General features: G+C 39.6%; 57 protein-coding genes, 1 tRNA gene and 1 pseudogene (1 of these 59 running past the window's edge). 17 read left to right on the top strand and 42 right to left on the bottom strand.

All coding sequences use genetic code 11. From position 1 onward, the window contains the following. The 21 genes from rfbA to HMPREF2987_RS06285 all read right to left on the bottom strand — a co-directional run. On the bottom strand, positions 1 to 200 hold the 5' portion of the coding sequence (gene rfbA, locus HMPREF2987_RS06385; RefSeq protein WP_075229808.1) for a glucose-1-phosphate thymidylyltransferase RfbA. It extends 670 nt beyond the left edge of the window; only the first 200 of its 870 coding nucleotides appear in the window; it begins with the start codon at positions 198 to 200; the stop codon falls past the left edge of the window. 56 nt (positions 201 to 256) lie between these two features. Then, on the bottom strand, positions 257 to 1,357 hold the full coding sequence (glf, locus tag HMPREF2987_RS06380; RefSeq protein WP_075229807.1) for a UDP-galactopyranose mutase: 1,101 nt from the start codon (positions 1,355 to 1,357) through the stop codon (positions 257 to 259). Positions 1,358 to 1,369: 12 nt separating this feature from the next. Continuing rightward, positions 1,370 to 2,368: an acyltransferase gene (locus tag HMPREF2987_RS06375; protein WP_075229806.1), complete on the bottom strand. Its 999-nt coding sequence runs from the start codon at positions 2,366 to 2,368 to the stop codon at positions 1,370 to 1,372. Position 2,369: 1 nt separating this feature from the next. Further along, positions 2,370 to 3,785, bottom strand: a complete 1,416-nt coding sequence (locus HMPREF2987_RS06370; RefSeq protein WP_075229805.1) for a flippase — start codon at positions 3,783 to 3,785, stop codon at positions 2,370 to 2,372. A 59-nt stretch (positions 3,786 to 3,844) separates the two neighbouring features. Then, the gene (locus HMPREF2987_RS06365; RefSeq protein ID WP_257375149.1) at positions 3,845 to 4,594 is read right to left on the bottom strand and encodes a DUF4422 domain-containing protein; all 750 of its coding nucleotides are present in this window, start codon (positions 4,592 to 4,594) and stop codon (positions 3,845 to 3,847) included. A gap of 5 nt (positions 4,595 to 4,599) precedes the next feature. After that, a complete protein-coding gene (locus HMPREF2987_RS06360; protein WP_083312426.1) occupies positions 4,600 to 5,349 on the bottom strand; it encodes a glycosyltransferase family 2 protein in 750 nt (249 codons plus the stop codon). Continuing rightward, positions 5,300 to 6,499 (bottom strand): hypothetical protein, encoded by a 1,200-nt coding sequence (locus HMPREF2987_RS06355; RefSeq protein ID WP_075229802.1) that lies wholly within the window; start codon positions 6,497 to 6,499, stop codon positions 5,300 to 5,302. The genes HMPREF2987_RS06360 and HMPREF2987_RS06355 overlap by 50 nt, the downstream gene beginning before the upstream one ends. Before the next feature lie 24 nt (positions 6,500 to 6,523). Beyond that, the gene (locus HMPREF2987_RS06350; RefSeq protein WP_075229801.1) at positions 6,524 to 7,450 is read right to left on the bottom strand and encodes a glycosyltransferase; all 927 of its coding nucleotides are present in this window, start codon (positions 7,448 to 7,450) and stop codon (positions 6,524 to 6,526) included. Between the two features lie 7 nt (positions 7,451 to 7,457). Next, a complete protein-coding gene (locus HMPREF2987_RS06345; RefSeq protein ID WP_075229800.1) occupies positions 7,458 to 8,549 on the bottom strand; it encodes a glycosyltransferase family 1 protein in 1,092 nt (363 codons plus the stop codon). A 31-nt stretch (positions 8,550 to 8,580) separates the two neighbouring features. Then, positions 8,581 to 9,060 (bottom strand): glycosyltransferase, encoded by a 480-nt coding sequence (locus HMPREF2987_RS06340; RefSeq protein WP_075229799.1) that lies wholly within the window; start codon positions 9,058 to 9,060, stop codon positions 8,581 to 8,583. Next, complete coding sequence (pssD, locus tag HMPREF2987_RS06335) at positions 9,060 to 9,509, bottom strand: PssD/Cps14F family polysaccharide biosynthesis glycosyltransferase (protein WP_075229819.1); 450 nt, start codon at positions 9,507 to 9,509, stop codon at positions 9,060 to 9,062. The genes HMPREF2987_RS06340 and pssD overlap by 1 nt, the downstream gene beginning before the upstream one ends. A gap of 29 nt (positions 9,510 to 9,538) precedes the next feature. After that, positions 9,539 to 10,360 (bottom strand): LicD family protein, encoded by an 822-nt coding sequence (locus tag HMPREF2987_RS06330; protein WP_075229798.1) that lies wholly within the window; start codon positions 10,358 to 10,360, stop codon positions 9,539 to 9,541. Positions 10,361 to 10,383: 23 nt separating this feature from the next. Further along, positions 10,384 to 10,785 carry a glycerol-3-phosphate cytidylyltransferase gene (gene tagD / locus HMPREF2987_RS06325; RefSeq protein WP_075229797.1) on the bottom strand — a complete coding sequence of 134 codons (402 nt, stop codon included), beginning with the start codon at positions 10,783 to 10,785 and terminating at the stop codon, positions 10,384 to 10,386. 3 nt (positions 10,786 to 10,788) lie between these two features. Beyond that, positions 10,789 to 12,159 (bottom strand): sugar transferase, encoded by a 1,371-nt coding sequence (locus tag HMPREF2987_RS06320; RefSeq protein ID WP_075229796.1) that lies wholly within the window; start codon positions 12,157 to 12,159, stop codon positions 10,789 to 10,791. Positions 12,160 to 12,180: 21 nt separating this feature from the next. Further along, the gene (locus HMPREF2987_RS06315) at positions 12,181 to 12,855 is read right to left on the bottom strand and encodes a tyrosine-protein kinase (RefSeq protein WP_075229795.1); all 675 of its coding nucleotides are present in this window, start codon (positions 12,853 to 12,855) and stop codon (positions 12,181 to 12,183) included. 10 nt (positions 12,856 to 12,865) lie between these two features. Beyond that, on the bottom strand, positions 12,866 to 13,558 hold the full coding sequence (locus HMPREF2987_RS06310) for a CspC family polysaccharide chain length determinant protein (protein ID WP_075229794.1): 693 nt from the start codon (positions 13,556 to 13,558) through the stop codon (positions 12,866 to 12,868). Positions 13,559 to 13,566: 8 nt separating this feature from the next. Next, positions 13,567 to 14,298 carry a capsular polysaccharide biosynthesis protein Cps4B gene (gene cps4B, locus HMPREF2987_RS06305; RefSeq protein ID WP_075229793.1) on the bottom strand — a complete coding sequence of 244 codons (732 nt, stop codon included), beginning with the start codon at positions 14,296 to 14,298 and terminating at the stop codon, positions 13,567 to 13,569. Between the two features lies 1 nt (position 14,299). Then, positions 14,300 to 15,745 (bottom strand): LCP family glycopolymer transferase CpsA, encoded by a 1,446-nt coding sequence (locus HMPREF2987_RS06300; RefSeq protein WP_075229792.1) that lies wholly within the window; start codon positions 15,743 to 15,745, stop codon positions 14,300 to 14,302. A 373-nt stretch (positions 15,746 to 16,118) separates the two neighbouring features. Beyond that, a complete protein-coding gene (locus HMPREF2987_RS06295) occupies positions 16,119 to 18,077 on the bottom strand; it encodes a peptide ABC transporter substrate-binding protein (protein WP_075229791.1) in 1,959 nt (652 codons plus the stop codon). Between the two features lie 164 nt (positions 18,078 to 18,241). Further along, a complete protein-coding gene (locus HMPREF2987_RS06290) occupies positions 18,242 to 20,209 on the bottom strand; it encodes a peptide ABC transporter substrate-binding protein (RefSeq protein WP_075229790.1) in 1,968 nt (655 codons plus the stop codon). A gap of 314 nt (positions 20,210 to 20,523) precedes the next feature. Next, positions 20,524 to 22,134 carry a glycoside hydrolase family 13 protein gene (locus tag HMPREF2987_RS06285; protein ID WP_075229789.1) on the bottom strand — a complete coding sequence of 537 codons (1,611 nt, stop codon included), beginning with the start codon at positions 22,132 to 22,134 and terminating at the stop codon, positions 20,524 to 20,526. Between the two features lie 150 nt (positions 22,135 to 22,284). Between HMPREF2987_RS06285 and HMPREF2987_RS06280 the strand changes: the two genes are divergently transcribed. After that, positions 22,285 to 23,769, top strand: coding sequence for a DUF1846 domain-containing protein (locus HMPREF2987_RS06280; RefSeq protein ID WP_049503931.1), 1,485 nt, complete (start codon positions 22,285 to 22,287; stop codon positions 23,767 to 23,769). Positions 23,770 to 24,129: 360 nt separating this feature from the next. Here HMPREF2987_RS06280 and glmS read toward each other — a convergent pair whose 3' ends face one another. The 12 genes from glmS to nrdR all read right to left on the bottom strand — a co-directional run bounded on the left by glmS (position 24,130) and on the right by nrdR (position 39,989). Next, on the bottom strand, positions 24,130 to 25,938 hold the full coding sequence (gene glmS, locus HMPREF2987_RS06275) for a glutamine--fructose-6-phosphate transaminase (isomerizing) (RefSeq protein ID WP_075229788.1): 1,809 nt from the start codon (positions 25,936 to 25,938) through the stop codon (positions 24,130 to 24,132). Between the two features lie 633 nt (positions 25,939 to 26,571). Further along, the gene (gene recG, locus HMPREF2987_RS06270; protein WP_075229787.1) at positions 26,572 to 28,587 is read right to left on the bottom strand and encodes an ATP-dependent DNA helicase RecG; all 2,016 of its coding nucleotides are present in this window, start codon (positions 28,585 to 28,587) and stop codon (positions 26,572 to 26,574) included. A gap of 24 nt (positions 28,588 to 28,611) precedes the next feature. Next, entirely contained in the window at positions 28,612 to 29,715 is a 1,104-nt protein-coding gene (gene alr / locus HMPREF2987_RS06265) for an alanine racemase (RefSeq protein ID WP_075229786.1), read from the bottom strand. Then, positions 29,696 to 30,067, bottom strand: coding sequence for a holo-ACP synthase (gene acpS / locus HMPREF2987_RS06260; protein ID WP_075229785.1), 372 nt, complete (start codon positions 30,065 to 30,067; stop codon positions 29,696 to 29,698). The genes alr and acpS overlap by 20 nt, the downstream gene beginning before the upstream one ends. 46 nt (positions 30,068 to 30,113) lie before the next feature. Further along, entirely contained in the window at positions 30,114 to 31,145 is a 1,032-nt protein-coding gene (locus HMPREF2987_RS06255) for a 3-deoxy-7-phosphoheptulonate synthase (RefSeq protein WP_075229784.1), read from the bottom strand. A gap of 1 nt (position 31,146) precedes the next feature. Then, on the bottom strand, positions 31,147 to 32,178 hold the full coding sequence (locus HMPREF2987_RS06250; RefSeq protein WP_075229783.1) for a 3-deoxy-7-phosphoheptulonate synthase: 1,032 nt from the start codon (positions 32,176 to 32,178) through the stop codon (positions 31,147 to 31,149). An 81-nt stretch (positions 32,179 to 32,259) separates the two neighbouring features. Then, positions 32,260 to 34,773 (bottom strand): preprotein translocase subunit SecA, encoded by a 2,514-nt coding sequence (secA, locus tag HMPREF2987_RS06245; protein ID WP_075229782.1) that lies wholly within the window; start codon positions 34,771 to 34,773, stop codon positions 32,260 to 32,262. Positions 34,774 to 35,417: 644 nt separating this feature from the next. Next, entirely contained in the window at positions 35,418 to 36,728 is a 1,311-nt protein-coding gene (der, locus tag HMPREF2987_RS06235; protein ID WP_049508964.1) for a ribosome biogenesis GTPase Der, read from the bottom strand. 13 nt (positions 36,729 to 36,741) lie between these two features. Further along, positions 36,742 to 37,455, bottom strand: a complete 714-nt coding sequence (locus tag HMPREF2987_RS06230; RefSeq protein ID WP_075229780.1) for an NADPH-dependent oxidoreductase — start codon at positions 37,453 to 37,455, stop codon at positions 36,742 to 36,744. After that, positions 37,452 to 38,348, bottom strand: coding sequence for a primosomal protein DnaI (dnaI, locus tag HMPREF2987_RS06225; RefSeq protein ID WP_075229779.1), 897 nt, complete (start codon positions 38,346 to 38,348; stop codon positions 37,452 to 37,454). The genes HMPREF2987_RS06230 and dnaI overlap by 4 nt, the downstream gene beginning before the upstream one ends. Beyond that, positions 38,349 to 39,515 (bottom strand): DnaD domain protein, encoded by a 1,167-nt coding sequence (locus HMPREF2987_RS06220; RefSeq protein ID WP_075229778.1) that lies wholly within the window; start codon positions 39,513 to 39,515, stop codon positions 38,349 to 38,351. It lies immediately after the preceding gene. After that, positions 39,516 to 39,989, bottom strand: coding sequence for a transcriptional regulator NrdR (gene nrdR, locus HMPREF2987_RS06215; RefSeq protein WP_001203674.1), 474 nt, complete (start codon positions 39,987 to 39,989; stop codon positions 39,516 to 39,518). A gap of 139 nt (positions 39,990 to 40,128) precedes the next feature. Here nrdR and HMPREF2987_RS06210 point away from each other — a divergent pair, with 139 nt between their 5' ends. The 4 genes from HMPREF2987_RS06210 to HMPREF2987_RS06195 all read left to right on the top strand — a co-directional run bounded on the left by HMPREF2987_RS06210 (position 40,129) and on the right by HMPREF2987_RS06195 (position 43,736). Then, positions 40,129 to 40,494 carry a GntR family transcriptional regulator gene (locus HMPREF2987_RS06210; RefSeq protein ID WP_000119157.1) on the top strand — a complete coding sequence of 122 codons (366 nt, stop codon included), beginning with the start codon at positions 40,129 to 40,131 and terminating at the stop codon, positions 40,492 to 40,494. Positions 40,495 to 40,497: 3 nt separating this feature from the next. Beyond that, entirely contained in the window at positions 40,498 to 41,193 is a 696-nt protein-coding gene (locus HMPREF2987_RS06205) for an ABC transporter ATP-binding protein (RefSeq protein WP_075229777.1), read from the top strand. Between the two features lie 15 nt (positions 41,194 to 41,208). Continuing rightward, a complete protein-coding gene (locus HMPREF2987_RS06200; RefSeq protein ID WP_075229776.1) occupies positions 41,209 to 41,940 on the top strand; it encodes a hypothetical protein in 732 nt (243 codons plus the stop codon). A gap of 254 nt (positions 41,941 to 42,194) precedes the next feature. Then, the gene (locus tag HMPREF2987_RS06195; RefSeq protein ID WP_075229775.1) at positions 42,195 to 43,736 is read left to right on the top strand and encodes a streptosactin export ABC transporter GggC; all 1,542 of its coding nucleotides are present in this window, start codon (positions 42,195 to 42,197) and stop codon (positions 43,734 to 43,736) included. Positions 43,737 to 43,802: 66 nt separating this feature from the next. Here HMPREF2987_RS06195 and HMPREF2987_RS06190 read toward each other — a convergent pair whose 3' ends face one another. Further along, positions 43,803 to 44,498: an LrgB family protein gene (locus HMPREF2987_RS06190; RefSeq protein ID WP_075229774.1), complete on the bottom strand. Its 696-nt coding sequence runs from the start codon at positions 44,496 to 44,498 to the stop codon at positions 43,803 to 43,805. After that, positions 44,495 to 44,869 (bottom strand): CidA/LrgA family protein, encoded by a 375-nt coding sequence (locus HMPREF2987_RS06185; RefSeq protein WP_004250774.1) that lies wholly within the window; start codon positions 44,867 to 44,869, stop codon positions 44,495 to 44,497. Before HMPREF2987_RS06185 ends, HMPREF2987_RS06190 begins: the two co-directional genes overlap by 4 nt. 180 nt (positions 44,870 to 45,049) lie before the next feature. Between HMPREF2987_RS06185 and HMPREF2987_RS06180 the strand changes: the two genes are divergently transcribed. The 7 genes from HMPREF2987_RS06180 to queF all read left to right on the top strand — a co-directional run bounded on the left by HMPREF2987_RS06180 (position 45,050) and on the right by queF (position 48,596). Continuing rightward, a complete protein-coding gene (locus HMPREF2987_RS06180) occupies positions 45,050 to 45,430 on the top strand; it encodes a MarR family winged helix-turn-helix transcriptional regulator (RefSeq protein WP_075229773.1) in 381 nt (126 codons plus the stop codon). A 96-nt stretch (positions 45,431 to 45,526) separates the two neighbouring features. After that, complete coding sequence (locus tag HMPREF2987_RS06175; protein ID WP_075229772.1) at positions 45,527 to 45,748, top strand: DUF4649 family protein; 222 nt, start codon at positions 45,527 to 45,529, stop codon at positions 45,746 to 45,748. A gap of 14 nt (positions 45,749 to 45,762) precedes the next feature. Continuing rightward, entirely contained in the window at positions 45,763 to 46,077 is a 315-nt protein-coding gene (trxA, locus tag HMPREF2987_RS06170) for a thioredoxin (RefSeq protein WP_001029584.1), read from the top strand. A 203-nt stretch (positions 46,078 to 46,280) separates the two neighbouring features. Beyond that, positions 46,281 to 46,934 (top strand): 7-cyano-7-deazaguanine synthase QueC, encoded by a 654-nt coding sequence (gene queC, locus HMPREF2987_RS06165; RefSeq protein ID WP_075229771.1) that lies wholly within the window; start codon positions 46,281 to 46,283, stop codon positions 46,932 to 46,934. Next, positions 46,934 to 47,377, top strand: a complete 444-nt coding sequence (gene queD, locus HMPREF2987_RS06160; RefSeq protein WP_060955238.1) for a 6-carboxytetrahydropterin synthase QueD — start codon at positions 46,934 to 46,936, stop codon at positions 47,375 to 47,377. Before queC ends, queD begins: the two co-directional genes overlap by 1 nt. Next, entirely contained in the window at positions 47,370 to 48,086 is a 717-nt protein-coding gene (queE, locus tag HMPREF2987_RS11025) for a 7-carboxy-7-deazaguanine synthase QueE (RefSeq protein ID WP_075229770.1), read from the top strand. The genes queD and queE overlap by 8 nt, the downstream gene beginning before the upstream one ends. 18 nt (positions 48,087 to 48,104) lie before the next feature. After that, positions 48,105 to 48,596 carry a preQ(1) synthase gene (queF, locus tag HMPREF2987_RS11020; RefSeq protein ID WP_000082589.1) on the top strand — a complete coding sequence of 164 codons (492 nt, stop codon included), beginning with the start codon at positions 48,105 to 48,107 and terminating at the stop codon, positions 48,594 to 48,596. Between the two features lie 210 nt (positions 48,597 to 48,806). Here queF and HMPREF2987_RS06145 read toward each other — a convergent pair whose 3' ends face one another. Beyond that, the gene (locus tag HMPREF2987_RS06145) at positions 48,807 to 49,475 is read right to left on the bottom strand and encodes an MIP/aquaporin family protein (protein ID WP_004250764.1); all 669 of its coding nucleotides are present in this window, start codon (positions 49,473 to 49,475) and stop codon (positions 48,807 to 48,809) included. Between the two features lie 270 nt (positions 49,476 to 49,745). Between HMPREF2987_RS06145 and HMPREF2987_RS06140 the strand changes: the two genes are divergently transcribed. Continuing rightward, positions 49,746 to 50,510, top strand: coding sequence for a (S)-acetoin forming diacetyl reductase (locus tag HMPREF2987_RS06140; protein ID WP_075229769.1), 765 nt, complete (start codon positions 49,746 to 49,748; stop codon positions 50,508 to 50,510). Between the two features lie 313 nt (positions 50,511 to 50,823). On the opposite strand, the gene HMPREF2987_RS06135 is transcribed toward HMPREF2987_RS06140, so the two are convergent. The 5 genes from HMPREF2987_RS06135 to HMPREF2987_RS06115 are packed head-to-tail and all read right to left on the bottom strand — an operon-like array spanning position 50,824 to position 53,804. After that, complete coding sequence (locus HMPREF2987_RS06135; RefSeq protein ID WP_075229768.1) at positions 50,824 to 51,567, bottom strand: 16S rRNA (uracil(1498)-N(3))-methyltransferase; 744 nt, start codon at positions 51,565 to 51,567, stop codon at positions 50,824 to 50,826. Position 51,568: 1 nt separating this feature from the next. After that, on the bottom strand, positions 51,569 to 52,519 hold the full coding sequence (prmA, locus tag HMPREF2987_RS06130) for a 50S ribosomal protein L11 methyltransferase (protein ID WP_075229767.1): 951 nt from the start codon (positions 52,517 to 52,519) through the stop codon (positions 51,569 to 51,571). Further along, the gene (locus HMPREF2987_RS06125; protein ID WP_036758379.1) at positions 52,498 to 52,899 is read right to left on the bottom strand and encodes a hypothetical protein; all 402 of its coding nucleotides are present in this window, start codon (positions 52,897 to 52,899) and stop codon (positions 52,498 to 52,500) included. Before HMPREF2987_RS06125 ends, prmA begins: the two co-directional genes overlap by 22 nt. After that, positions 52,896 to 53,324: an NUDIX hydrolase gene (locus HMPREF2987_RS06120; RefSeq protein ID WP_075229766.1), complete on the bottom strand. Its 429-nt coding sequence runs from the start codon at positions 53,322 to 53,324 to the stop codon at positions 52,896 to 52,898. The genes HMPREF2987_RS06125 and HMPREF2987_RS06120 overlap by 4 nt, the downstream gene beginning before the upstream one ends. A gap of 9 nt (positions 53,325 to 53,333) precedes the next feature. Then, the gene (locus tag HMPREF2987_RS06115; protein WP_075229765.1) at positions 53,334 to 53,804 is read right to left on the bottom strand and encodes a DUF3013 family protein; all 471 of its coding nucleotides are present in this window, start codon (positions 53,802 to 53,804) and stop codon (positions 53,334 to 53,336) included. A 115-nt stretch (positions 53,805 to 53,919) separates the two neighbouring features. Between HMPREF2987_RS06115 and HMPREF2987_RS06110 the strand changes: the two genes are divergently transcribed. The 4 genes from HMPREF2987_RS06110 to HMPREF2987_RS06095 all read left to right on the top strand — a co-directional run bounded on the left by HMPREF2987_RS06110 (position 53,920) and on the right by HMPREF2987_RS06095 (position 56,773). Continuing rightward, complete coding sequence (locus tag HMPREF2987_RS06110) at positions 53,920 to 55,191, top strand: replication-associated recombination protein A (protein ID WP_075229764.1); 1,272 nt, start codon at positions 53,920 to 53,922, stop codon at positions 55,189 to 55,191. A gap of 262 nt (positions 55,192 to 55,453) precedes the next feature. Next, a tRNA-Lys gene (locus HMPREF2987_RS06105) sits at positions 55,454 to 55,526 on the top strand. 95 nt (positions 55,527 to 55,621) lie between these two features. Continuing rightward, a complete protein-coding gene (locus tag HMPREF2987_RS06100) occupies positions 55,622 to 56,035 on the top strand; it encodes a helix-turn-helix domain-containing protein (RefSeq protein WP_232672988.1) in 414 nt (137 codons plus the stop codon). 222 nt (positions 56,036 to 56,257) lie between these two features. Then, complete coding sequence (locus HMPREF2987_RS06095; RefSeq protein WP_006150850.1) at positions 56,258 to 56,773, top strand: HdeD family acid-resistance protein; 516 nt, start codon at positions 56,258 to 56,260, stop codon at positions 56,771 to 56,773. A gap of 701 nt (positions 56,774 to 57,474) precedes the next feature. Here HMPREF2987_RS06095 and HMPREF2987_RS06090 read toward each other — a convergent pair. Beyond that, a pseudogene (locus tag HMPREF2987_RS06090) lies at positions 57,475 to 57,671 on the bottom strand (DUF1049 domain-containing protein); the annotation flags it as partial.

Here is a 57,671-nt window from a genome sequence, read left to right as displayed (position 1 = left end):
TCTTGAAGTAAATCTTTAAAACGAGGCAAATCTTGTGGAGTTGAAATAATCAAAATATCTCTTATCCCAGCCAACATCAATGTTGAAAGTGGATAGTAAATCATCGGTTTATCATAAACCGGCATCAGTTGTTTTGATGCAGCTCGAGTCAAAGGATATAAACGTGTCCCCGAGCCACCCGCGAGAATAATACCTTTCATAATAGGGTACCTTTCTTTGTTGTTGAACAATCATTATATTGTTAAAAATGTATGTCTTAGTAACCAAACTCATCCGTTACTACACTAAGTGCACGTTCAATAACAACATGCATGTCGTAGTATTTATAGTCTGCTAGGCGTCCACAGAAGATAACCTTATCATTTTTGGCTGCTTCTTCTTGGTACTTAGCAAACATAGCGTTGTTCTTTTCATCGTTGATTGGGTAATATGGTTCATCTCCACGTTTCCAATCAGCAGGGTACTCACGAGTGATAACCGTCTTCGGTTGAGTACCATACTCGAAATGCTTGTGTTCGATGATACGAGTATAAGGAATCTCACGTTCTGTATAGTTGATCACAGCATTCCCTTGATAATTTTCTTCATCCAAGACTTCATGTTCAAAACGAAGACTGCGATACTCCAACTCACCATGCTTGTAATCAAAGTACTGGTCAATCATTCCTGTAAAGACAACTTTATCAGCTGATGCTTCAAGCTCTTCACGATTAGCAAAGAAATCAACCCCAAGTTCTACTTCCACATCACCAAGCATGTTTTCAATGATGACGTTGTATCCACCGATTGGAATTCCTTGGTAACGGTCATTAAAGTAGTTATTATCAAAGGTCAAACGCACTGGGAGGCGCTTGATGATAAACGGAGGAAGGTCTGTTGCAGAACGTCCCCATTGCTTTTCTGTATAGCCCTTGATCAATTTTTCATAGATATCCGGACCAATCAACTTGATCGCTTGTTCTTCCAGGTTTTTAGGTTCAACATCCTTCATGTCAGCCGTTTGTTGCGCAATTTTATCTTTGACTTCTTGTGGAGTTTTTGTCCCCCACATAGCGTAGAAGGTGTTCATGTTGAAAGGAAGATTGTAGAGGCTGCCCTTGTAGTTAGCCACTGGTGAGTTGATATAGTTATTGAATTCAGCGAACTGGTTGACATAGTCCCAAACCTTTTTGTTTGAGGTATGGAAAATGTGGGCACCATACTTGTGGACATTGATGTCTTCAACATTTTCACAGTAGATATTTCCACCGATGTGATCACGCTTGTCAATCACTTTTACTTTTTTTCCACATTTTGTAGCTTCATGTGCAAAGATTGCCCCTGACAAACCTGCACCAACGATAAGATAATCGTACATTTTTTCTCCTTTTTATAATTTAATGATTCGATTAAGATAAGGAACTTTTATTAACATTCGAATAACAATAAAGCTTACACACAATGTAAATATAGAAAATAGTAAGTATGACCCTACAAAACTAAAACCAAATAGTTTTTCCCACATCTTCATAACATAAGTGTGTACTATGAAAACCCCCATAGTTTGATTAGAAAGAGAAACAATCCATTTACTCTTATCTCCATTCAAATCAAGTGTGAATACCGTCAAAAAGATGCCTAAAGTTACAATCTTTACAAATAAAATATCATAATAATATTCGGCAAAAAGATTATGATAAATAGTTTTTGCTAAGAAGAATAATATTACTGGCGAAATCAATAACAAAAGTACTGCAACTACTTTCATCCATCTCTTAAAACCATTTTTTATAATATCTTTATCAAATTGAGCTACCAAACCTCCTAAAATGTAGTAGAAAAACCACGTCCATAACCTAAAAGTTTGTATAACATATGACTGTAATGGCATTTGAAGTACGACATTTGCTAACTCAAATATCAAACCAATAGAGATCAATAAAGATAAAATGTATAGATAGCTTCTTTTTGAATTTAGAAATTTTTTTAAAATCGGTAAACATAAATAGATAAGTATTAGTGCACCAAAAAACCAAAACTGAAAAAAATAACCTTTTTGTAGCAAAGATCCTACAATTTTTTTTATTGGATTAGTTGTGAAATCTCGCTTAAAAAACCATACGATAAATGTCCATGATGACACTGTTATTAGAATCCATTTTACTTTCTGGAGTATGTAGGGATAAGTTATCTCTCTCTTTCCTAACAATAAATAACCATTGACCATAAAAAATAGGGGAATAGAGTAGGTACCTAAATAATATAAATATGCCAAAAAATTCCATGAGCCTGTCTCTTTAAATCCGCCCATTGTTGTATGAAGTAAAACAACTCCAACACAGGCAAGCACTTTTATTAAATCTAGGTTGATATTTCTAATTTTTCTCATTCTAGTTTTTCCTAATAAGTTGTTTTAGTTCTTTAACATTTATCACTTTCAGAGATAAAATTGCAAAAAGATAGATGATTCCACCAAGAACTGCGAATATTATAACATTTAAGGTTGGTGGAAAATGTATAACTGTTTTTGAACCTAACAAAATGCCATACATGATAGCTGATGCAAGTACAATTTTCGTCATAGATCCGATGATTGCAACTTCCTTTAGATATCTGCGGGTAAAGTATAATTGAATTGCCCACACTAGTGCTTCTGTTAAAACAGAGACAATAGCCGCTCCTATATATCCAAGTTTAGGAAGAAAAATAAGATTTAATCCAACACTAATAATCGCTGGTACTGTTGTTGAAATCATAAATTCTTTATTTCGGTTATGAGGTATCAGTATCTGAATTCCCATTATATTAGTCCAACCGATGAAGAACATACGGAAGATCATGATGGCAATTGCATAACGTGCATCTTGAAAATCTTGTCCAAGGAAAAATTGAACAAAGTCATCATTCACAATTAACATCCCAGCCATAATCGGGAAAATGACCAAATTGTAAATCAAAAAGGACATCTCATGCATCTTATTAACTGCTCTTTTATCACCTGAAGCTAGAAGTCCAGCGACACGCGGTAGCATAACGCTTCCTAACGAAGTTACCAAAGTTAGCAATATATTTACCAACTTTAAAGCCTGATCATAGATTCCAACATCTTTAGTAGAAGCTAAAGCACCAAGCATCGTTCTATCCAATGTAACGTATAAGGAAATCGCAATCTGGGGGAGAAACAGCATTATAATGGGTTTCAAGTGGCATTTGGCATATTCTATATCAAAGTGTGGCCTTCCAATAAATTCTCGAGCAGGAATCCACATACTTAACTGACCTAACAATTCAAATATTGTTAATAGAAAAACATAAAGATAAATATCATTCTCTGATTTTACAAATAGGAAGATAGAAGTAACTCCAACTAACTTTACCGTGATATTTCTTACTGTTATTTTTCTAAAATCTTCTAATCCTTGAAAGAGCCATGAAATATCTAAGCCTTTGGAAACTAAACTAAGTCCCAAAATATAGGCTACTGGATTCTGCATAAAAGGCAGGCATAGACAAAAAATACAGTATAAAGAGATTGAAAGAATTGTAGCACTAAATTGTAAGGAGTATATCCCCCAAAAGTTCTTACTAATCTCATTACGATTCCCTGAAATTACTTTGGTACCATAGTTAGCAACTCCTAACGTAGCTAACAAGATAAAGTATGTTACTATAGAACTATAATAGCCGTAATCACCTAGCTCTTGAGAATTAAAGATTCTAGTTATATAGGGTGTAGTAATTATTGGGAGAATAACTACTAAGATCTGATAAGATAAGTTATAAAAATAATTTTTTAAAATTTTCATTCTTTTAAATTAGTCTTTCTAGTAGCATTTTTGAACAACCTATCTCAATAAATAAACTGTTACTTATTAAACAACTTCTTATTAATTTTTTGCAAAAGACTAGATTCTTCTGTAGAAAAAACTGGAAATTCTTTTACTTTGAGTTGTTTCTTATGTATCCATACATTGATTAAACGCTCAGCTACAAAACCAACCATACGAGTATTGTAACTATCATATCTAGTATAATCAATCTTTTTATCTAATTCAAAAAGAATCGGAAACAGCCAACTACAATATTCTTCCATCAACTCTCTAGACATTATAAACATATTGTAACAGTATCCTGTTTTTTCCTTCGCAAACCAGTCAAATGATTCAAGATAGTCTTTATTACTTTCTGAAATAATATGTCTACACATTTCCCAAACTTCATGGTCGTGGTTCTTGTAAAAAAAGTCTTGAGCGGTATAACCATTATACTCATTCATACCCTTTGATGGTAGTATGACATCATAATCCTTCAGTTGTCTTAGAATATCATTCTTTGTTAAAATAGAACTTTGTTTGAAAAAACGTTTGTTTTTCCCAAAATAACGTCTATAGTGACATAAACCAACAATATCATCTTTAGAATTTTTCCAAATCCAATATAAGCCTGTTAATTCACAAAATGTAAAATTTCTATCAGAAATATTATCATCTCCCTGGTTATCTCTTAAATAAGTCTTTTCTCCGACATTCTTATTTGCCCCAACTAATATAGGAAAATACAGGTTTTCGTCTTGAACTTGATTATAAGATTTATGGGTTGCAACATACAGCTTCACTTCTATTATACTCCTTTAATGTAAAACCTTAATTTTCTATAAAAACATTTCATTTTCAATAGAATAGGATTGCTTGGCCAAACTCCAAAAAATGTGTAGATTACTGAATAATTTTTAGAGTATCTTTGCACTAACCATTGTATGGCATCAAAATAATTAAGATTTAAAGATTTCCCATCAGACACATGCCATAATTCACTTGGGAATACTAATACTGGTAAATCAAGCAATTTCATTTGTAATGCAAAGTCTGTTCCATATAAATGCCAAGTCGGACCGATTACACTAAATTGATTCTTACTAAAAACTTTGTTCGGAACAATAATTAAACATTCATCAATTACATCAACTTCAACAGGGGTACTAATAGATTTATTAGCCGCCTTTGTTTTCTGTTCCCCATGAAAGATATTTGAAAAAGTAGCAACTTTTCCCTCAATATTCTTCACCCCTGCGACTCCAGCTACGCCAAATGAAAATTTTTTACAATAAGATTCTAGTTCTGCTAATTCAAAATCGTCTTGAAAGCTAATATCATGATGAATAAAAAATAGATAATCACCTTTTGCCTGTTTACCTCCATAATTCAGGGCTTCAGCAGCAGAATTGAATTTGTATTTTTTTGAATCCACTATAATAAGTTCATATTCAACATTTTTCTGTCTAGATAAAGATGCTTTAAGAATTGTATTTAGCTTATCATGATCATTTGACACACATATAAGTGATATCATCTCCAATTCCCTTTCTTTCATCTGAAAACGTTCTTGCTATTAAAAACAAAAACGGATTAAACCACAATAAAAATAATTGCGGATCAATACATGCTCTTACTGACCAAAAAAGCAACACCATTAACAAGGTCTTATCTCGACTATTTATAACTTTTTTCATTATAATCGAATAGCTTATCACCGTAAGAAAAAAGATTACTATCCCATAACTGATAAGTATGTTAATATACGACGAATCTACATAAAAATAAGAATTTAATGAACTGTCCCATTGAATATGAGTTCCAAACAATCTGGGAGGATATATTCTTAAACCTTCTTGACCAAATCTTAATCTTTGACTTGAGAAATTATTTATTAAAGACAATAAACTATTTCTACTATCGAATTTCACTGTTAGCCAATAAGTTATAAATGCCATAATTGGATAGATAAGAGTAAGTAAATATTTTAAAAATTTGAAATTTATATTGATTGATACAATTTTTCTTAAAAATATAATCAAAAGAAGTGCAAATGCCATAATAAAAGTCAAACGAGTATCTGTGTACTTATAAATTACTATATTTAGAAGTACACAGACCAACAGTTCTTTTATTGTCCAATATTTTTCGCCTTTTAAATACACATACTCCAGTAATATACTAAGAAAATAGTTCGGGGTAAATGATGTATAGCTAAAACCTAGCCCATACCGTGAACGGATTACTCCTCCAGAATAAGTTGAAGTGAGTTCGTTTGGAATAATACCTAGTATAGAACTTCCCACAACAAATCCTACAACTGCAATCTGGCAGATCATTGTATTTCTTACTAAATTACGAAAATGAATATCTCTCGATGAATATACAAGAGTTAAAGTATATGCCACAAAAGATGCATTACCATTATCATGACTTACAATAAAACCGATAAGGAGTATTATTGGGATAATGATTAGAGATTTTACCCTTGATTTACCTGTAATAAATTTAAGTAATAGAAAGAATAACCCCACGTATTCCCAAGTTCTTATTATTCCATAAGGATGTATGAGATCTTTATAGAAGGTAGAAGTAAACAACCATGCAATTAGCCAAGGATAAAAAGCTAATCCAAAAAGAAATTCATTCAATTTTACATCAGTTTTAACTCTTGACAGATTCACTTCGACTAACTCCTTTAATTTCATTAATAATCTTTAACATTTCTAGCATTACTCCTTCATATATAACACTATAAAATCAGTGACATATGACCTGAACGACCAATATAACTTACGATATTTAAATAATTTAAAAAACATAAGTAAATTCTTTTTCTCGTACAATTCTTTCCGATATGAACCCCATAGAATATAGTCGTTCAAAATACTAATTTGTTCATTTGAAAGTGATAGATCATATTGTTCATAAAAATCACCTAATCTCTGAAGTAAATCATCATAATAAACAACTTGCTCTTTCCTTTTTTGAAAACTTCTTTCCTTGCTTCCAGTCGCATTATTATCATGTCTCCTAAAATCAATAGTAGAATAGGAATAAATATAAAGACCGTTTAGAAGCGAAGCTAGCCTCCACAATAAGGCGTCATGTGCATCTTCATTACTTCGAGTTCTTAAAAAATATGGAATAATTTTTTTATTCACTGCATATACACAACCCGGCCTTCTAATATGGAAAAAACTATCTAAAAAATTTGGTTGATAAACTATCTGACTATTATCCAAGTCACTTTTATCCAATTTAATCTGCACACCCTCGCCAAGATAGAATGGTGTGTAATTCGAAGCCAACAACAAAATTTTCTCATTATTTTCCATAATTTCAGACATTTTTTGGACTTTATCCAAATGCCATATATCATCTTGATCACATAGAAAAATAATATCTCCTGTTGCATCTTCTAACAGACGCGCAAAATTAGTCTTCCATCCTTGATTTTCTTTATTTTTTCTAATTAACCAATTATCTAACTCATATTTAGCAATATAATCTTCAATTATTTGAACAGTATCATCTGTAGATGCATCATCACTGATTAAAACTTCCTCAGCAAGTCGTGTTTGATTCCTTAGAGTATCTAGCTGTTCAGTAATATATTCAGAACCATTAAAGGTTGATAGTACAATTGATATCTTCATCCTGCTATTACTCCTCAACCAATTTTATATACATATTCTCTAATTTTTTAGCCTCAATTCTGATATCATAGTTTGATTTTTGAGTCAAATCAATATTTTGTATAGATTTTTCAATTCTATTAATGTATGAAAAGTCTTCAATAGCCTTTACCCAAGCATTTACGTTGTCAATTGGTAATTGCTGAATACTGTCTGTAAAAACGCACTCATCAGAAATTGTTGTTGAAAGAAATGATTGGACTCCATTAATTTGCCACTCAATAGCAACTAGAGGTAAACCCTCGTATAAACTTGGTAGTAACATTATATCCATAGCGGAAACAAAGGATTGCATATCTGAATACCTATTCAAAAAAACAATAGAATCTTCCAATTTTCGTTCTTTTACATCATTTTTAATATCAGCTAATTTTTCTCCTTCACCGACCAAAAATAATTTAACATTTTTATTTTTAGATTTAAGTTCATCCATTAAATTCAGGAGAAAGAGATGATTCTTTTGAATGTTAAATCTACCAACATGTCCCAATGCAAGCATATTTTCCTTTAAGGAATACATTTCTCGAAATATTTGGCGATCATTGGGATTAAAACGATATTTTTCTACATCTCTAGCATTATGTATTACTTTAAACTGCTTGTTTTTAAAAAGCCATTCTCCGGCTTTTACACCACACGCCCAAGATTGAGTATATAACGTGTTAAAAAAAGGGCGTAGTATTCTATCTAATAAAATATGATTGCATGTTGTATTATGACTATGTGCTATTCTTACAGGAACTCCCATGATTTTTGCTATAGATAATTCAACTGACATAAGAGCACTACTTCCGTGAACATGTACAATATCATATTTTTCTGTTTTTAAGAGTTTAAGGAAATTTTTCATATATGCCAATATTGAAGATTTTTTTCTTTCAATTTCTACAACTTGAACACCTAATGCTTTAAATTTTATTTTATCTTCTAACAACGGTTTGTTAGTAGCTAGAATTGTAACTTCAATTTCATTCAAATTCATGTACTCGAGGTACGAATATATAAATGTTCCAATCCCATCAGAAAACAAACCTCCTGTTGGAATATGCAAAATTTTCATTAAGCGTCTCCTTCTATACTCTTTGTCATTATTATTCAACTAATTCTGCAATTAAACTTGAAAACTGTTTTACAAAGCGTTCGTTATTAGATTTAGTTGTAGTACTTCTAGAAGGTATCAAATGTTTTCTGATCTCTTTAATATCTTCTATAACCACCAAATCATATCCTTCTTGAACAATTCTCTTACAAAAATCTAGTTGGTGGTCATTCACATGTTCTCCAAATTTTTTTCTTCTTGGGACGACCACTGGTTTTTTACCATTCGCAATAACATTCATAAATGTAGCGGGACCACCATGCGTAATGATTGTATCTGATTTTTTCATGAGACTATTCATCTCATCATATGACAGGAATTGTTTCCATTCACAGAATTGAGGATGGTAATCGGAAAAACCAACTTGGATAAAAACATCCGACGTAATAATTTCTTCTTCTTTCAGTTTATCAATCTCTTCTATTAGTCTATTAAATTGTTGTTCATGTGTGCCAACAGTTACAAAAATCATTAGAAGATTCCTCCTAAATTGATTGCCTTAGGATAAACTTTTTTCATTTCTTCCCATTGAACAATAAATCTATCCGTAACAGGATATACTATTTTGCCAGTCATTGTCGGACCATCTACACGATCAAACACTTCTATATAAACCGTTTTAGCACCAAATATTTTTCCCAAATAAAAGAACGGTATTGCAACCGCTGCCCCAGATGAAATGATAACATCTGGTCTTTCTTTATACAGTATCCTTACAGCAAGAAAAGTATTTTTAATCAGATTTTTGATGTTTCGATTGGTCGGAAAATAACAATAGTAACATTTTTCATTTGATAAAATGCTTCGAGCATCTTCCTTATCAAAAGTAACCCATAATCTATTTTTATCTTGCCAAAATGGTTTCAGTAGATAGAGATGATTTAAATGTCCACCACTAGAACCTACTAGACAAATTTTTATCTCTTTTTTACTCAAAGTTTTGAATTCTCCTATTTTTCTGCATATGGGCCGAAATCTATTTTAATTCGTTTGTGATGATTCCGTTGATTTTCTGGAGGGAGTTGCATATAATCACCGTACATATGCCTTAAGTATGCTTCATAATTCTTCATTCCCCATAATTTTATATTATCAAAGGAATACTTTTCAACTTCATCTAGCCAGGCTTTCGGAAAAGACTCTTTCTTTAGTCCATAACTCCCATCACTAACAACTACAGTATCAGCAACTTTATTCTGCCCTAGTAAGATACATTTATGTTTCATTTTTTTCAAAAAAGATATTGAAAAAGCACTTGAAGCAATTTTTACCAGCTTAAACGTTAATCGTTTTTTTCTATCATTGTCTCCATATCCACATTTTATCCATAACAAATTGCGGAATAGCCAAAATCCTTTAAGTTGAACAAAACGTTGAAAAGACTTAGGACATATATCATCAATTGGAAAAATGTCAATATAAATTCCGCTATGAACATTTGCATCTAGAGAAAACTCTTCAGAAACATGTGTATTATTAAGACGTAGTTTCACAAAATTAAATGGGTAATTTAAATCTGTTTGATCAGTCTGCAAAAAATATTTTTCACTATCTAAATCTGAAGAACATAATTCCTTAAATTTTTCGAAATCCTTTCTTGGCATACCAAAATCCATATCATCATCCCATGGTATGAATCCATTATGACGTATAGCGCCTAAGAAAGTCCCTGCTAACATCACAATTTTTAATTTATGTTTTTCACATATTCTTAACACTTCTAAAGCCAACAAGAGTTCTAAATTGTGTAACTGTTCTAATTCCTCTGTCATATATTTATTCCAAGCCCTTGTTTTTAATATTCTTTCGTCGCCAATGAATTCTTAATTTCAGTTGTGCTAATTTCAGGAGTCCGTGGCAAGTAAACCACTTCAACTCCTTCCTTCTCCAAAAAGTCAAATTTCCCCTTCCAATCATCTCCCATGACAAAAGTGTCTATGTGATATTCATGGACATCTGTAACTTTTTGTTCCCAAGACTCTTCAGGTATTACTAAGTCAACATATCTGATCGCTTCTACAAGGGTTTTTCTTTGTTCGTAAGTGAAATAACATTTTTTTTGTTTTTCATTCCAATTAAATTCATCGGAAGAAATCACCACCACCAAATAATCTCCTAAAGCTTTAGCTCTTTTTAGAAGGTTAATATGACCATAGTGCAACAAATCAAACGTTCCATAAGTTATTACTTTTTTCATTTCCTACTTCGCTCCATCTCTCATCAACACAACTTTTACAGTTTTTAACAATATTTCGAAATCTTTCCAGATGGTCCAACCATCGATATAAGCCACATCAAGCTTTACAACATCATCGAAGTTTGTGATTGCACTGCGACCACTAATTTGCCACAAGCCTGTAATTCCAGGTTTGAAGCTTAGACGACGTTTTTGCTCAGGTGTGTACTTTTCGTACTCATCTACCGTTGGCGGGCGAGTGCCGACTAGACTCATATCCCCAATCAACACATTCCAAAATTGTGGCAATTCATCCAAGCTAGTTTTTCGGATAAACTGTCCAATCTTTGTCACTCGAGGATCGTTATCGATCTTAAACATACCACCTTGCATCGTATTTTGATCCATCAACTGTTCCTTGATCGCTTCTGCATCGACTCGCATCGAGCGGAATTTATAAAAGGTAAAGTGACGACCATTTTTTCCGACACGAGTTTGTGAAAAGATTGCAGGCCCACCATCTTTTCGAATCATGGGAACTAAAAATAGGCTAGCAATCCCACAAAGGATCAATCCAACAATGGCCCCACAAATGTCGAGGATGCGTTTGGCAATCACATGGCTCGACTTGTAAAAATTTGTAGAAAATGTCACTACGTTCAAGCCCGCCATCTCATGGATTTGTTTGTCGCGACCTAAGTTTTTATCAAAAGCGTTAAGGTTGACTGTTACATCAATACCCATTGTTTCAAACTGAGAAATAATGGCTCCAATGTCGTAGTCCTCACTAGGAAGATTGACAAAGACCTCATCAACTACTTCATGCGTAGCATAGGATAGTAGCTGTTCTCTCGGCACAACGACCACCTTGTCATGAGAAAAGTCAGGTTTGTCTAAGACACATACAGCAGCCAGCTTCCCTTGGACATCATTTGCAGTCAATAAACGATCCAGCACTTTTTCAGTACGAGATGTCGCTGTAATCAATAGAATCTTGCTACTACCTTTCAAGTTGTGGTTAAAGTGTACCCAGTAACGTTTGACAACAAAACTGAGTAAATAGTTTAAAACTCCATACAAGGAAAGTAAGTAAATCATTCCTCGTCTAGAAATCACGAATTTTTCCTTTAAGAAGAAACTTGAAAAACTAATCAACAAGGCATAAAAGATAATGTATTTAATTGTCTCTACTAATTCAACTGACTGATTTCGTTTGAAAAAATCCTTACCGTAGCCACTGATGTAGAAGGCCGCAAAATGAAGGAAAAATAGAACGAATACTGTATTTAAACCAATTTTAGTTTCTGTAATTGCAATCAGTATATATGCTAATAAGCTAACAAGTATACTCTGTAAACATGCCAGAGTTATATTATAGAAACCCCTTCCCTCCATACTGAACTCCCTATTTTATTTTTATCTCTTCCCGTAAGAACCATAAGAGCCATATTTTTCGCGTTGAACATCAAATTTATTCAGTATTACTCCCAAAAATGGTGTTCCTGTTTGTTCTAACTGACTCTTGGCTTTTTGAACTTCTCTTCGTCTTGCTGCACCAGCCTCTGTGACTAAAATCGATGCATCACATTTTTGCACAATAATCGCGGCATCAATCACAACTCCGATTGGCGCAGTATCTACGATGATGTAATCAAAATATTTGCGCAAGGTTTCAATCATTCTTTCAAAATTGGCACTTTGCAAAAGAGCGGTTGGGTTTGGAGAAACTGCTCCTGATTGGATAACAAATAAATTCTCAACATTTGTCTCGCAGAGTCCATGCGATAAATCCTGCGTTCCAGCCAAATAATCTGTCAAGCCAGTGATTCTTTCTCTTGACTTGAACACTCCAGACATGACTGAGTTTCTGATATCAGCGTCAATCAAGAGTGTCTTGTAACCTGCACGCGCAAAAGCCCAAGCAATATTGGTAGAAGTTGTTGATTTACCTTCACCAGGATTGACAGATGAAACTGCGATGACCTTTAAATTGTTTCCACTAAGCTGTATATTTGTGCGTAACGCATTGTAATATTCTTCTGCTTTTTTTACAGAATCAATTCTTTGTTGTGCTAATTCTAACTTTGCCATATGTTCTCCCTTACTTTAATTTATCCAAATCTGGAATGACTCCAAGAAGTGAGATTTTCATTACATCTTCAATGTCTTCTGGACGTTTGACACGATCATCGAGCAACTCAACTAGTAGAACGAGGACAATTACGACTCCTGCCCCTGCTCCAACCCCCATCAAGGTATTGCGACGAATATTTGGTGAGGATGGCCCAGTAGCTGGACGGGCTTCCTCCAAGGTAGTTACGTCAGAAACACGGGTTACAGAAATAATCTTTTGAGCCGCAACTTCTCTTAGAGCATTGGCGATACGGCTTGCTTCTTCTGGTTTAGTGTCAGTGACAGAAATAGATACGATACGTGTGTCTGCAGGGACGGTCACCTGAACCTTTTTAGCCAATGTTTTGGCATTAATCGTTAAGCTAAGATCTGATACGACTTTTTCCAAGACATCTTGGGAAAGGATAATCTCACGATAGTCCTTAACCAAATAGGCTCCCGCTTGTAAATCTTGATTTGTCAACCCAGGTTTATCTCCTTGAGGACGGTTGATAACATAGATACGAGTCGTACTTCTATACTCAGGCTTCACCACGAAACTACTATAAGCGAAGGAAGCAGTTCCTGCTAAGATAGCCACAAGAAGAACGAGCAGTTTCTTTTTCCACAGTCCTTTTAACAACTGAATTACATTAATTTCGATAATATCTTGTTCTTTCATTATAACTCCTAAATAATTTGATCTTTAATGATTTTTTCGGGATTTAGTATAAAGAGTTCTCTGGCTTTATCCAATCCATACTTTTTACTTACGATTTCGTAGGCTTCTTTCATATAAGGTGGACGACTATACAGATTATGCATATCACTAGCAACTATATGAACCAAGTCTCGCTCCAAGAAATAGCGAGCACGTTTTTTCATGAATTTATAGGTATCTCCAAAAAGTTTTGGTTTAAGGATACTTGAACTATTAACTTGTGTATAGCAACCCATATTAATGAGCTCTTTAACCCTTTTTTCGTTGTTTTCCAAAGCATCGTAACGCTCTATATGAGCTATTACTGGAGTTATTCCTAGCATGAGCACATTGGTTAATGCATTATGGATTTCACGATAAGGGGTATTCATACTGAATTCGATCAAGGCATAGCGTGTGCCGTTTAATTGTGGAATCTGCTGATTTTCTAGTTTCTTCAAGGCGTCACTAGTGTAATAGATTTCCGCTCCATACAAAATCCTTAAGTCAGGGGCAATCTCCTTAGCTAGTTCCTTGACAACTTTAAAATTCCTTGTAATATCCTCCTCCGGAGTTTCGAACATCCCCTTTCGACGGTGTGATGTCGAAACGATGGTGCGAACTCCTTGAGCGTAGGCTTCTTCAAGAAGGGCTTTGCTTTCTGCCCAATCTTGAGGCCCGTCGTCTACATCAAAAACTATGTGCGAATGGATATCAATCATCTTATCTACCTTCCATGATATCTTTGATCTCTGTTTTTAAAGTTTCCAAACTATTAGTATCCACTTCTAACATATACAGACTGCTATCCGGCATGGCATAGGAAGGGAGATCCATACGACCAGTCCCTTTTAAATCTCGAGTAATGACAGTATATTTACCGCCACTTTCCAGTTGTGCATTTACCAAGCTTACCATTGTTTCAGGTGGCATATTTGTTTGCACTGAATCTTGCAAGCTTTGCATAATGCCATCAAAATTCTTCAAAGCTTCTGTTGAGGTTAGTTTCTGAATTATAGCAGAAATGACTTTTTGTTGGTTACGGCCACGATCCCCATCACCGTTTGCTAATGAATAACGCTCGCGCACAAATCCCAGAGCTTGTTCAGAGTCTAGATGAACATTACCAACAGGGAAATGATATTTGCCATGAAGCGATGTAAACTCTTGATCGTTATAAACATCTACCCCACCTAGTAAATCGATCAATTTCAAGAAGGAGGTGAAATTAAGTCGTGCATAGTAATTCAAGTCAATACCATAGAGATTTTCTAAAGTATGGATTGATGCATCCACACCATAAATACCTGCATGGGTCAATTTATCATTTTGATTATTTCCACCATCAGCTATGGGCACATAAGCATCACGAGGAGTCGTTGTCAAGAGAATTTTCTTAGTCTCTTGATTGACAGTCATGATGATATTGACATCCGAACGTGACACTGAGCTGATCGGTCCATAAGTATCAATCCCACTAATGTAAAGGTTAAAGGCCTTGTTTTGAGAAACCTTAGGCGCTTCAACAGTCTTGGTTAATTCCTTAGTGTAGATCTTTTTAATCTTCTTGGCGTGGTCTGGATATTCTTGTTCAATCAGGTTTTCAAAAACACTATTCAAGACAATTGCCTTAGAGTCTCCCGCCAAGAGGCTCTTATAGGCCGCAAGATATGAAGAGCTCTCTTCAACAGACAAGTCTTTACTCTGAGTTGCTTTAATATCATCTAGCAACTTTTGGATGTTTTCAGAATCTGTCCCAGTTGGAGCTGTCACACTGGAAAGTTGTGACACATTGCCAATTTCACTATCTGCCAAGACTGCAACACTGATAGAATAACTAGAATAATTGGATGTCGCATTTAATTGATTGGCCAAACTAATGAACTGTTGAACTCCAACCAAGGCTAGTGAGCTGGTCATGATAGATAGCACGAGCATGATTAAAGTAAAAATCTTAGCTTTTCTATTTAAAATCAAAAACAAGGCTACTAGTGCAATGACCGCCATAACAACAGCTAGAAGAAGATTGGCATAACTAACAGCTAAGATACGATATCTGAATATTAAAAACAACAAAAAACAAGTGAGTACTACATATACAAGCAACAAAGTAATATTGAAGCTTTGTTGAAACTTACTCGTTTTACTTTCTTTTGAACGTCTTCCCACCTTACACCTCTATTAAACATTTTATTTTTATTATATCACAAAGTAACACTGGATGCTATTAACACCTGAAATGCAACCGTTTTATTTGACCTTAAAAGCAAAAATATTATATTTTAATCATTAAACACCTCAAATTTTTTCAAAAAAAGGCTCAAATCTAAAAAAATGGCTACAGAAATCGGTATACGAGATCTTGTTGTCTCAGTCCCAGTCCTACAACTATCCAATAATCTTCTGGATTTCTGAATGCTCTAGCTAGAGAAAAGCTAAAATAACTTTCGAAAGGTCAAAAAGCCCAAAAACTAGTAATTGCCAATTTAGAGACTCATTACATGCAAAAAAGGCTAGGATGTCATCCCGGCCTCTTTTTATCTTATTTGACGTGATTTTCAAGCTCTTTTTGACTATGTTCGACTGCTTTTTTACGTTCTTGTTCCCATTTGGCTTTAGCTTCGTCAAACTGGGCAATGGTAACCACATCTTTCTGCAGCCTCATGTATTTATAGTTACTTCCAGTTCCTTTGATCCCGACTAGTGAGTATGCTCGTGTAAATGGCGTCACACGTGTTACTGAAGCTCCACCACCATCTGAATTCACAGGGATTAGAAGAGAACTGTCAATCAACCATGCTTGCGCATCTGCATAGTTTTCATAGCGTTTAGCTACATCTGAGCTTTCTGCATCTGCCGCTTTCAGTTTCTGAGTGTATTGATCCATTCCTAGGCCTGTAATCTTGTCAGCATCCTTACTTGGATCAAGTCCCAAAATCTTAAGATAGAAACCATCTTCTGCATTGAAAGGATTGAGGTAAGTCGAAGGGTCTTGGTAGTCTGCTGACCATCCATCCAAGTTCAAATCATAGTCATGATCAGCTGGTGTCGGTGCTTGGAAAGTCGCATTGGCATAGTCTTCAGTTGAAACTAAAACTACATCAATCACCACATTTTCAGCTCCAAGAGTGGATTCCACAGATTGTTTAAGCGAATAAAGCTTAGGAAGCAAGGTTTTGTTGACCTGATCCACTGGCAAATCTAAATGAATCGGGAAAGTTACACCTTGAGCTTCTAGTTCTTTTTTAGCTTCTGCTAATTGAGCTTGCGCTTTTTCTTTGTTGAAGTAAGCATCTTGGGCATCTTCAAGATTCATGTTTGTCCATTGTGTACCGTAGTTAACTAACTTAGATGCAACTGTCTCACCAAAAGTCTTATCTCCTACTTGCACGAATGTAGGTGGTACAAGCGTATTACGAAGGGTATTTTTCGCAGCTTCTTCACCATTAGACTGGGCTGAGTAAGCTGTACGATCAAGGGCGAAGTTGATAGCTTGACGGAAGTTTTTATTTGAAACAGCAGCCTGAGTAGCTTGTTTTTGTTCATCGCTGGTCTTAGCTGTGAAATTATAAGACTGACGATTGACGTTAAAGTTATAGTACCAAGAAGTTGCACCTTGCAAGCTATAGACGATATTGTCCTTGTATTTTTCCTTTGTCTTAGCAAAGTTTGAACTATTTGGGTAGACACCTGCAGATGAGTAGGCTCCACTTTCAAAGTTACGAATCGTCATATCTTGGTCAGAACCATCAACATAGGCCAACTTAACTCTTTCAATAGTCACTTTTTCTTGATCATAGTAATGAGGGTTTTTCATATACTCAAGTGATGATTTAGATGTGAATTCTTTTAGCAAGTATGGACCACTATAGAGAATACTATCTGCTTTTAACTCTCCAAATGCTTTATCTTTAGAAGTCAAGAATTCTTCGTTAACTGGAAACAAAATGCTATTTGTTGTCTTAGAATTCCAGAAAGGTTCTGGACGTGTCAAGGTATATTGGACAGTATAATCATCCAAGGCTTTGACACCAACATTTGAAAAGTCAGTATTTGCGCCTGTCACATAATCATCCAAACCTTTGATTGAGTTTTGAATCAAATCCAGCGCTTGACTCTTATTATCAGCAGCGTATTTGATACCAGTTACAAAGTCCTGAGCTTTGATAGGTGCATATTCCTCCCCATCAGCCGTGAACCACTTGGCATCTTGGCGAAGTTTGTAAGTATAGGTCAAACCATCCTTTGAAACACTCCAATCTTCTGCAAGGGCAGGAACAAGATTTCCGTAGTTGTCATTTTCTAAAAGACCATCTACCAAGTTGGTGATAACATTGGTATTGTCACCTGAATAGTCCGAAAGGTAGTTAAATGTTGTTGGGTCAGCCCCAAAGGTTGAAGAATAGGTCTTGTCATCCGACGCAGACTGGCCACAAGCCGTTAGCAAGATAGCTGCAGCAAGAGTCAAACCTGCTCCTAATAAGCGTTTTTTCATGCCCATGATTTACTTTCTCCTTATATGTTAGGTTTTATAACATGTATATATTTTAACAAATTTTGTACCAAAAGTAAAGTTATTTAATTTTTAGCACTTTCAAACCATAAAAAAACAGAGAACCCCCGTCGCATTTGACAGGCATTCTCTGTTTCTATATTTTATGAAGGCTATTTAACGTGGTTAGCTAGCTCTTTTTGGTATTTGGCATTTGTTTCAATTTTCTCTTTTTGCCATTTCTTGAGAGCTTCTTCGTATTCTTTAGTAGTTACAATATCATTTTGCAACTCTAAACCTTTGAATACAAACGGATCTCCCTTGATACCAACTTGAGAGTAGGCTTTTGTAAACGGCACTGTGCGACTAACTGTAGGAGAACCTCCTGAAGACGCTACAGGAATGAGGAGTGAGCTATCAGATACCCAAGCCTGTGCTTTAGCATATTTTTCATAGCGTTTGTTAAGGTCGGTTGTTTCTGATGCTGCATCATCCAAGAGTTTCTTGTACTCATCAAGTCCAACTTGAGCCATGACTTCTGGATCTTTTCCTTTTGTGATACCCAAGTGTTTAAGGGCAGAACCCTTCTTAGCATCTAGGATATTGAGGTAGGTCGCTGGGTCTTGATAGTCAGGGCCCCAACCAGTTCCGTTCAAGTCATAGTCTTTTTGAGAAGGAACTTTAGCTTGAGAAGTAATGCTCATCTTTTCATTATCAGTCATTTGAAGAACATCGATGACAACATTTTCAGTTCCAAGCGCTGCTTCGACAGATTGTTTGAGGGAGTTGGTCTGCTGTACAGCGATGACATCTGTTTGTTCAACTGGAATATCCAAGTGAATTGGGAAGGTTACGCCCTTGCTTTGCAATTCTGACTTGGCTTTTTCAAAAGCAGCTTTTGCTTTGTCTGGGTTGTAAAGAGTATCTTTACCGTCTGTCAAAGCAACATCTTTCCATTGATCACCATAGGTGACAAGTTGTTCTTGCGCCAATTCTCCAAAGGTCTTTTCACCTACTTGGACATAGTCAAAAGGCACAAGGCTATTACGGATAATCTTGTCTGCACCTTCTTCACCATTCAACTGAGCCGCATAAGAATGACGGTCAAGCGCGAAATTGATGGCTTGACGGAAGTTCTTGTTGAGAAGCGCTTCTTTTGTTGATGTTTTTTGAGCATCATCAGTCTTAGCTGTCTTATTGTAAGATTGACGGTTTACGTTAAATGTAAGGTAATAGCTAGTTGCTTCTTGCGGGCTGTAAACGATCTTATCCCCGTACTCTTGTTTGGTTGATTCAAAGTTTGAAGAAGTCGGGAAGAGACGAGCTGTTGTGAATGACCCTGATGCAAATCTACGAATCAATGACTCTTGGTCAGATCCATCATAGAAAGTAAGCTTGATGTGGTCAATCTTAACGTTATCTTTATCCCAATAGTTTGGATTCTTTTCGTACTCGATAACTGATTTTGAAGTTAGATTCTTCAAGATATATGGGCCGTTGTAGAGAATAGATGACGGCGTTGGTGTTCCATAATCTTTACCTTGAGCATTTAGGAATTCTTCATTAACTGGAAGCATCGGTGCTGTAGTCACCTTAGAATTCCAGAAGCTTTCTGGTTTGTTCAAGGTATACTCAACCGTATAGTCATCAACTGCTTTGACACCGACTGTTGAGAAGTCATTGCTTTCACCACTAACATACTTGGCCAAACCTTTGATGGAATCTTGGATAAGTGTTAGACCATCCGACTTGCCATCTGCCGCATGTTTCAATCCAGTCACAAAATCTTGAGCCTTGACTTCTGCATATTCTTCACCTTCAGAAGTATACCATTTCACACCCTTACGAAGCTTATAAGTGTAAGTCAAACCGTCCTGTGAAACTGACCAATCCTCAGCTAGAGATGGAATCAAATTCCCATACTTGTCATTTTCCAAGAGTCCATCTACAACGTTGGCGATAACGTCTGATGTCGAACTTTTACTAGTAACACTATAGTCCAAAGATGATGGATCGATAGCATATACATATGAGAATGATGTCGGAGCGTCAGCTTTTTTCTCAGTCTTACCACAAGCTGCCAAAAGAAGAGCTGCACTCATCGTAATCCCTGCTACTGCGAGCCACTTTTTCGATTTCATTGGTATTCTCCTTTAAAATACTATTTTCACCATTATACCCTATTTTTCCATAAAAGCAAGGGTTTATAAGGTATTTTTTAGAAAATTCAAACAAATATTTTTTAAAGTTTTTCCTACACTTATTTTAGTAAAGAGAGTGGGACAGAAATCGGTAATTCGTTAGAATTCGATTTCGTCGTCCCACCTCCGCACAGTTGAGTAGGGCTGTAAAAGCTGATGAAATCAGCGAGTAGAGCCCACTCAACCACTGCGTCTTGCTCGGTAATCCAAAGACAATTGAGAGGCTGGCACTTTTGTCCCAGCCTCTTTTAGGTTTAATTGGCCAATTCGACACAGAATGCATCCCAAGGAGCTAGTGTTAGTTGCTCGAGCTTTTCTTGAACCTCGGTGTTAGCAACTAAGATTGATTTGAGAACCCCATTGAAGTAAAATTCTTGTTCTTGATTTGAGAGGTTAGCTACTACTAGGAAACGGCGTTCCCCGTCCTTGCGAATATAGGCAAAGACTTTCTCAGCCGTTTCTAATAATTCAAAGTCAGCTTGAATTAGCCAGCTATTTTCTTTGCGAATCTGAACTAATTTTTGATAAGTATAGTAGATGGAATCTGGATTTGCTAAAGCCTCTTCTACATTAATCTTCGCATAGTTTGGATTGACTCCTAACCATGGTTTCGAGCTTGAAAATCCAGCATAGTCACTAGCATCCCACTGCATTGGAGTACGGGCATTGTCACGACCAATCACGCGAATGCTATCCATGATTGTTTCCATTGAAACACCTTTTTCAAGAGCTTCACGCGCATAGTTGAGGGATTCAATATCCTCTACTTGATCTAGCTTTTCAAATGGGAAATTGGTCATCCCAATCTCCTCCCCTTGGTAAATATAAGGAGTCCCTCTCATGAGATGAAGCAAGATTGCATACGCTTTGGCGGATTTTTCACGGTATTCTTGGTCATTTCCCCAGATAGAGACGATTCGTGGAAGGTCATGGTTATTCCAGAAAAGGGAATTCCAGCCATCCTCAACTCCTAATTCTGTCTGCCATTTGTTGAAAATCTCTTTTAATTTCCCAACATTTAGCTCTTTTTGGTACTGCCACTTAGGTTGTCCTTCCTGATACTGAAGACAGATATGTTCAAACTGGAAGACCATAGACAGTTCTTGTCCTTTTGGATCTGAATAGAGTTTTGCGATTTCTGGTGTCGCTCCCCATGTCTCCCCTACTGTCAAGAGCTCTTTGTCGCCGAAAGTAGCCTGATTCATTTCCTTGAGATAGGGATGGAGCATAGGACCATTGTTGACAATCTTCTGATCAGGAATTTTCCCAATCATGTCAATAACGTCCATACGAAATCCACCGATCCCTTTATCAATCCAGAAATTCATCATTTCATAGATTTTTTGGCGTAGTTCTTCATTTTCCCAGTTAAGGTCTGGTTGTTTTTTACTGAAAAAGTGCAGGTAGTATTGACCAGCCTTTTCGTCATATTGCCAGGCAGAACCACTGAAAATTGACTCCAATTCGTTAGGTTCATCACGCCAGATATAGTAGTCTCGCTCAGGACTATCAGGATTTTCACAAGCTTCGATAAACCAAGCATGCTCATCTGATGTATGATTGACCACCAAATCCATAATGATTCGGATATCTCGTTTTTTAGCCTCAGCTATCAATTCATCCATGTCTTCCATAGTGCCAAATATAGCAGCAATATCTTGATAATTGGCAATATCATAACCATTGTCATCCATGGGGCTATCATAGACTGGAGAAAGCCAGATCGCTGTGATTCCTAACTTCGCTATATAGTCTAGCTTACTGGTAATTCCAGGTAAATCGCCAATCCCGTCCCCATTGCTATCCTTAAAACTCTTAGGATAGACTTGATAAACAACGGCATTGTGCCACCATTTTTCTTGCATCTTTTTTCCCCTTTTAACATTCACTTTATTCCATCATAGACCTTTTCTTAATTTTATGCAAGCGTTTGCTTCAATCTTTTTCTTTATTTCGAACCTCCGTTGTTTCTTATCTTCTATTTTTTTTATATAATAGAAGTCAGAGGTAAAAAAATGAAAAAACAAGCTTTTAGTTCTGAACAATATTTAAATCTACAACGCGACCATATCTTGGAGCGCATCAACCAATTTGACGGCAAGCTCTACTTGGAGTTTGGGGGCAAGATGTTGGAAGACTTCCACGCTGCTCGTGTTCTTCCCGGTTATGAGCCTGACAATAAAATCAAACTCTTGCAAGAGTTGAAGGAACAGGTCGAGGTTGTAATTGCCATCAACGCTAGCAATATCGAGCACTCAAAAGCTCGTGGAGACTTGGGCATTTCCTACGACCAAGAGGTCCTTCGTCTAATCGATAAATTCAATGAACTCGGTATCTTTGTTGGTTCAGTTGTCATTACTCAATATGCAGGCCAACCGGCAGCTGATGCCTTCCGTAATCAATTAGAGAAAAATGGTATCGACTCTTATCTCCACTACCCTATCAAGGGATATCCGACAGATATGGACCACATCATCTCGCCTGAAGGTATGGGGAAAAACGACTATATCAAAACTAGTCGTAACTTGATTGTCGTGACTGCGCCTGGACCTGGTTCAGGGAAATTGGCAACTTGTATGTCTAACATGTACCACGACCAAATCAATGGTATCAAGTCTGGTTATGCCAAATTTGAAACCTTCCCAGTTTGGAATCTCCCACTTCATCACCCAGTCAACTTGGCTTATGAAGCTGCTACAGCAGACCTAGATGATGTCAACATGATTGACCCATTCCATCTCCAAACTTATGGAGAAACCACAGTCAACTACAACCGCGACATTGAAATTTTCCCTGTTCTTAAGCGTATGCTGGAACGTATCTTGGGGGAGTCTCCTTATGCATCTCCAACTGACATGGGTGTCAATATGGTTGGCTTTGCAATCACTGATAACGACGCTGCCATTGAAGCATCTAAACAGGAAATTATCCGTCGCTACTATCAAACTGTTCTTGATTTCAAGGCTGAAAAAGTCGGTGAAACTGCCGTTAAGAAAATTGAGTTGCTCATGAATGACCTAGGTATCACACCAGCTGATAGAAAGGTTGCTGTTGCCGCACGTCAAAAAGCAGAAGAAACAGGCGGACCAGCTCTAGCTCTTGAATTACCTTCTGGTGAAATCGTTACTGGTAAGAACTCAGAACTCTTTGGTCCAACAGCCGCTGCTTTGATCAATGCAATCAAGAAATCAGCTAACATCAATGCTGAAACAAAATTAATTGAACCAGAAGTGGTGAAACCAATTCAAGGTTTGAAAATCAATCACTTGGGTAGTCGCAATCCCCGACTCCACTCAAATGAAATCCTTATCGCACTTGCAATCACAGCTATGCAGAATCCTGATGCAGATCGTGCCATGAAAGAACTCGGAAACCTCAAAGGAAGCGAAGCTCACTCTACGATTATCCTAACAGACGAAGACAAAAACGTTCTTCGTAAACTAGGAATCAACGTAACCTTTGACCCTTACTACCAATACGATCGTTTGTATCGCAAATAAAATATGACACTCACTCCTCTGAGACTTGGATCCTTATCATCCAGCTCTTGGAGGTTTTTTATGGTGATCAAGTCGAATTGTTTTTTAAAGGCTTTTAATTTAATTACTGAATTTTAATTATCTACCTAAGCCTCCTAATTTACTCCTTGTTTTACCTTAAATATACATAAAAAAATGAACAAAGCAGGATTCTGATTTTCAGAAAACTATTTTGTTCACTTTTTGTTATGATTTAAACTCTTATACTCAATGAAAATCAAAGAGCAAACTAGGAAGCTAGCCGCAGGTTGCTCAAAACAGTGTTTTGAGGTTGTGGATGGAAGCTGACGTGGTTTAAAGAGATTTTTGATGAGTATTAGTTTATTCTACCGTTACTGACTTAGCAAGGTTACGTGGCTTGTCCACATCAAGTCCACGGTGTAGAGTTGCAAAGTAAGCGACCAATTGTGTTGGTACGACCATTGAGATTGGTGAGAGGTAAGGGTGTACGGTCGTAAGGACAATATCATCGGTATCTTTAGCAACATTTTCTTCTGCAATAGTCAGGATCTTAGCGCCACGTGCTGCCACTTCTTGGATATTTCCGCGAGTGTGGTTAGCTAGAACCGGGTCTGACAAGAGGGCCAATACAGGCGTTCCTTCTTCAATCAAAGCAATAGTTCCATGCTTGAGCTCTCCAGCCGCAAAACCTTCACATTGGATATAAGAGATTTCTTTGAGCTTAAGACTGGCTTCCATGGCTACGTAGTAATCTTGGCCACGTCCGATGTAAAAGGCATTGCGTGTTGTTTCAAGAAGGTCACGCACCTTGCTATCAATCAATTCTTTTTCTGAAAGGGTTGATTCGATAGACTGAGCCACGATTGACAACTCATGAACCAAATCAAAGGCTTTGGCTTTTTCATTGCCATTTGCTTCACCGACCGCTTTCGCAAGGAAGGCAAGAGCTGCGATTTGCGCAGTATATGCTTTGGTTGATGCTACGGCAATTTCAGGACCTGCATGAAGAAGCATAGTATGGTTGGCTTCACGAGAAAGAGTTGAACCCGGCACGTTTGTCACTGTCAAGCTTGGAATTCCCATTTCATTGGCCTTGACCAAAACCTGACGGCTATCAGCTGTTTCACCAGATTGGCTGATAAAGATGAAGAGTGGTTTTTTGCTGAGAAGTGGCATACCATAGCCCCACTCTGAGGAGATACCAAGTTCAACTGGCGTATCTGTCAATTCTTCCAACATTTTCTTAGAAGCAAATCCTGCGTGGTAAGAAGTCCCAGCTGCTAGAATGTAGATACGGTCTGAGTCTTGAACAGCCTTGATGATAGCTGGATCAACCACTACTTGACCAGCCTCATCTGTATAGGCTTGGATCAACTTACGCATCACCGTTGGTTGCTCATCGATTTCTTTAAGCATGTAGTAAGGGTAAGTTCCCTTACCGATATCTGACAAGTCAAGTTCAGCAGTGTAGCTAGCACGCTCATGGCTATTACCATCATAGTCTTGCACTTCAACGCTATCAGCTTTCACGATAACCAACTCTTGGTCATGAACCTCCATGTATTGGTTAGTTTCACGAATCATAGCCATAGCATCTGAGCAGACCATGTTGTAACCATCTCCAAGACCAATCAAAAGTGGTGATTTATTCTTAGCCACATAGATGACTTCAGGATCTTGTGAGTCAACCAAGGCAAAGGCATAAGAACCACGGATAATGTGAAGAGCTTTTTTAAAGGCTTCAAGTACTGACATGCCGTCTTCTTCAACAAATTTTCCAATCAAGTGTACAGCGATTTCTGTATCTGTTTGTCCCTTAAAGTGGTGACCTGTAAGGTATTGTTCCTTGATTTCAAGGTAGTTCTCAATCACCCCATTGTGGACCAATACAAAACGTCCTGTCTCAGAGCGATGTGGGTGAGCATTGTCTTCTGTTGGTTTACCGTGAGTGGCCCAACGAGTATGTCCAATACCAGTTGTCCCCTCAACGCCAGCAGTTTTAGCGGACAATTCTGCAATACGACCAACAGCCTTCACCAAATGGTTTTCAGCACCACCTAGGACAAAAATTCCCGCAGAATCATAACCACGGTATTCGAGCTTTTCAAGCCCTTGAATCAAAATATCAGTTGCATTTGTGTTTCCAACAACACCAACAATTCCACACATAGTATATACGACACAGACAAGCTGTGCTTTCCCCTTGAATTGGTATAGTCTAATTCTCGCTTTGCAGAATCAGCAAAAACAGTATATACTTGTTTCTTTTACTTGTCAAGAATAAAAATTGGTATAGCGTAATTATACTGATTCTATCTACTAAAAGTCTATCATATTTCGCCTAATACTCAATGAAAATCAAAGAGCAAACTAGAAAGCTAGCCGCAGGTTGCTCAAAGCACTGCTTTGAGGTTGTAGATGAAACTGACGAAGTCAGTAACCACACATACGGCAAGGCGAAGCTGACGTGGTTTGAAGAGATTTTTGAAGAGTATAAAGCAAGTATTTAAAAAGGGCTCTATCGCCCTTAATAACTACTATTTTGTAGCAAGCTTGTCTGCTTCTACTACTTCTTGAAATGTTTTTTGATAATTCACTTTAATCTTCATTGTCATATGAGAGTCCTCGTTTCTTTTTGATGACTCTAGTATAAGGGCCAAACCTGAAAGCTAGCTTAAGTTTTCCTTAGAAAAAGCTTATACTCAATGAAAATCAAAGAGCAAACTAGGAAACTAGCCGCAGGCTGTACTTGAGTACGGCAAGGCGACGTTGACGTGGTTTGAATTTGATTTTTGAAGAGTATTAATCTAAATGTTCTTTCTTTTCTAGATTTAGGGCAATCATATGCCACTCTGGATCCTCCTGCCAGTTAGGAAGAGAGCTGATATAACCAGCTACCTTACGCGCTTCCTCAAGAATCGGAAAATCTTCGATAATATCAGCCACTTGAAACTCTGGTAGACCTGACTGTCTGGTTCCAAAGATTTCACCAGAACCCCGCATTTTCAAATCTTCTTCTGCAAGGACAAAACCATTGGTCGTTTCCGTCATGATACGCATGCGGTCTTTACCTGAGTCCGTTTTAGGATTGGCCACTAGAACTGCATAAGACTGCTTATCCCCACGACCTACACGACCTCGAAGCTGATGAAGCTGGCTGAGTCCGAAACGATCAGCATCCATGATAATCATGACCGTCGCATTGGGAACATTAACCCCAACCTCGATAACCGTTGTCGAAACCAGAATATCAGTCTTTCTATCTTTGAACTCCTGCATAATCTGGTCTTTTTCATCACTCTTCATCTTACCGTGTAAGAGGGCAACTCTTGCTTTGCCAGAAAAATGAACCGTCAATTCTTCCGATAAAGCAATAGCATTTTTTAAGTCCAAGGCTTCAGATTCTTCAATCAAGGGAGAAATAACATAGGCTTGTGAACCCTTCTGAATCTCACTCTCTAACCAAGTCAAGACCTGGGGCAGTTGTTCATGCTTGATCCAGCGTGTTACGATTGGTTTTCGTCCCGCTGGCATCTGGTCAATAATAGATACATCCATATCCCCAAAGGCTGTAATGGCCAAGGTCCGTGGTATGGGAGTTGCCGTCATCATGAGGACATCTGGATTTTCTCCTTTTTCACGTAGGATGCGTCTTTGTCCCACACCAAAGCGGTGTTGCTCATCGATGATAATCAAGCCTAGTCGGGCATAGTCCACGCCGTCTTGTATAAGAGCATGGGTACCGATGATCACATCGGCTTCCCCCTTAGCAATCGTTTCCAAAACCGTGCGTTTTTCTGCAGCTTTTAGTGAACCCGTTAGGAGAGCTAGTTTCAAATCAGGAAAGAGACTTTCTAGACTTTCAAAATGTTGCTCTGCAAGGATCTCTGTCGGAACCATTAGAGCTGCCTGATAACCCGCCGTTACAGCAGCATACATAGCTAGTCCTGCAACCACTGTCTTCCCACTACCGACATCCCCTTGTAGAAGGCGATTCATATGGCGGTCAGAACTCATATCAGTCAAGATTTCTTGCAGACTCTTTTCTTGAGCTTGGGTCAAAGCAAAAGGCAGATCTCCTTGCACTTTTACTAACTTTTCTGGAGACCAGTTCAAGACCAGACCACTTCCTTGAATCATATTTTCAGACTTGAGGCTTTGCAATTGCATTTGAAAATAAAAGAGTTCCTCAAACTTGATTCGACGAAAGGCCTGTTTGTACTCTGCCAAATCCTTAGGGAAATGCATAGCGCGAACGGCCTGGCAACGGGACATGAGTTTGTATTTATCTAGCAAGGACTGGGGGAGATTTTCCTCTATCAAGAGGTCCAATCCTTGATCAAAGGCAGTCTTAATCACCTTAACCAAGGCAGCTTGACTAACTCCTTGAGCTAAGCGATAGACAGGTTGAAGTTCATCATCCACTTGGGCCAAAACCTTCATCCCTGTCAGACTAGCCTTAGCACGATCCCACTTACCAAAGACAGCAAGAGTCGCACCCAGCTCAATCTTATCAGCCAAATAGGGTTGATTAAAGAAATTGACCGCAAAAACAACCTCTCCCTGCTTGATGCTAAAGCGTAGGCGATTACGCTTAAATCCATAATACTGAACACTAGCTGGCGTTACCACCTGACCAGACAGAACCGCCTTCTCGCCATCTTCTAGCTCTAGTACCTGCTTGGTCTTGAAATCTTCATAACGGAAAGGAAAGTAAAGCAAGAGATCTTGCAAGTTTTCAATTCCTAGTTTGGCATATTTCTCTGCTGATTTAGGTCCCACGCCTGGCAAGACATGCAAGGGTTGGTGTAAATTCATGCTACACTCCTTTCCTTCTGTTTTTTAATAATATTCTCTCGGAATTCGATCACTGAGGAGACAAACCACCTCATAATTGATGGTTCCTCGGTAAACTGCTACGTCTGTTGCAGTAATCTCCTTGTTCCCGTTTGAGCCAATCAAGGTTACCTTGGTACCCAATGGATAAAGCTTAGGTAAGCGAATGGTGATTTGGTCCATGGATACACGCCCTACGATGGGGCACAATTGCCCATCAACCAGAACTGAAAAATTCTGCATATCTCGTGTCCAACCATCTGCATAGCCGATTGGTAGAGTAGCGATAACTTGTTCGGAATCAGATTCATAAGTAGCTCCATAGCCTACATAAGCACCTGCTGAAACTGTCTTGACATGAACCAAGGCAGATTCCAAGGATAAGGCTGGTTTGAGGTCATAGGGTAATTCCAAGACCTGTCCACTAGGATTGAGTCCGTACATAGCATCCCCCATACGAACCGCTTTGAAAATCGTTTCCGCATGCCAAAGGGTTGTAGCCGAGTTGCTTGCATGAACCAGTTCTGGCAAATCTTTAAATTCTGCTAGAATCGCTTTGAAATGCTGCAATTGTTGTTCAAAGTAGACCTCTGACTTCTCATCTGCTGTCGCAAAGTGAGTAAAAACCCCTTCAACATAAGCTCCATGTTCCTGAAGCAAAACTTGGACCTCTTGAGCTTCTCTAGCATCTCTAAAACCAATCCGTCCCATACCTGAGTCGATTTTAAGGTGAACTGTTAGCCCAGATAGGTCTGAATGGGTAGCCAATAAGGCTTGCACCCACTCTAGACCAGCTACCGTCAAGGTAATATCAAATTCTTGGGCTAGTGGAATTGACTCGACCTCAGATACCCCTAAAATGAGAATCTTCTTAGCAATACCTGCCTGACGAAGTTCCAGTGCTTCATCGATATTTGAAACGCAAAATCCGTCAACATCTGACTGGATAGCCGTCGCAACAGCGACCGCCCCATGACCATATGCATTAGCCTTTACAACCGCCCATTTGAGAGTCCCTTGTGGAATATGAGTTCCCATTTGCTGGATGTTATAGCGGATTGCTCCTAGATCAATAAGAGCCTTGGTTGGTCTATGTGGACTTGTTTTCATGAGATTCCTCCAAAATTACACTTGCAGTTGCATATTGTTCAGTGTGGCTGATCGATAGCCAAATCTTACCATGAAAAGGAGCTTGGCTAAAATAAGGGGCCCCCTTCTCGTCATTCAAAATCTCTAAATCCTGAAAACTAAGCTTGCCTATTCCGGTTCCCATAGCCTTAGCAAAAGCTTCTTTGGCAGACCAACGCCCTGCTAGATATTCTATTTTTCTGCGTCCTTTAAGTCCAGTAAAGCGTTCCAGTTCCTTGACCGTCAAAACACGCTGGGCAAAACTGTCTTTTCTTTCAACCGCCTCTTGTATCGACGCTAATTCTTCGATATCAATGCCATGTCCAACTATCATTTTTCATCAAAAGAAGTTGAGATACCCCCAACTCCATCCTTTTCATTTATTTTGTTAAGGTAGCGTAAATTTCTTCTACCAAGGCTTCTGTATGTTCCCAACCTAGACATGGATCTGTAATCGAACAACCAAATATTTCTGGCTGATTTTGACGACCATCTGCTAGATAAGACTCAATCATAAAACCACGGACTGTTTTCTTGATTTTCTCATTCCAATCACGATTGAGCAAAGCCTGGCGTACGATGCGGATTTGCTCTAGATACTGCTTACCTGAATTGTCATGATTGGTATCAATGATAATAAAGGGATTTTCCAAGCCCATTTTCTCATAACCTTGGATTGAGTTTAACAGGGTTTCATAGTAAAAGTTGGGTTCATTTTTCCCATACTCATTTAAGGCCCCACGAAGGATGACGTGGGCCAAGGGATTGCCAGATGTCTCAACTTCTTGTCCATGATAAAGGAAGGTTTGCTTGTTTTGTGCCGCGTAGATGGCATTGAACATGACCGACAAATTACCAGAAGTTGGATTTTTCATCCCAACTGGCGCATCGATTCCTGAAGCCACAAAGCGGTGTTCCTGGTCCTCCACAGAACGTGCCCCTACCGCATGATAGCTGACCAAATCATCAACCAAAACGAGATTGGACGGGTAGAGCATCTCATCAGCTGTTGTCAATCCTGTTTCAGTAATAACCCGATAATGTAGCTGGCGAACAGCCTGCAAACCATTAATCAAGCTCGGAGCTTTTGAAGTGTCCGGCTGGTGCACCAAACCCTTATAGCCATCTCCATTGGTGCGTGGTTTAGCAGTATATACACGCATGACCATAAAAATCTTATCGGCCACTTTTTTCTGCAAGTCCGACAAGCGACGAGCATACTCAAGGACTGCTTCTTCATTGTCAGAAGAACATGGCCCTATGACTAGTAGGATACGCTCATCCTTACCAGAGATGATCTCTGCTAATTCACGATCACGACTTTCCTTACGACTCAAAGCCTCTGCAGATAATTGTGTTTCTGCTTTTATCGCTTCAATATCGATTTCTTGACCCTTTTCAATAAATGCCATTTTATTCTCCTAGTCTTTGATAGATTTCTCGAACCAAAGCTTCCGTATTTTCCCAACCTAGACATGGATCCGTGATGGATTTACCAAAGACCTCCGGCTCATTTTGACGTCCATCCTCTAGATAGGATTCAATCATAAATCCACGAACATATTTTTTAATCTTTTCATTCCAGTCGCGGTTAATCAAGGTTTGGCGAACAATACGGATCTGTTCCATATATTGTTTTCCTGAATTATCATGGTTGGTATCGATGATGATAAATGGATTTTCAAGCCCCATCTCTTCATACTGGGCAATGGTGTCCACTAGATTATCGTAATAATAGTTAGGAATATTTTTCCCGTATTCATTGAGGGCCCCACGAAGAATAGCATGAGAGAGTGGATTTCCAGTCGTCTCGACTTCTTTCCCCAAGAAAAGGAAGCTCTGCTTATTTTGTGCCGCATAAATCCCATTAAACATGACATTGAGATTGCCAGATGTTGGATTTTTAAAGCCAGTTGAAAAATCTGCTCCACTAGCTACAAAACGGTGTTGCTGATCTTCGACAGAACGAGCTCCAACTGCCATGTAGGAAATTAGATCATCTACCAAGGGAAGGTTCTCTGGATATAACATTTCATCCGCCGTGGTCATTCCTGTTTCAGAAATAACGCGATAATGCAGATGGCGAACAGCCTTGATTCCATTGATGAGGCTAGGCGCTTCTTTGGCATTCGGCTGATGAATCAAGCCCTTATAACCGTCACCATTTGTACGTGGTTTAGCAGTATAGACACGCATGACCATAAAGACACGGTCTTTGACTTCCTCTTGCAAGGCTGAGAGACGTTTAGCATACTCGAGGACTGCTTCTTCGTTATCAGATGAACATGGTCCAATCACTAAGAGAATACGCTGATCTTCACCACGAATAATCGCTTCAAGTTCTTGATCCCGTTGATGTTTCTTGGCAAGGGCCTGACCTTCTAATTTAGATACACTACGAACTTCTTGGATATTAATTTTAGGGCTTTTGGCTGTAAATACCATATTTCATCCTCCTTATAAAGCAAGCGGACGCCAAGTGAAAATTCACTTTTCACTAGGCATCCGCCTGAAAATCATTCAATCTTAACGTCGTTTCCCGTGACAGTTTTTAAACTTCTTACCTGATCCACATGGGCACAAGTCATTACGTTTGATTTGGCTGACATCCAAATCTGCAGGAAGGTCAGCTTGTTGGGCAGCAATATTTCGAGTCGCTGTCGTGCTGATATGACGCTCCGCCTGTGGGCGTTCTTGTTCATGGATTTGAGCTTTCATCATCAAACGAGTCACGTCAAACTCAATAGAACCGATCATATCATTAAACATACGGAAACCTTCTGCTTGATACTCTACGACTGGGTTATTCTGAGCATAGCCACGGAGACCAACAGCATTACGTAACTGGTCAAGAGCATCGATATGGTCAGTCCATTTATTGTCAACCACACGTAGGATCAATACCTTCTGGAATTCCTTAACTGCTTCTTCATCTCTTAACTTAGATACTTGGTTATTGTAAACAATCAAAGCACGTTGGAAGAGTTCTTCCTTGATTTCTTTATCTGACAAGCCTGACAAGTCATCAAGAGAAATAGAATCTTCTGGCAAGAGGTTGAATCTAGCAAAGTTGAGGATTGCTTCTAATTTTTCATCTTGTTTAGCACGAGCATGGTTATCAACAACACGACCAATTGTGCGTCTAATCATGGCATGAATCTCAGGAGCAAGGTCACGATCAGCAGTGATAACATCGTAGCGTTGTGAGTAGATAATCTCACGTTGTTCACGCATGACGTCATCGTACTGAAGGACTTGTTTACGAGTATCGTAGTTGTTTCCCTCAACACGTTTTTGAGCTGCTTCTACTTGACGGGTCAACATGCGAGATTCAATAGCTTCGTCAGACATATTGAGGCGTTCAAAGACACCTTTCAAGCGTTCTGAACCAAAGCGTTTCATCAAATCATCTTCAAGAGAAAGGTAGAATTGAGATTCACCTGGATCCCCTTGACGACCTGAACGTCCGCGAAGCTGGTTATCGATACGACGGCTTTCATGACGTTCTGTACCAATGACACAAAGTCCACCAAGTTCACGAACACCTTCACCAAGTTTGATGTCGGTACCACGACCGGCCATGTTGGTTGCGATGGTAACGGCACCACGCTGACCAGCGTTCATGATAATTTGAGCTTCTTTGTAGTGGTTCTTGGCATTCAATACTTCGTGAGGAACGCCTGCAGCTACCAATTTTTTAGAAATGTAGTCACTGGTTTCAACCGCTACCGTACCAACCAAGACAGGTTGACCTTTTTGGTAGCGAGCTTTTACATCTTCGACAACAGCCTTAAACTTAGCTTCGATACTTGCATAGAGTAGGTCTGAGTGGTCGATACGTTGAACCGGACGGTTTGTTGGGATAGGAATAACACGAATATTGTAGATTTCACGGAATTCTTCTTCCTCAGTCTTACCTGTACCCGTCATACCTGACAATTTCTTGTACATACGGAAGAGGTTTTGGTAGGTGATAGAGGCTGAAGTCTTGGTTTCATCTTGGATTGGCACACCTTCTTTAGCTTCAATCGCTTGGTGCAAGCCATCAGAATAACGACGACCTTCCATAGTACGACCTGTAAATTGGTCGACAATCAAAATCTCTTGCTCTTCGCTAACCACATAGTCAATATCGAGAAGCATGATGTAGTTGGCACGAAGGGCGTTATCGATAAAGTGAGTCAGAGCAACATTTTCAATATCGTAGAGGTTGCTTAGATTGAAGTAGCTTTCGGCCTTGTCAATACCAGAATCAGACAAACCAATAGTCTTAGACTGAATGTCAATGATATAGTCATCCTTATCCAAAGACTTCACAAAATGGTCAGCCATATGGTAGAGTTGACTGGTTTCAACTGCATTGGCTCCTGAAACGATCAAAGGAGTACGAGCTTCGTCAATCAAGATAGAGTCTACCTCATCGACCAAGGCATAGTTAAGCGGACGTTGAACCATATTCTCCGCACGGACGACCATGTTATCACGAAGATAGTCGAAACCAATCTCTGAGTTGGTTGAGTAAGTGATATCACACTCATAGGCTTCTTTTTTCTCCATTGGAGATTTTGCTGCCAAGTTAATCCCTACTGACAAGCCGAGCCATGAGTACAATTCACCCATCTCAGTCGCATCACGTTCAGAAAGGTATTCATTGACCGTAACTACGTGAACCCCTTTGCCTGAAAGAGCATTGAGGTATACAGGCATCGTCGCTGTCAAGGTCTTCCCTTCCCCTGTACGCATCTCTGGCACGTCACCATGGTGAAGAACGATTCCACCCATAACCTGAACCTTATATGGGAAGAGACCAAGGACACGCTTAGCTCCCTCACGGACAACCGCAAATGCTTCATATAACAATGAATCCAGTGATTCACCATTTTTGTAACGCTCTTTAAACTCTACCGTTTTTGCCTGCAATTCTTCATCAGTCAAGGCAGCCATCTGGTCTTCATACTTAAAAACCTTGTCAGCCATCTTCTCCAGACGACGAATCTCTCCTTTATCATTTTCGATGATTGATTTTAATAAATTTGCCATTTTTTTCCTTACTTTAAATTCTGAATATTTTAGAATGTTCTTTTTATTGTAGCATATTTGCCCATTTTTTTCAAGAAATATTCCGTTTTCCCTAAAGACGAAAAAAGGGCTAATCATCAAGATTAGTTCCCTTAAAATTCCTATTCCGAGGCTAGTTTTCTTCATTAATGCTTCTAGCTAGTTTATCCATGAAAAAATTGCCATCATTTTCTATCAGGTACAAGCTTGCCTATTTCTTTCAAGGAAGACTGGATTTCTTCTTTTCCAATCGTAGCTTATTCATAAATTTTAGACAAGCATAGATTTTCCAGTCATTGACTAAGGATAAAAAGACTAAAAGTAGCCATATCACCCATCTAACAAAATCCCTTGGTTCTTGTAAAATAAAGTTAAATAAGACTAGCGAAAAAAGCGTGAAAACTAGACCAAACAATGCTGCTAGAGGCATATAAAACCAATAAAAATAGTAAAAGACAGAAAAGTACTTACTTCCTGGCTGTACCTTCCCTTGCCAACGAAAAAAGTAAAAGTAGGGTGCCAAAATCAAGAATTTTAATAGTTTTTCCATCTCCTTACCTCTCCAACGCTTTCCTTATTTTATTATATCAAAAAGATCTGGAAATCGCATTCCAGATCTTGCTTATTTATTTCCGTTTTCTTGCAATGAGATGAATCGGAGTTCCTTCAAAGACAAAGGCCTTGCGGATTTGATTTTCCAAGAAACGCAAGTAAGAGAAGTGCATGAGTTCTTCTTCGTTGACAAAGATGACAAAGGTTGGTGGTTTGGTTGCCACTTGGGTCGCATAGAAAATCTTGAGGCGTTTCCCTTTGTCAGTCGGTGTTGGGTTGATGGCAATAGCATCCATAATCACATCATTCAAGACTGCTGATGGGATACGGGTATTTTGACTTTCGCTGATTTGCTTAATCATCTCAGGCAACTTGTGGAGACGTTGCTTGGTTAAAGCTGATACAAAGATAATCGGTGCGTAAGGCAAGTATTGGAACTGCTCACGGATATCTTCTTCCCAGTTTTTCATGGTATGGTTATCTTTTTCAAGAGTATCCCACTTATTGACCACGATAATCATCCCTTTACCAGCTTCGTGGGCAAATCCAGCGATACGCTTGTCATACTCACGAATACCTTCCTCGGCATTGAGGACCATCAAAACTACATCTGAACGGTCAATGGCACGCATAGCACGCATAACTGAGTATTTCTCAGTATTTTCATAGACTTTCCCTGACTTACGCATACCAGCCGTATCAATCATGGTAAACTCTTGGCCGTCAGCATCTGTAAAATGGGTATCAATAGCATCACGAGTGGTACCAGCGACAGGGCTGGCAATGACGCGATCTTCTCCCAAAATGGCATTAATCAAGCTAGATTTTCCAACATTTGGACGACCAATCAAGCTGAATTTAATAACATCTGGATTTTCTTCTTCAACTTCATGTGGGAGGTTTTCCACAATAGCATCCAGCACATCCCCTGTCCCAATACCGTGAACAGATGAGATTGGTAGAGGTTCGCCCAATCCAAGAGCATAGAAATCATAGATATCATTTCGCATCTCTGGATTGTCAACCTTGTTAACGGCTAGGATGACTGGTTTATGAGTTTTATAAAGTTTACGGGCAACGTATTCGTCCGCATCTGTAATTCCTTCTTTTCCAGACACGACGAAGACGATAACATCTGCTTCTTCCATGGCAATTTCTGCCTGGTGCTTGATTTGTTCCATGAAAGGCGCATCGACATCATCGATTCCCCCAGTATCAATCATACTAAAAGAACGATTGAGCCACTCACCTGTGGCATAGATACGATCTCGCGTTACACCTTCAATATCTTCTACGATTGAGATGCGTTCTCCCGCGATACGGTTAAATAGGGTTGATTTCCCAACATTGGGACGCCCTACAATGGCAACAGTTGGTAAGGCCATGTTTTCTCACTTTCTACAATAACTTCTTCTGCTCAAGATTTTCTCGAGTCGAGCTTGGTTCTGGATTGCCGAATTGCTCCGCTAAACGTTGACTCCAAGTTGTAGTCGCACGCGCACCTGCATATTCAGTCTGTACACGGTCATAGGCTTCAATTGCCTCAGTTGACTGTTCTTGGTATTCTTCCTCAAAGACAACATGCTCTAGTGGCAGTCTTGGTTTCACATCATGCTTTTGATTTGGCACACCGATTGCAATCCCAAAGACTGGATAGGTATAGTCAGGAAGCTTGAACAATTCTGCTAACTCAACAGACTTGTAACGCACCAAACCGATAATCACTCCACCATAGCCTAGGCTTTCTGCCGCAAGCAAGGCATTTTGTCCAGCCAAAGCCGCATCTACCGAAGTGATAAGGAGTCCTTCCACCCCTTGAGGTTGGAAAATATCCGTATGGAGACGAGCCCCTTTTTCTGCACGGTTTAGATCACCAACAAAAAGTAAAAATGCTGCAGACTGGCGAATAGCTTCCTGAGGTACTAGCTCAAATAAGGCTTCCTTCTTTTCTTGACTTCTGACAAGAATGACCGAGTAGGATTGAAAATTTTTCCAAGAAGAAGCCATTTGAGCAGCTGTCAAGATCTCATTTAAGTCTGCTTGGGAGATCTCTTGCTCTTTAAATCTGCGCACTGAAGTGTGAGCCTTCATTACTTTGATTGTTTCTGTCATCGGCGGTTTTCTCCTTCAAGTCTTGTTTCCTCTGCTAAATAACGAATGCGTTCCATGACGCGTCTAGCTTCCCAGGTTTCGTCATTTCCATTTTTCCCTTTAGCGAAATGCTTCTCCAAATCTTCAAAGTTGAAGTTGGAGGTGAAAAAGGTCGGTAAATCTTCCTGCATACGATATTGGAGAATAACCTGCAGGATCTCGTCACGCACCCAAGCTGTTGATTGCTCGGCACCAATATCATCCAAAATCAAGACTTCAGCAAGCTTAATCTCATCCACCAAAGTCTTGACATTGCCATCACCAATGGCATTTTTGACATCGATGACAAAGCTCGGATAGTGGAGGAGCGTTGATGAAACACCACGTTTTTCTGACAAATCATGAGCTAGGGCAGCCACCATGAAACTTTTACCCACACCAAAGTCTCCATATAAGTAGAGACCTTTTCGAATAGCTGGATATTGCTCCACAAAGGCTAGGAGCTTTTCAAAAACTGGCAGGCGCCCCAAATCATCCAAGTCTACTTGAGCTAAGCTAGCTTTTTTAAGACTAGCTGGAAGGTTGATTAGTTTGAGACGGTTTTTAATCGCCGCTTCTTTTTCTGCTGCGATTAGCTCTGGAGTCTCTTCATAAGAGACATCTGCATAGCCATGGTTCATGACTAGGATAGGCTTGTAGCCACGCGCGATATAGTCTGTATCTCCTCGGAGGAACTTATCTCTCTCAGTGATGTATTGGTTAAACTTGGAAATACTACGGTTTAACTCCTCCTGACTGAGAGATTCTTTCTGGATAAAGGCTGCAACATCAGGGTCCTTCACAATTTGCTGGACTAAATCCTGATACTGAAATTGGCTTGGTTGACGCTTGAGTACGTCTCCGACACTTTCCATCTAGTCTCCTCCTTTTTCTAATCGAGCTAACATTTCTTTTTTCTTACGTTCTAGTTCTAAACGAGTTTCTTCGCTCGTTTCATTCTTATATTCAGGATTGCTCCATTTAGGCACATTGGTTTTTGCTGGGGCAGTCTGATTCTGCTTTTGCGTTTTTGCTTTTTGGCCACGTTCACGAATACGGAGAACTGCCTCCTCGGCACTACGGATATTTTGATAGGCGTAGTCATTAGCCACCTTCATGGCGTATTTTTCATTGATATTGGCCGAATCAACCTTATTAAAGGTCAGGAGCAAGATAACATTGATTACTTCATCCAGCAAGCCCAAGGCCGCCATCTGCTGGAGCAGGTCCCGTTCAGTCTGGGTAATACTTCCCTTGCGGGTCTGCTTAATCTCAGCAAGGAACTGCAAGGCTGTCTTTTTCTTAGCCTCTCGGATAATGGTTGCCTCCTTGGGACTAAAGTCAGAAGTCACAGGCTTTTGCGCTATCTTTTCACGGATGCGTTTGACAGAAATCACTTGCGACACTGCTGTCGCTTTGGCTACTTGATAAGTCTCAAACCAGGTCCACTTCTGCTCATCTGCTATTGCAAATAAGGCCAAAACATCCGAAGTCTCATCTTGAAAACGAAGACCATCACGGGCCATGAGCTGACGAAAATGCTCCAAATCAAAATCATCTGCCGTAGGCTGGCTGCTAGAGGTTTCTTGACTCGCAGACTCGGATAACTGAGGGAAGATTTGACTCAAGGCCACCGAGATAGGTTCCCCTTCAACACTTGCCTGCCTCATGGCTGCAACCGTACTATCCCCAATCATTTTTTCTAACAAGGTCCGATAAACTGTATGTTGTAAAAATTCTTGAGTTGATAAGGGAGAATGGAGTAACAAATTATAGGTCTCCCCCTGCTGATAGAGGGTCACCAATTTCATGGCTGTCAGAGTTTTAAAAGCCTTTAAAAGACTATCCATCCCAAAATTCAGATGGTTGAGCATGGCTGCAAAGAGGTGCTCCTTTTGGCCACCATCCCAAAAAGTCACAGCATAAAGATAGAGGCTCAGCGCCTCCTGACCGATAATCGGGAGGTAGCACTGCACCATTGATGAGGTATCTTGCGACACCCGATTATTCTTTACAAAAGAAAAACGGTCATTTGGCTTCATTTATTTTTCCTTTTTCTTTTTAGAGGATTGTGTGATCTGCTGGAGTAGGCTTTCAAGCTCACTCACATCCTTAAAGCTACGGTAAACACTGGCAAAACGTACATAAGTAATCTCATCGAGCTCTGCCAACTCTTCCATAACCAAGGAGCCAATAACCTCACTCTGAATTTCATTTTCATTGCGACTACGGAGTTTTTGTTCGATGCGATTGACCACCATGCCAATTTCATCACTTGACACTGGACGTTTCTGGGCTGAGCGAATAATCCCGTTAAAGATCTTATCTCTTGAAAATTGTTCCCGTGTACCATCTTTTTTGACCACAACCAGCGTTCTCTCTTCTACACGTTCATAGGTTGTAAACCGATGCTGACACTCTTCACACTCACGTCTTCTTCTGATTGTATTTCCTTCTTCAGCCTGGCGACTATCGATCACACTTGATTTTGTAGCGCCACATTTTGGACAACGCATGCCTTCCCCTCCTTGTCGTTTTCTTTTCATTATACCATTTTTTGAACAATTCCCAAAATAATTCTCCTTTGGGCTTGACAAGTTTTTTGTTTTGTTGTATTATTGAATTAACACAAAGGTGATTAGAAAGGAGATCGTGATGTCTTGGACATTTGATAACAATAAACCCATTTATTTGCAGATTATGGAGAAAATCAAATTGCAGATTATTTCCCATAAACTCGAGCCCAATCAACAGCTTCCAACCGTTAGAGAATTAGCTAGCGAGGCAGGGGTCAATCCCAACACTATCCAGCGTGCTCTATCGGACTTGGAGAGAGAAGGTTTCGTTTATACCAAGCGGACGTCAGGACGCTTTGTCACAGAGGATTTGGACTTGATCCTCCAATCCCGTAAGCAACTGTCAGAAGAACAGCTGCAACAGTTTGTAACAGGCATGGTAGAATTTGGTTATGAAAAAGAAGAACTACCGACTGTTTTAAGAGATTATATTGAAGGAGTTTAAACTATGACTTTGTTAGCATTAGAAAATGTGTCAAAATCCTATGGAGCAAGCCCTGCTCTTACAAATGTTTCCCTTGAAATTCCAGCTGGAAAAATCGTTGGCCTCCTTGGCCCAAACGGTTCTGGAAAGACAACCTTGATTAAACTAATCAACGGCTTGCTACAGCCAGAGGAAGGGCGTATCCTTATCAACGGCATGGAACCAAGCCCAGCAACTAAAGCAATTGTTTCTTATCTCCCTGATACGACCTATCTCAACGAGCAGATGAAGGTCAAGGAAGCTCTCACTTATTTCAAGACCTTCTACCAAGATTTTAATCTGGAACGTGCTCAAGGTCTTCTTCGTGACCTTGATATCGATGAAAATAGCCGTTTCAAGAAACTCTCAAAAGGGAACAAAGAAAAGGTTCAGCTGATTCTTGTCATGAGTCGCGATGCTCGTCTATACGTGCTTGATGAACCAATCGGGGGTGTAGACCCAGCAGCTCGTGACTATATCTTGAACACCATCATCAACAACTACTCTCCAACTTCTACTGTCTTGATTTCAACTCACTTGATTTCAGACATTGAACCAATCTTGGATGAGATTATCTTCCTCAAGGATGGAAAAGTCGTCCGTCAAGGAAATGTGGATGATATTCGCTATGAGTCTGGAGAGTCTATCGACCAACTCTTCCGTCACGAATTCAAAGCCTAGTTAAAGGAGATTATTATGTTTTGGAATTTAGTTCGTTATGAATTTAAAAATGTTAACAAATGGTATTTAGCCCTCTATGGTGCTGTGTTGGCACTTTCTGCTCTTATAGGAATTCAAGCAAGTTCCCTCAAATCCATCGATACTCCCGATCAAGAAATGATTATGTTAGTCTTTCTGGGCTTGGTTTTTGGTGGACTGATTATTACCTTGAGTATTTCAACCTTGATTTTGATCATCCGTCGCTTCAAGGGTAGTGTCTATGACCGACAAGGATATCTCACTTTGACCTTGCCAGTTTCCGAACACCAGATTATCTTAGCCAAACTCTTGGGGGCCTTCATTTGGTCTCTGATCAGTTCAGCAGTCTTGCTCCTGAGCATTTATATCATTGTTGTGATAATTGAGCCTAATTTCATTGATTTTCTTGATTTTAAAGACTTGTTCCAACATTACCTAGACAGTATCGGCTTATATCTAATTTCATTCATCCTTGGCACAATTTCAGGAATCCTCTGCATCTACTTGGCGATTTCCATCGGACAACTTTTCAATGAATACCGCACAGCACTCGCGGTTTTAGCCTATATTGTTATCCAGATCGTGCTTGGTTTTGTCGGTCTCAACCTTCGCATAGATACTAATTTCAATATGATGCTTACATTTGAAATCTTTACGGATTTAATCCTAATTGCTGGATTCTACCTCGGTACTTACTATATCTTGAAGAATAAGGTTAATCTTCAATAATCAGTCAGAGACTGGGAAAAAACTTAATTTTAGTAGAAAATAAAAAAGATCTTTCTACTACAAAACGCATATTATCAAGGTTTTTCAAGACCTGATAATATGCGTTTTCTGATTTTAAAGACTTTTAGCGCAGATTCGTTCTTCGTCTAAATAGTTGCATTTTCTAAACCTAAAACTTTATTTCATGTGAAATATTTTACAAAAAAGAGTATAATACCTTTATAAAGTTGCTTTTACTAGGAGGTTCCCACTTTATGCTTAGAAGATTTGTAACAAAGAAACACCTCATTCTCTATTTTTTATCAATTATCATCACCTGGCTTGAAGCGATTATCACACCTGCCCTCGTTCAGAATATAGTGGCTAGTTTTACGAATCAGGACTTCGAATTACTCTGGAAAGTTCTAATCTTGGGAATTTTAGGCAATCTCATCCTGCTTATCGGATTGGCTGGCAAAAGATACTACTACGCCCGTCTCATAACCGATTTCAAATTTGGCCTTAAAAGTGCCATCTTTCATCAGTTTTTAAACAGTTATGCCATTGCTGAGCAAGACCTTCTGTCTGATTTGGAAAATGACGTCAAGCAACTAGAGACAAGCTATATTGAGCCTACTGTGATTATTATTTCTTCCATTGGATTTACAAGCATTTCGGTCTCTTATGCCTTGTGGACCAACCTCTATCTGGGACTCGTTTTTATCCTTTTTTACTCTCTCCCAGTCCTTTGTAGCTCCATCGGGGCCAAACGTTTAGATAATCTCTCCGAGGATCGTTCAAAAATCAATCAAAGCTATCTAGCAACTTTGACAAGCTTCATCAGTGGGAGTCAACAAATCCGCCATTATCACGGGCAAACTTTCTTTTTCAATCGTTTTTCTGGTCAGCTACAACATAGTCTCGATGCAGAAATAAACTATGAAAAACAGCGCACCATCAATAGTCTCCTCATCAATAGTATTGACGCCTTTTGTTCCGTCGCTCCCATTGTCATCGGTGGTTTTATGACCTACTATGGCCACCTCAGCGCAGCCAGTTTTGTAGCTATTTATCTCGTATCTCACAATATCGGCTATCAATTTCAAGAACTAGCTTATTTTAACAACACTCGTAAATCCACCACCTATCTCTGTAAGAAATATCAAAAGCTTCTTAGCCGGGCAAAGCATAACTTTACCAAGCTTATTCCAGACATCTATCCTATTCAAGTGGAGAATCTCTCTTTGGAGATAGAACAGCAAGTGATTTTAGCACCTCTCTCACTTAGTATCAAGCAAGGAGAAAAAATTGCCATCATCGGCGAGAGTGGCACTGGCAAAACCACTCTCCTGAATATTATCCATGGAGATCAAACCCCTACGAGTGGACACATCAGCTTTGCTGGACAAATTCTTAGTCGGGAAGAAATCACCAGCATTAGTTCTTACATCCTCCAATCCAGTCATTATTTTGATGATTTATCACTAACTGACAATATCGCCCTGGGCTCCGTCATAGACCAGACTAGATTGGATAAGATCCTGAGACAGACTGGTTTAGAGGATTTGAAGCATAGAAAGCTTAGCAACGAAAGTCTATCTGGTGGTGAGAAACAACGCCTAGAAATAGCTCGCGCCCTCTACCACGATAGGCAACTCATCTTAGCCGATGAGATTAAGGCCAATCTTGACTTGGAAAATAGTCGAAAAATCAGCGATCTCCTCTTTTCTATGCCACAGACTGTTATTGAAGTTATTCACCATTATACAGAAGAAGATCTAAAACGCTACGACCAGGTCATAAGATTGACTAAATAAAACGAAAAACATAAAGTGCTTTCGCATCCATAGAAAAAAACCAAGGAAATCAAAAATCCTTGGTTTTTAACTCAAAATCAAATTAGCTACAATAGGACTTACAAATACATAGAGAATACCTGTAACACCGATGGCTAGACCTCCCATGGCACCTGCTACTGGTCCATAGCGGAAGGCCGTTCCTGTTCCAACGGCGTGACCTGTTCCACCCAGGGACAAACCAACCGCTACTGGATCGTCTATTTTTAGCCATTTTAGAAGTGTTGGTCCGATTACACTGGTCAAAATCCCCGTCGCTACTACAACTACTAGGGTCACGGTAGTCAAGCCTTGCAACTTTTCTGTAATCCCTACTGCCATGGCGGTCGTTACTGACTTAGGAAAGAGGGAGATGGCTAGGAAAAAGTCCATGCCAAAGATTTTTGCGACTAGGGCTGTAAAAGAGGTATTGACGATGACTGCTAAGAAGCTCCCCAGCAAAATACTTCTAACATGATGCTTCATCAAGTGGAAGCTTTTATAGAGGGGAATTCCTAGAGCCACTGTTGAAGGAACAATCAAGTTATTAAGATAAACCCCACCTTGGTAGTAATCTTGGTAGGAAATGCCAGTCACTTTCAAAAAGATAATAATAAAAATAGCTGATAGCAGTAGGGGAGTCGTTAAGGGATGAGGATAGCGTCTGAAAATCATCATTCCCCCAAGATAGGCTAAGATTGATAAAGCTATCCCAAAAAGTGGATTGGATACAAATTCGCTCATTTGGCACCTCTTTCTTCGTAATCTCCTTCATAACGCTTTTTGATAAACTGAACTACAAGCGCAATCAAGATAATATTGATAACTGCTGCAAAAAAGACAATCAAGACAATGGGCAATAAATAAGGAGCAATCACATCAAATTTCTCCATAATCCCAACTGCAGGAGGCAAAAATAGAATAGTCATATTAGCTAGGAGAAAATTCCCAACCATGTTGACATGCCGTACCCGCAACCACTTGAACTGCAAGGCTAAAAATAAAATAATCAAACCGATAATGCTTCCAGGAATAGGCAAATGGAAAAAGCTAGAGATTCCCTCACCAATCAGTGAAATGACAAAGAGAATCATTAACTGAACATATAATTTCATCGTTTACTCCACAAATAGACTTTCTGCATACCAGTTTACTCTTTTTTCAGAAAATTTCAAGGAAATACACAAGAAACATCCTTCTTGCTATCTATTCCAAAAAGTTGTATACTAATTGCGTGCGCAAGCATCTCAGATAGGCAGATCTGTTTATAACTACCATATAGAAAGGAGATTGATATGACTTACTTAGAAAAATGGTTTGACTTCAACCGCCGACAAGTAGAGCTAGAAGCTCTTTTAGAGCAAACGATTGCTGAGAAGAGTGACCAAAGCCTAACGCTCAAAGAATTCTATCTCTTGCACTTTTTAAATCAGGCTCAAGAAAAATCTTTGAGACAGATTGACCTGCCTGACAAACTCCATCTGAGTCCAAGTGCTGTATCACGAATGGTGGCACGCCTAGAAGCCAAAAATTGTGCTTTACTTAGTCGAAGATGTTGTGACCAGGATAAGCGAGCTAGTTTTATCTGCCTCACTAAGGAGGGTCAGACAACTCTTGCCTATCTACAAAAAGCTGTAGAAGAAAGCCTTGAAACAAAAGCAAGTTGGCTTTCCTAAAATTTTTACAAAAAAACTTGCGTGCGCAATCAATTTTCTTGACATTCCTTTTTCCAAGGAGTAAAATGAAAACATGATTTAACAAAGGAGAATCCTATGATTGAAATCACTTATCTTGATGCCAGCAAGCAAGAGAGAACCATGAGCTTCGAGTCATACGAAGAATTTGAACGTTCTCAACATGCCTGCCTGATTGGTGTCGCAGACTACTACCCAGTTCAAAAGTTAACCTATAAGGGACATACTTTGGACTACCATGGGACTTATGGAGATGTCTTCTTCTATCTCATGAAACAAGATTTAAGCCAATATAATTAAAAAGGAGAAATACTATGGCAAAAGCAATTACAGATGCAACATTCGAACAAGAAACTAAAGACGGTTTGGTCTTGGTAGACTTCTGGGCAACTTGGTGTGGTCCATGTCGTATGCAAGGTCCAATCTTGGATAAATTGTCTGAAGAACTTTCAGAAGATGTCTTGAAAATCGTTAAAATGGATGTTGACGAAAATCCAAACACAGCTCGTTCATTCGGCATCATGTCTATCCCTACTCTTCTCTTCAAGAAAGATGGACAAGTTGTTAAACAAGTGGCAGGTGTCCACACAGCTGAACAAATCAAAGCCATCGTTGCTGAATTAAGCTAATCAAAAAAGAGACCAAATGCATTCATTTGGTCTCTTTTTTCTTGTCCTTTGCCATTTTTCAAAAAATATGCTAGACTGTAACTAGAATATCACGATGTTTGGGACATGCCATCGCTAAAAAAAAACCTCTACTTGGTATTTTTTAGCTCCCTATAGGGAGCTTTTTGCGTGCTCTGAACATTTCCCATTTTGGAAGGAGTACTATGAAACGTCAATCAGCCTTGGTCGTCTTTAGTGGCGGTCAAGATTCAACAACCTGCCTTTTCTGGGCCAAGCAACACTATGAAAAGGTAGAAGCCGTTACCTTTGCCTATGGCCAACGCCACCATCTCGAAATTCAAGTCGCCAAAGAAATCGCTGAGGAACAAGGAATTCGTCATCATATCCTAGATATGTCTCTGCTAGGACAAATCACTGAAAATGCCTTGACTTCTGATCTAGAAATTGAGCAAAAAGAAGGAGAGGTTCCTAATACCTTCGTTGACGGTCGCAATCATCTCTTTCTGTCCTTTGCGGCAGTTCTTGCCAAGCAGCGGGGAATCACAGATATCGTAACTGGTGTCTGCGAAACAGACTTCTCAGGTTATCCTGACTGTCGAGATGTCTTTGTCAAATCACTCAATGTGACCCTCAACCTTGCTATGGATTACGACTTTGTGATCCAAACACCTCTCATGTGGCTAGACAAGGCTGAAACTTGGGGATTAGCTGACCAACTCGGTGCCTTTGACTACGTTCGTGAGAAGACCTTGACCTGCTACAACGGGATTATCGGTACTGGTTGCGGAGATTGTCCTGCCTGCCATCTACGCCAACATGGTTTAGAGGTTTATCTCTCTCAGAAAGGAGAGGCCTGATGTTTTTTGCCCCCAAAGAAATCAAACAAGAAACTGGGGAATCTCTTGTCTACAATCCTCACAGAACCTTAGTCTCAAAAGAATTTACCTTTGATGCTGCCCACCACCTCTTTCACTATGAAGGAAAATGCAAATCCCTACACGGTCACACCTATCATCTGCAAATCGCTGTCAGTGGATTTTTAGATGAACGTGGCATGACCTACGATTTCGGAGATATCAAAGCTATCTACAAGGACTACTTAGAGCCCCACCTAGATCATCGCTATCTCAATGAGACTCTGCCTTATATGAATACGACTGCTGAAAATATGGTTTACTGGATTTTCCAAACCATGAGCCAAGAGTTGCCAGACGAGCGCGGTCTCCGTTTGGAATATGTTCGCCTCTATGAAACTCCGACTGCCTTTGCAGAGTTTAGACGGGAGTGGTTAGATGACTAAGGAACGTGTCCTCAAACTACCAGTTCTGGAAATTTTCGGCCCAACCTTTCAAGGCGAAGGTCGTGCTATTGGTCAGAAAACCATGTTTGTCCGCACTGCTGGTTGCGACTACCACTGCGACTGGTGCGATTCCGCCTTTACTTGGGATGGTTCTGAAAAACCAACTCGCATGACAGCTGATGAAGTAATCGCTGAGTTAGATAAACTAGGAAGCTACGACTATGTAACTCTATCTGGGGGAAATCCTGCTATCCTAGCAGCCAACATGGCCGAGTTAGTCACTAAGCTTAAGCAACGTGGGGTCACTCTGGCTGTTGAGACCCAGGGATCCCGTTGGCAAAATTGGTTAAAAGACATCGACCAGGTGACTCTGAGTCCCAAGCCTCCTTCATCCAAGATGGAAGTCAACTTTGAGACCTTGGACTTTATCGTTTCCCAACTAGACTCAGACAAAGTAACCTTTAAAATCCCTGTCTTTGATGATGCAGATCTAGCCTTTGCCAAAGGGATTCAAGAACGCTACCAACCAGATGTCCTCTTCTTATCGGCGGGAAATCCTGAGCCCAAGGCTACAGGCAATATTGTCCAAGACCAACTGGACCGCCTCAAAGAACTCTGGGAACGTGTCGCTGCCGACGATAGCTGGGGCAATGTCCGCGTCCTTCCTCAACTCCATACCCTCCTCTACGATAACCAACGTGGTGTTTAAGTTTAGAAAGAAAAAATCATGTCACAACAAGAAGAAATGAAAAACCTCAGCCTCCTCGGCAACAAAGAAACCAACTACATTTTCGAATACCAACCCGAAGTCCTCGAATCCTTTGACAATCGTCATGTGGAAAATGACTATTTCATCAAGTTCAACTGCCCTGAATTTACCTCACTTTGTCCCATCACTGCTCAGCCAGACTTTGCGACGATTTATATTTCCTACATTCCTGACAAGCTCTGTGTTGAGTCAAAATCCCTTAAACTCTACCTCTTTAGCTACCGAAACCATGGAGATTTTCATGAAAACTGTATCAACACTATCGGGAAAGACTTGGTCAACTTGCTAGACCCTCGCTACTTAGAGGTTTGGGGGAAATTTACACCTCGCGGTGGCATTTCAATTGACCCTTACTACAACTACGGTAGACCTGGAACCAAGTATGAAGGCTTGGCAGAACAACGTCTCTTCCAACACGACCTCTATCCAGAGAAAATTGACAACCGCTAATACTCTTCGAAAATCTCTTCAAACCGCGTCAACATCGCCTTGCCGTAGATATAGGTAACTGACTTCGTCAGTCTTATCCACAACCTCAAAGTAGTGCTTTGAGCAATCTGCGGCTAGCTTCCTAGTTTGCTCTTTAATTTTCATTGAGTATAAAAAGATACGAAAAAGCCCTGTTCCTCAAGATGAGGAGCAAGGCTTTTTAAATTTCAATTATTCTTCAGTTCCAAGGAAGTTTTTAGCAACTAGAGCTGCAAGAACGCCACCAACGATTGGTGCAAGGATGAAAATCCAAACTTGTTGAAGAGCTGCGCCACCTACCAATACAGCAGGAGCCAAGCTACGAGCTGGGTTTACTGAAAGTCCAGTGATGTTCAAGCCAGCTAGAATCAAAGCTGTCAATGACAAACCGATCACCAAACCAGCGATTGCGCCATTCCCTTTGCTTGCTGAAGTTACAGTCATGATCACCAAAACAAACAAGAATGTTGCGATTGTTTCAAACAAGAAACCACCAAAGACGGTTACACCGTTTGCCAAGGCATTTTCACCAAGACTTGCAGTTGACATACCTGAATTTGCCAAGAGAAAGAATACAGATCCAGATGCAAGGAAAGCACCGACTACTTGTCCGAGGATGTAGTTTACAAGCTCTGAAGATGACAAACGTTTGTTAACAAACATAGCGATAGAAACAGCTGGGTTCAAGTGAGCACCTGAAACAGTTCCGATTGAGAAGGCTGCGACTACGATTGCCAAACCAAAAGCAAGAGCAATCCCAAGGTGTCCAAGTCCTTCAACACCATTTCCAAAAACAACAGCTCCTGTTCCGATGAACACAAGCATAAAAGTACCGATTAATTCAGCAACAAATTTTTTCATATTAAGTCTCCTTTTTTCAAACTATGTATTAGTCTATCAGAAGGAGGAAAGGGTTTCAAGAAATGTGCTTAGAAAATATCGTGCGCTTTCCCCTTTTACACGATAGTTTTATTTTTCTAAAAACCAGTCTTTGTTTGACACAAATTTCACAAAGTTGTATACTAAAACGTGATAGGACTTCTTTTAGAAACTTATCACAACTCACTTATAACCCTTTGCTGTTCTTTTATGAACGTTTGAATGGTATCACGGATACCGAGGAGGAATCATATGTCTAAAGTAGCTATCGTTACAGGTGCAGGTCAAGGGATCGGTTTTGCAATCGCAAAACGCTTGGTTCAAGATGGTTTTAAGGTTGGGGTATTAGACTATAATGCTGAAACAGCTGAAAAAGCAGTTGCTGAATTGTCAGCAGAGAATGCTTTAGCTGTTGTAGCAGATGTGTCTAAACAAGCAGAGGTTGCTGCAGCTTTCCAAAAAGTTGTAGACCATTTCGGAGACTTGAACGTTGTGGTAAACAACGCTGGTGTCGCTCCTACTACACCTCTGGATACAATTACAGAGGAACAATTCGCCCGCACATTTGCTATTAACGTCGGTGGTGTGATTTGGGGAGCACAAGCTGCTCAGGCTCAATTCAAAGCACTTGGTCACGGTGGTAAAATCATCAACGCTACTTCTCAAGCAGGTGTTGTTGGAAATCCAAACTTGACTGTTTATGGTGGTACAAAATTCGCTGTTCGTGGTATTACTCAAACATTGGCGCGTGATTTAGCTGACTCAGGCATCACTGTTAATGCGTATGCTCCAGGTATCGTTAAAACACCAATGATGTATGATATCGCTCACGAAGTTGGGAAAAATGCAGGAAAAGACGACGAATGGGGTATGCAAACATTCGCAAAAGATATTACATTGAAACGCCTATCTGAGCCAGAAGATGTCGCTGCAGCTGTTAGCTTCCTTGCTGGACCAGATTCAAACTACATTACAGGTCAAACCATTATCGTCGATGGTGGTATGCAATTCCATTAAGATAAAAAAAAAAGAGGTTGGAAAATAATCCAACCTCTTTTATCATCTCTATGATTCCAATTTCCAGAGTCATTTTGTGTTAGTTAAACTAATCTTTCATCAAGACTAGGAATACTCTCTGCTCTAAATAGTGTGATTTGCCCTGTTTTAATAGAGCACAAGATTAGGAACAGTTTGGATATCCATTTTTTCTGCGAAATCATCAAAAAATTAAAAATTCCCATTGCCATTATGGATTCGCTTATTTACTCTTTCGCGCGCCATTTCAAGAGCATAAAAAATCACCTTTTCTAGGTGATTTTTTCATAGTCTCTTATTTTTCCAATTCTAGCAAAACACTAATAGCTGATAGGGCATAAAGCGGTGCTGTTTCTGCTCGCAAAATTCGAGGACCAAGTCCTGCCAGAACAGCTCCTTTGGCTTCAAAATCTTCTATTTCCGCAGGTGAAAGACCGCCTTCTGGACCAAAGATAAAGAGCAACTGAGTTTCTTTTTCAAGACCACTTACAGTTTGTACAAGAGCAGCGCTTTCTCCTTCTTTAGCCGACTCTTCGTAGGCTACCACGATGCGGTCAAACTGGTCCAGCTGAGCTAGAAAGTCTGCTTTTTTCTCAAAAAGGGTAATACTTGGGACAAGATTTCGCTTGCTTTGCTCGGCTGCTCCAAGGGCGATTTTTTCTAGTTTTTCAACCTTTTTACCCAATTTCTTGCCATCCCACTTGGCAACTGACCAATCGGCAGGAAAGGCCCAGATTTGACTAGCACCTAACTCAGTCACCTTTTGAGTGATAAACTCCAGCTTGTCCCCCTTGGGAAAGCCTGAAGCGATGGTCACTTGGACTGGCAGTTCTACATTGTCAGCTAGTTCTTCAACCAATTCAAACTGACGAGCCTCGACATCTAGCACGCGCGCCAAACGCTTGATCCCATCATCAAAGACTAGAGTCACTTGGTCATCCTCTTTCAAGCGCATAACTTGAAACATGTGCTTGCTGGTTTCCTTGTCCTCGATAGTGACAGGGGAACTAGCCAAACCTTTTACAAAATACTGTTGCATGCTAGCCTCCAATCACACCAGAGATATCCTTCGTTTTTTTGAAAACACAGGCATTCCATTCCCCTTGGATCATGTGTGTTTCTAGAAAGAATCCAGCTGCTTCTGCCGACTCACGGACCATGTCCCACTTGTCCTTGATAATCCCACTCATGATGAGGTAGCCTTCGTCCTTAACCAAACGATAAGCATCCTCTGTCAGATGAATGAGGATATCCGCCAAGATATTAGCTACAATCACATCTGCTTCAATCTCAACACCCTTAAGCAAGTCTCCTGCTGCTACATGGATGTTTTCCATGCCTGGATTGAGTTCAATATTTTCCTGAGCGACCCGAACTGCTACATCATCTAGGTCATAGGCAAAGATTTCCTTAGCACCAAGTAGAGAGCTAGCAATGGAAAGAACCCCTGAACCTGCCCCCACATCGATCACCGTTTCACCACCACGAAGGACCTGCTCCAAGGCAAAAAGACTCATCTTAGTGGTTGGATGCGTACCTGTCCCAAAGGCCATACCTGGATCTAGCTTGATAATCTTTTCGCCCGCCGTCGCTTCATAGTCCGTCCATGATGGCACGATGGTCAAGTCATGGGTAATGCGAGCTGGTTCATAGTATTTCTTCCAGTTGTCCGCCCAGTCTTCCTCAGCCAAGGCAGTCGTTCCCATCTTGACCTCTCCCAAATCCATAAAATCGGTCAATTCTGCTAAGCGAGCCTGCAAATCCGCTTCAACCGCTACCACATCAACCGTTTCGGGATAGTAAGCTGTCACCACGATTTCTTCTTGTTGCTCCACCTCAGGGAAAATCTCACCGAAGCGATCGACATTGCCCACATAGTCCTTGCTGTCTTCAATAGCAACCCCTTGGGCGCCTAACTCGATCAAGAGATTGGAAACTAATTCCTCTCCCTCACGCTTAACCGTTACTTTTAACTCTTGCCATGTTTCCATTTTGTATTTTCCTTATTCTTCTTAAATTCTTCAATCACATCTGTATAGTGTTCTTTCATTGCGCTATGAATCTGCTGTTTAAAAATACCAAACATAAGATAATAAACAAATAGAACAATTCCTGCAAGCAGTAGCAGTAATAAAAAATGTACTGAAAGGGGCAGTACGAGACCTTCACCACTCAGTAAGGGTAAAACAAGCATTAATCCCCAAATAACAGCCATAGAGATCCCAGCTACTTTCGTACCACTTTCTCTCTGCTTCTTTAACTTTAAATATTCCATGTAAATGAATGTAGCTTCTTCCCTAGAGTATTGTCCAGTTTTTAGTTTGCGTTTAACTTCCTTGTTTAACGTGGTTGTTGCAATCGCAAAAATCATTTCACTTCCTCCAAATAATCCCTCAATCTACCCTGCAACTGCGGAACTACTTGACTGGATGTCAAAAATTCCTCAATGTTCATCAATTTATAGCCCTGCCCTTCATCTCCAAAGGTGATACTGTCAAACTGTTCTTGACTTAGTTGCCCGACCATAAATACTGACTGTCTGCCTTCATAGAGCATGCTGGGATAGACCTTACTCCAGAGCAGGCAATCTTCGGTCAAGTGAATGCCTAGTTCCTCATAGACTTCACGCGCCGCGCATTCAAATGGGCTTTCGTCCCCTTCACAGCCACCACCTGGCAACTCCCACATATTGGGCCAAGGAATGCTGGACTTGTCATCACGCAGAATAGTTAGGACACTATCTCCACAAAGTAAGGCAATCTTGCAGCCTGTGAAATCAGAAATCTCTAGCTCCATGCTAGACTCCTAATATCTCGGATAAGGATAAAATTCTCCTTCTTCCAAGCCAACTTTTCCTTCTTCAAAGACTTCTTGGTTCCATTCCATGACGAATTCTTCTGCTTCTGGGTCTTCCAAAAAGTCCATGAGGGCATCTAGTCCAACCTCTGCAGTATCTTTGAGGAATAGTGCAAAATAAGCTAAAAATTCACGAGAAAAACCTTTCTTCGGCAGATAAGGGATGACTGTGAGATACTCTTCTGCATTAACTGTTGACTTGGCAGGGTTATAAAAAAGCACCGCTTCTTCAAAGAGGATATCGTCTGATGACACCTCTCCATCCTCATCTAGCATCTCCACTCCTGCAGGATTTTGCGCCTCTAGCAGAAAACTCACTTCAACTGCATGATTGCGTTTGTCCCAGCTAATCTCATAGTCAAAAGGAAAGTTCTTGTCCAACTCTTCTTGTAAAACATCTAAAAATCCGTATGTTGCCATGTTGTCCTCTTTCTATACGACTCTTAAATCACCCCGAATACTCGGAAATATGCTAAAATAGATACTACCATATTACCACATTCGTATCAGAAAATCCATGTTAGAAAGGACTGCTATGCCAGACAATCTCGCGCTTCGTATGCGCCCCAAAACCATCGACCAGGTCATCGGTCAAGAGCATCTGGTAGGCCCAGGAAAAATCATCCGCCGCATGGTAGAGGCTAACCGCCTGTCTTCCATGATTCTCTATGGGCCTCCGGGTATCGGAAAAACCAGTATCGCTTCGGCCATCGCTGGAACGACCAAATATGCCTTTCGAACCTTCAATGCAACTGTTGATAGTAAAAAACGTCTCCAAGAAATTGCTGAAGAAGCTAAATTCTCAGGTGGCCTTGTACTGCTACTGGACGAGATTCATCGTCTTGACAAGACTAAACAAGACTTCCTCTTGCCTCTCTTGGAAAGTGGACTGGTCATTATGATTGGAGCGACGACTGAAAATCCTTTCTTTTCTGTCACGCCAGCCATTCGTAGCCGTGTTCAGATTTTTGAGTTGGAACCCTTGTCTAACCAAGATGTCAAAGAGGCCATTCAAATCGCCCTGACTGACCCTGAACGAGGCTTTGATTTCCCTGTTGAGTTAGATGATGATGCCCTTGATTTTATCGCAACATCTACCAACGGAGACCTCCGTTCTGCCTTTAACTCACTGGACTTGGCAGTTCTCTCCACTCCAGAAAATAATGACGGTATCCGTCATATCACGCTGAATATCATGGAAAATAGTCTCCAGAGAAGCTATATCACTATGGACAAGGATGGAGATGGACACTATGATGTTCTATCTGCCCTTCAAAAGTCCATCCGTGGCTCGGATGTGGATGCCAGTCTTCACTATGCTGCTCGCTTGATAGAGGCCGGTGACCTTCCTAGCCTAGCTCGTCGTTTGACTGTGATTGCTTATGAAGATATTGGCTTAGCCAATCCCGAAGCTCAGATTCATACCGTAACTGCTTTGGATGCTGCCCAAAGGATCGGTTTCCCAGAAGCCCGCATCCTCATCGCCAATGTCGTCATTGATCTGGCACTTTCACCTAAGTCTAACTCAGCCTATGTGGCTATAGATAAGGCCTTGGCTGACCTTAAAACATCGGGGCATCTGCCGATTCCACGTCACTTGCGAGATGGACATTATAGCGGCAGCAAGGAACTAGGGAACGCCCAAAATTATCTCTATCCACATAATTATCCTGGTCACTGGGTCAATCAAGAGTACTTGCCAGAAAAAATCCGTGACCATCACTACTTTTCTCCAGAAGATAGTGGAAAATACGAACGCGCCCTGGCTCAACGCAAGGAAACCATTGATAAATTACGAAACTTGTGAAATCCTTTTCAAAATTTTTAATTTTCCCTTGATTTTTTTTGAAAAAGTGGTATCATATAATCATAGAAACGCTGTGGTGTACGACTTTACATTTAAGTGTTGACCGACTATTTTGTGTATTATTAGGGAAACAAAAGTCTTCTAACAGCATGTAGGCCGTCTCACACGGAAACAGCTTCAGTTAGAGCGAGTTGCCCACCTGCTTAATTGCGCGGGTTCAATACAAACCGTGAAGTTTCGGCACCAATACAGCTTTTTATTTGCCTCCTTAGCTCAGTTGGTAGAGCAGTAGACTCTTAATCTATGGGTCGCAGGTTCGAGCCCTGCAGGGGGCATCTAAATCAACAGGAAAAAGCCTTGATTTATAAGGCTTTTTTGCTTGTCTATAACTGATTTGCCCCATCATTTGCCCCACATTTTTTTATGAGCAATCTTTCCAGACATCTCTGATTACGAAAAACAAAAAAGCTATCCTACCTTTGCAAATTTGGATAAGATAGCGGAATATTTTAATGCAACTCCAACCCAACTCTTTGGAACGAGTAAAGAGATTGAGTTAGAAAAGAGTGTTCTTGAATCTAATGAATACTCTGATAAAGTAAGTGAGATTTTAAAAGCTGTCAAATATATCGAAGATTTTCTAGAAACTGATGGACAGTACTTAGAGGATTTACTTTACTTAACAAGAGGCAACCAACTATACACAGAAGATGGAGATGAGTTGTATATTGATCCAACTTCTCAGAAAAGAACACTTCATAACCAATATGAACCTGGTTTTATTGAAGCAAGGGATAAATCTCCACTAGAGCTCTTAATTGAAAATAAGGAGCTATTAGATTAAATAAAAAAAGCGAGGATATCCTCGCTTCAGATTGAAGTTAAAATCTTTAGAAGACACTTTTATAAGGACTTTGTCTTAAATCTGTGAAAAGGAGTGAAAACTCCTTTTCTTTTTGTAAGTCAGACTGAAACTTCCAAATTGTTTATTTATTTTATTGACATTTTCTATAAAAATAAGTATAATAGTTTAATTAGAAAACTATACTATATAGGGGGTATTGAAATGAAATTTTCTAATCGTTTACTGCTATTCCTTGCAGGAGTTGTTTTTGTCCTTTTAGGACTTTTCCTATTTACAAACCCAGTAGCTAATCTTGTTGCTTACAGCTGGTGGATTTCATTTGGTTTACTGGTTTCTTCTATAGCAGCTATTTTAGGCTATTTCTCTGCACCAAAAGAGCTTCGCTCACCTGTTTATCTTTTCCAAGGATTTGTTAGTCTTCTCTTAGCTCTTTACCTCGTTGCTTATGGCTTTGTGACCCTGCCGGTCGTCATTCCGACCATTGTAGGAATTTGGTTAATTGTAGAAGCCATTATTGCTTTCTTTAAAGGCAATCGTCTAAGATTGATTTTCCCTATTATTGGTAGCAATATCACGTGGGTAGCCTTGCTTGAATTTTTACTAGGTCTAGTGATTCTGTTCAATCCAGTGGCTACAGGTGTCTTTGTCGTTTATGTCATTGCCTTTTCAGTTTTAGTTACTGGCTTCACCTACATTATTGAGGCCTTTCGTAAATAGTCTAGTTGCTATTTCTATCGCATTCAAAAAAGCTGGGAAATCATATTCTCAGCTTTTTTGTCTCTTTAATTATCACTTTTTCGCATTCCATTCTGCGTAGAAATTTGTTTTTCCATTTTATTCTCCAATTTGATCTCGCACTGACATTTATTTATAACAAAACTATATATCTAGAATAGCATAATCATTAGGTATTATAGGTTTTCAAACAAAATACGAGTCATTCGTTTTTGCCCCACTTTTGCCCCATTTTTAAATCCTGACATTGAAAACACCTAAAAGTATTTCCCTAAAATCAGCTATATTTCAACATTTTTGTTTATTTTCAATATGAAAAGTTCTTACAAATTCATGTCGTTATCCTGAGAATAGTTAGAATAAATTAAAATAAGGTCTTTATCTAACACGAAAGCCACATATGTTTATTTTTCATTAACTTGTGTAATGAAAAATAACTGAAAATCTTTTGCATCTTTCTGAGTCGGAAAGTCAATTATAATATTGTCCAACGCAGTACCAAACCACCTATTTGCCGACCTTTTTCTATTGCTTTTACAGATAGGAGTATTCTTCCCTTAGCCAGCCAACGGTTTATCGACTTCATCCTTGCTAATAAACACCTGCTCTGTTAAGACGGGACACTCTTATCCCAAAAAAGTTCCAAAGTCTCACCTGACTCTGGAACTTTTTGATTTCTACACTTATTGTTTGGCTTCCTGTTTTAATTGTTGCACCTGTTCCTCGTACTGGACAAGCTCCTTGTCTTTTATATTGATAGTCGCTTCTGCTTCAGCAATGCGGCTTCTCAGATCTTGAGTCTTGCTATGGTGATAGCTAATACCAATAACACTACCAGCAATGATTCCGATTACTAGACAAGTAAAAATCACCAAAATCA

The organism is Streptococcus sp. HMSC067H01 (genome assembly GCF_001814775.1).
Classification (GTDB): Bacteria; Bacillota; Bacilli; order Lactobacillales; family Streptococcaceae; genus Streptococcus.
The sequence above is the reverse complement of the archived record's forward strand: the minus strand, read 5'-3'. Positions and strand labels throughout refer to the sequence as shown.

Coding starts and splice junctions, on each gene's coding strand:
- glf (WP_075229807.1), bottom strand. CDS start 1,357: ATGTACGATTATCTTATCGTTGGTGCAGGTTTGTCAGGGGCAATCTTT.
- HMPREF2987_RS06375 (WP_075229806.1), bottom strand. CDS start 2,368: ATGAGAAAAATTAGAAATATCAACCTAGATTTAATAAAAGTGCTTGCC.
- HMPREF2987_RS06370 (WP_075229805.1), bottom strand. CDS start 3,785: ATGAAAATTTTAAAAAATTATTTTTATAACTTATCTTATCAGATCTTA.
- HMPREF2987_RS06360 (WP_083312426.1), bottom strand. CDS start 5,349: ATGAAAGAAAGGGAATTGGAGATGATATCACTTATATGTGTGTCAAAT.
- HMPREF2987_RS06355 (WP_075229802.1), bottom strand. CDS start 6,499: ATGAAATTAAAGGAGTTAGTCGAAGTGAATCTGTCAAGAGTTAAAACT.
- HMPREF2987_RS06350 (WP_075229801.1), bottom strand. CDS start 7,450: ATGAAGATATCAATTGTACTATCAACCTTTAATGGTTCTGAATATATT.
- HMPREF2987_RS06345 (WP_075229800.1), bottom strand. CDS start 8,549: ATGAAAATTTTGCATATTCCAACAGGAGGTTTGTTTTCTGATGGGATT.
- HMPREF2987_RS06340 (WP_075229799.1), bottom strand. CDS start 9,060: ATGATTTTTGTAACTGTTGGCACACATGAACAACAATTTAATAGACTA.
- HMPREF2987_RS06330 (WP_075229798.1), bottom strand. CDS start 10,360: ATGACAGAGGAATTAGAACAGTTACACAATTTAGAACTCTTGTTGGCT.
- tagD (WP_075229797.1), bottom strand. CDS start 10,785: ATGAAAAAAGTAATAACTTATGGAACGTTTGATTTGTTGCACTATGGT.
- HMPREF2987_RS06320 (WP_075229796.1), bottom strand. CDS start 12,159: ATGGAGGGAAGGGGTTTCTATAATATAACTCTGGCATGTTTACAGAGT.
- HMPREF2987_RS06315 (WP_075229795.1), bottom strand. CDS start 12,855: ATGGCAAAGTTAGAATTAGCACAACAAAGAATTGATTCTGTAAAAAAA.
- HMPREF2987_RS06310 (WP_075229794.1), bottom strand. CDS start 13,558: ATGAAAGAACAAGATATTATCGAAATTAATGTAATTCAGTTGTTAAAA.
- cps4B (WP_075229793.1), bottom strand. CDS start 14,298: ATGATTGATATCCATTCGCACATAGTTTTTGATGTAGACGACGGGCCT.
- HMPREF2987_RS06295 (WP_075229791.1), bottom strand. CDS start 18,077: ATGGGCATGAAAAAACGCTTATTAGGAGCAGGTTTGACTCTTGCTGCA.
- HMPREF2987_RS06290 (WP_075229790.1), bottom strand. CDS start 20,209: ATGAAATCGAAAAAGTGGCTCGCAGTAGCAGGGATTACGATGAGTGCA.
- HMPREF2987_RS06285 (WP_075229789.1), bottom strand. CDS start 22,134: ATGCAAGAAAAATGGTGGCACAATGCCGTTGTTTATCAAGTCTATCCT.
- HMPREF2987_RS06280 (WP_049503931.1), top strand. CDS start 22,285: ATGAAAAAACAAGCTTTTAGTTCTGAACAATATTTAAATCTACAACGC.
- glmS (WP_075229788.1), bottom strand. CDS start 25,938: ATGTGTGGAATTGTTGGTGTTGTTGGAAACACAAATGCAACTGATATT.
- recG (WP_075229787.1), bottom strand. CDS start 28,587: ATGAATTTACACCAACCCTTGCATGTCTTGCCAGGCGTGGGACCTAAA.
- alr (WP_075229786.1), bottom strand. CDS start 29,715: ATGAAAACAAGTCCACATAGACCAACCAAGGCTCTTATTGATCTAGGA.
- acpS (WP_075229785.1), bottom strand. CDS start 30,067: ATGATAGTTGGACATGGCATTGATATCGAAGAATTAGCGTCGATACAA.
- HMPREF2987_RS06255 (WP_075229784.1), bottom strand. CDS start 31,145: ATGGCATTTATTGAAAAGGGTCAAGAAATCGATATTGAAGCGATAAAA.
- HMPREF2987_RS06250 (WP_075229783.1), bottom strand. CDS start 32,178: ATGGTATTTACAGCCAAAAGCCCTAAAATTAATATCCAAGAAGTTCGT.
- secA (WP_075229782.1), bottom strand. CDS start 34,773: ATGGCAAATTTATTAAAATCAATCATCGAAAATGATAAAGGAGAGATT.
- der (WP_049508964.1), bottom strand. CDS start 36,728: ATGGCCTTACCAACTGTTGCCATTGTAGGGCGTCCCAATGTTGGGAAA.
- HMPREF2987_RS06230 (WP_075229780.1), bottom strand. CDS start 37,455: ATGACAGAAACAATCAAAGTAATGAAGGCTCACACTTCAGTGCGCAGA.
- dnaI (WP_075229779.1), bottom strand. CDS start 38,348: ATGGAAAGTGTCGGAGACGTACTCAAGCGTCAACCAAGCCAATTTCAG.
- HMPREF2987_RS06220 (WP_075229778.1), bottom strand. CDS start 39,515: ATGAAGCCAAATGACCGTTTTTCTTTTGTAAAGAATAATCGGGTGTCG.
- nrdR (WP_001203674.1), bottom strand. CDS start 39,989: ATGCGTTGTCCAAAATGTGGCGCTACAAAATCAAGTGTGATCGATAGT.
- HMPREF2987_RS06210 (WP_000119157.1), top strand. CDS start 40,129: ATGTCTTGGACATTTGATAACAATAAACCCATTTATTTGCAGATTATG.
- HMPREF2987_RS06205 (WP_075229777.1), top strand. CDS start 40,498: ATGACTTTGTTAGCATTAGAAAATGTGTCAAAATCCTATGGAGCAAGC.
- HMPREF2987_RS06200 (WP_075229776.1), top strand. CDS start 41,209: ATGTTTTGGAATTTAGTTCGTTATGAATTTAAAAATGTTAACAAATGG.
- HMPREF2987_RS06195 (WP_075229775.1), top strand. CDS start 42,195: ATGCTTAGAAGATTTGTAACAAAGAAACACCTCATTCTCTATTTTTTA.
- HMPREF2987_RS06190 (WP_075229774.1), bottom strand. CDS start 44,498: ATGAGCGAATTTGTATCCAATCCACTTTTTGGGATAGCTTTATCAATC.
- HMPREF2987_RS06185 (WP_004250774.1), bottom strand. CDS start 44,869: ATGAAATTATATGTTCAGTTAATGATTCTCTTTGTCATTTCACTGATT.
- HMPREF2987_RS06180 (WP_075229773.1), top strand. CDS start 45,050: ATGACTTACTTAGAAAAATGGTTTGACTTCAACCGCCGACAAGTAGAG.
- HMPREF2987_RS06175 (WP_075229772.1), top strand. CDS start 45,527: ATGATTGAAATCACTTATCTTGATGCCAGCAAGCAAGAGAGAACCATG.
- trxA (WP_001029584.1), top strand. CDS start 45,763: ATGGCAAAAGCAATTACAGATGCAACATTCGAACAAGAAACTAAAGAC.
- queC (WP_075229771.1), top strand. CDS start 46,281: ATGAAACGTCAATCAGCCTTGGTCGTCTTTAGTGGCGGTCAAGATTCA.
- queD (WP_060955238.1), top strand. CDS start 46,934: ATGTTTTTTGCCCCCAAAGAAATCAAACAAGAAACTGGGGAATCTCTT.
- queE (WP_075229770.1), top strand. CDS start 47,370: ATGACTAAGGAACGTGTCCTCAAACTACCAGTTCTGGAAATTTTCGGC.
- queF (WP_000082589.1), top strand. CDS start 48,105: ATGTCACAACAAGAAGAAATGAAAAACCTCAGCCTCCTCGGCAACAAA.
- HMPREF2987_RS06145 (WP_004250764.1), bottom strand. CDS start 49,475: ATGAAAAAATTTGTTGCTGAATTAATCGGTACTTTTATGCTTGTGTTC.
- HMPREF2987_RS06140 (WP_075229769.1), top strand. CDS start 49,746: ATGTCTAAAGTAGCTATCGTTACAGGTGCAGGTCAAGGGATCGGTTTT.
- HMPREF2987_RS06135 (WP_075229768.1), bottom strand. CDS start 51,567: ATGCAACAGTATTTTGTAAAAGGTTTGGCTAGTTCCCCTGTCACTATC.
- prmA (WP_075229767.1), bottom strand. CDS start 52,519: ATGGAAACATGGCAAGAGTTAAAAGTAACGGTTAAGCGTGAGGGAGAG.
- HMPREF2987_RS06125 (WP_036758379.1), bottom strand. CDS start 52,899: ATGATTTTTGCGATTGCAACAACCACGTTAAACAAGGAAGTTAAACGC.
- HMPREF2987_RS06120 (WP_075229766.1), bottom strand. CDS start 53,324: ATGGAGCTAGAGATTTCTGATTTCACAGGCTGCAAGATTGCCTTACTT.
- HMPREF2987_RS06115 (WP_075229765.1), bottom strand. CDS start 53,804: ATGGCAACATACGGATTTTTAGATGTTTTACAAGAAGAGTTGGACAAG.
- HMPREF2987_RS06110 (WP_075229764.1), top strand. CDS start 53,920: ATGCCAGACAATCTCGCGCTTCGTATGCGCCCCAAAACCATCGACCAG.
- HMPREF2987_RS06095 (WP_006150850.1), top strand. CDS start 56,258: ATGAAATTTTCTAATCGTTTACTGCTATTCCTTGCAGGAGTTGTTTTT.